The 56,015-nt window shown below is 64.3% G+C and carries 53 protein-coding genes, 2 tRNA genes and 3 pseudogenes (1 of these 58 running past the window's edge); 18 read left to right on the top strand and 40 right to left on the bottom strand.

Translation table 11 applies throughout. From position 1 onward, the window contains the following. From R6U01_RS03060 to R6U01_RS03050, 3 genes are all read right to left on the bottom strand, one after another. A protein-coding gene (locus tag R6U01_RS03060; protein WP_410284988.1) for an adenylate kinase crosses the window boundary here: on the bottom strand, positions 1 to 59 show its 5' portion. 565 nt of this gene lie to the left of the window's left edge; only the first 59 of its 624 coding nucleotides appear in the window; its start codon is at positions 57 to 59; its stop codon lies off the left edge, out of view. A 94-nt stretch (positions 60 to 153) separates the two neighbouring features. Next, positions 154 to 723 carry an N-acetyltransferase family protein gene (locus R6U01_RS03055; RefSeq protein ID WP_410284987.1) on the bottom strand — a complete coding sequence of 190 codons (570 nt, stop codon included), beginning with the start codon at positions 721 to 723 and terminating at the stop codon, positions 154 to 156. Next, a complete protein-coding gene (locus tag R6U01_RS03050) occupies positions 720 to 1,088 on the bottom strand; it encodes a universal stress protein (protein WP_410284986.1) in 369 nt (122 codons plus the stop codon). Before R6U01_RS03050 ends, R6U01_RS03055 begins: the two co-directional genes overlap by 4 nt. A 113-nt stretch (positions 1,089 to 1,201) precedes the next feature. Between R6U01_RS03050 and R6U01_RS03045 the strand changes: the two genes are divergently transcribed. Further along, positions 1,202 to 1,948: a DUF5806 family protein gene (locus R6U01_RS03045; RefSeq protein WP_410284985.1), complete on the top strand. Its 747-nt coding sequence runs from the start codon at positions 1,202 to 1,204 to the stop codon at positions 1,946 to 1,948. 2 nt (positions 1,949 to 1,950) lie between these two features. Further along, the gene (locus R6U01_RS03040; protein ID WP_410284984.1) at positions 1,951 to 3,489 is read left to right on the top strand and encodes an ATP-binding protein; all 1,539 of its coding nucleotides are present in this window, start codon (positions 1,951 to 1,953) and stop codon (positions 3,487 to 3,489) included. Positions 3,490 to 3,493: 4 nt separating this feature from the next. Here the strand turns inward: R6U01_RS03040 and R6U01_RS03035 are convergent, their stop codons facing one another. The 6 genes from R6U01_RS03035 to R6U01_RS03010 form a co-directional block, all read right to left on the bottom strand. Continuing rightward, a complete protein-coding gene (locus tag R6U01_RS03035; protein ID WP_410284983.1) occupies positions 3,494 to 4,351 on the bottom strand; it encodes a hypothetical protein in 858 nt (285 codons plus the stop codon). Between the two features lie 87 nt (positions 4,352 to 4,438). Further along, positions 4,439 to 6,145: an aldehyde ferredoxin oxidoreductase family protein gene (locus R6U01_RS03030; protein ID WP_410284982.1), complete on the bottom strand. Its 1,707-nt coding sequence runs from the start codon at positions 6,143 to 6,145 to the stop codon at positions 4,439 to 4,441. Between the two features lie 70 nt (positions 6,146 to 6,215). After that, positions 6,216 to 6,794 (bottom strand): YfcE family phosphodiesterase, encoded by a 579-nt coding sequence (locus R6U01_RS03025; RefSeq protein ID WP_410284981.1) that lies wholly within the window; start codon positions 6,792 to 6,794, stop codon positions 6,216 to 6,218. Between the two features lie 232 nt (positions 6,795 to 7,026). Further along, entirely contained in the window at positions 7,027 to 7,785 is a 759-nt protein-coding gene (locus R6U01_RS03020) for an SIMPL domain-containing protein (RefSeq protein ID WP_410284980.1), read from the bottom strand. A gap of 90 nt (positions 7,786 to 7,875) precedes the next feature. Further along, on the bottom strand, positions 7,876 to 10,044 hold the full coding sequence (locus R6U01_RS03015) for a formate/nitrite transporter family protein (protein ID WP_410284979.1): 2,169 nt from the start codon (positions 10,042 to 10,044) through the stop codon (positions 7,876 to 7,878). Between the two features lie 197 nt (positions 10,045 to 10,241). After that, entirely contained in the window at positions 10,242 to 11,516 is a 1,275-nt protein-coding gene (locus R6U01_RS03010) for a TIGR00341 family protein (RefSeq protein ID WP_410285019.1), read from the bottom strand. 125 nt (positions 11,517 to 11,641) lie between these two features. Between R6U01_RS03010 and R6U01_RS03005 the strand changes: the two genes are divergently transcribed. Together R6U01_RS03005 and R6U01_RS03000 are read left to right on the top strand one after the other, a co-directional pair. Then, on the top strand, positions 11,642 to 11,893 hold the full coding sequence (locus tag R6U01_RS03005) for a hypothetical protein (protein WP_410284978.1): 252 nt from the start codon (positions 11,642 to 11,644) through the stop codon (positions 11,891 to 11,893). Between the two features lie 133 nt (positions 11,894 to 12,026). Continuing rightward, on the top strand, positions 12,027 to 12,908 hold the full coding sequence (locus R6U01_RS03000; protein ID WP_410284977.1) for a homoserine kinase: 882 nt from the start codon (positions 12,027 to 12,029) through the stop codon (positions 12,906 to 12,908). A gap of 111 nt (positions 12,909 to 13,019) precedes the next feature. Here the strand turns inward: R6U01_RS03000 and R6U01_RS02995 are convergent, their stop codons facing one another. Next, positions 13,020 to 13,514 (bottom strand): HPP family protein, encoded by a 495-nt coding sequence (locus R6U01_RS02995; protein WP_410284976.1) that lies wholly within the window; start codon positions 13,512 to 13,514, stop codon positions 13,020 to 13,022. Between the two features lie 76 nt (positions 13,515 to 13,590). After that, positions 13,591 to 13,744, bottom strand: a tRNA-Met gene (locus tag R6U01_RS02990). 145 nt (positions 13,745 to 13,889) lie between these two features. Here R6U01_RS02990 and R6U01_RS02985 point away from each other — a divergent pair. Then, a complete protein-coding gene (locus tag R6U01_RS02985; RefSeq protein ID WP_410284975.1) occupies positions 13,890 to 15,128 on the top strand; it encodes a hypothetical protein in 1,239 nt (412 codons plus the stop codon). 238 nt (positions 15,129 to 15,366) lie between these two features. Beyond that, positions 15,367 to 15,687 (top strand): annotated as a pseudogene (locus tag R6U01_RS02980) (hypothetical protein); the annotation flags it as partial. Positions 15,688 to 15,703: 16 nt separating this feature from the next. Here the strand turns inward: R6U01_RS02980 and R6U01_RS02975 are convergent. The 3 genes from R6U01_RS02975 to mutS all read right to left on the bottom strand — a co-directional run bounded on the left by R6U01_RS02975 (position 15,704) and on the right by mutS (position 21,939). Beyond that, entirely contained in the window at positions 15,704 to 17,011 is a 1,308-nt protein-coding gene (locus tag R6U01_RS02975) for a right-handed parallel beta-helix repeat-containing protein (RefSeq protein ID WP_410284974.1), read from the bottom strand. A gap of 313 nt (positions 17,012 to 17,324) precedes the next feature. Next, a complete protein-coding gene (gene mutL, locus R6U01_RS02970) occupies positions 17,325 to 19,082 on the bottom strand; it encodes a DNA mismatch repair endonuclease MutL (RefSeq protein ID WP_410284973.1) in 1,758 nt (585 codons plus the stop codon). After that, positions 19,072 to 21,939 (bottom strand): DNA mismatch repair protein MutS, encoded by a 2,868-nt coding sequence (gene mutS / locus R6U01_RS02965; RefSeq protein ID WP_410284972.1) that lies wholly within the window; start codon positions 21,937 to 21,939, stop codon positions 19,072 to 19,074. The genes mutL and mutS overlap by 11 nt, the downstream gene beginning before the upstream one ends. A 177-nt stretch (positions 21,940 to 22,116) precedes the next feature. Here mutS and R6U01_RS02960 point away from each other — a divergent pair, with 177 nt between their 5' ends. After that, positions 22,117 to 22,671, top strand: coding sequence for a J domain-containing protein (locus R6U01_RS02960; RefSeq protein WP_410284971.1), 555 nt, complete (start codon positions 22,117 to 22,119; stop codon positions 22,669 to 22,671). Positions 22,672 to 22,696: 25 nt separating this feature from the next. On the opposite strand, the gene R6U01_RS02955 is transcribed toward R6U01_RS02960, so the two are convergent. Then, positions 22,697 to 23,461, bottom strand: a complete 765-nt coding sequence (locus R6U01_RS02955) for a molybdenum cofactor guanylyltransferase (RefSeq protein WP_410284970.1) — start codon at positions 23,459 to 23,461, stop codon at positions 22,697 to 22,699. Between the two features lie 163 nt (positions 23,462 to 23,624). Here R6U01_RS02955 and pdxS point away from each other — a divergent pair, with 163 nt between their 5' ends. Further along, entirely contained in the window at positions 23,625 to 24,533 is a 909-nt protein-coding gene (gene pdxS, locus R6U01_RS02950) for a pyridoxal 5'-phosphate synthase lyase subunit PdxS (RefSeq protein ID WP_410284969.1), read from the top strand. Positions 24,534 to 24,715: 182 nt separating this feature from the next. On the opposite strand, the gene R6U01_RS02945 is transcribed toward pdxS, so the two are convergent. Both R6U01_RS02945 and R6U01_RS02940 read right to left on the bottom strand, forming a co-directional pair. Continuing rightward, positions 24,716 to 25,777, bottom strand: a complete 1,062-nt coding sequence (locus tag R6U01_RS02945) for a zinc-dependent metalloprotease (RefSeq protein WP_410284968.1) — start codon at positions 25,775 to 25,777, stop codon at positions 24,716 to 24,718. A gap of 68 nt (positions 25,778 to 25,845) precedes the next feature. Next, positions 25,846 to 26,145: a hypothetical protein gene (locus R6U01_RS02940; protein WP_410284967.1), complete on the bottom strand. Its 300-nt coding sequence runs from the start codon at positions 26,143 to 26,145 to the stop codon at positions 25,846 to 25,848. 114 nt (positions 26,146 to 26,259) lie between these two features. On the opposite strand from R6U01_RS02940, the gene R6U01_RS02935 reads away from it, so the two are divergent. The 3 genes from R6U01_RS02935 to R6U01_RS02925 all read left to right on the top strand — a co-directional run bounded on the left by R6U01_RS02935 (position 26,260) and on the right by R6U01_RS02925 (position 28,816). Further along, positions 26,260 to 27,324 (top strand): M28 family peptidase, encoded by a 1,065-nt coding sequence (locus R6U01_RS02935; RefSeq protein WP_410284966.1) that lies wholly within the window; start codon positions 26,260 to 26,262, stop codon positions 27,322 to 27,324. A 146-nt stretch (positions 27,325 to 27,470) separates the two neighbouring features. After that, positions 27,471 to 27,545, top strand: a tRNA-Glu gene (locus tag R6U01_RS02930). A 167-nt stretch (positions 27,546 to 27,712) separates the two neighbouring features. Further along, entirely contained in the window at positions 27,713 to 28,816 is a 1,104-nt protein-coding gene (locus tag R6U01_RS02925; RefSeq protein WP_410284965.1) for a tyrosine-type recombinase/integrase, read from the top strand. A gap of 433 nt (positions 28,817 to 29,249) precedes the next feature. Here R6U01_RS02925 and R6U01_RS02920 read toward each other — a convergent pair whose 3' ends face one another. The 3 genes from R6U01_RS02920 to R6U01_RS02910 all read right to left on the bottom strand — a co-directional run bounded on the left by R6U01_RS02920 (position 29,250) and on the right by R6U01_RS02910 (position 31,854). After that, complete coding sequence (locus R6U01_RS02920; RefSeq protein WP_410284964.1) at positions 29,250 to 29,594, bottom strand: DUF5615 family PIN-like protein; 345 nt, start codon at positions 29,592 to 29,594, stop codon at positions 29,250 to 29,252. Continuing rightward, on the bottom strand, positions 29,594 to 29,902 hold the full coding sequence (locus tag R6U01_RS02915; protein WP_410284963.1) for a DUF433 domain-containing protein: 309 nt from the start codon (positions 29,900 to 29,902) through the stop codon (positions 29,594 to 29,596). Before R6U01_RS02915 ends, R6U01_RS02920 begins: the two co-directional genes overlap by 1 nt. Before the next feature lie 791 nt (positions 29,903 to 30,693). After that, complete coding sequence (locus tag R6U01_RS02910) at positions 30,694 to 31,854, bottom strand: tyrosine-type recombinase/integrase (RefSeq protein WP_410284962.1); 1,161 nt, start codon at positions 31,852 to 31,854, stop codon at positions 30,694 to 30,696. A gap of 140 nt (positions 31,855 to 31,994) precedes the next feature. Here R6U01_RS02910 and R6U01_RS02905 point away from each other — a divergent pair, with 140 nt between their 5' ends. Further along, complete coding sequence (locus R6U01_RS02905; RefSeq protein ID WP_410284961.1) at positions 31,995 to 32,414, top strand: hypothetical protein; 420 nt, start codon at positions 31,995 to 31,997, stop codon at positions 32,412 to 32,414. 82 nt (positions 32,415 to 32,496) lie between these two features. Here R6U01_RS02905 and R6U01_RS02900 read toward each other — a convergent pair whose 3' ends face one another. The 5 genes and pseudogenes from R6U01_RS02900 to R6U01_RS02880 form a co-directional block, all read right to left on the bottom strand. Then, the gene (locus R6U01_RS02900; RefSeq protein WP_410284960.1) at positions 32,497 to 33,120 is read right to left on the bottom strand and encodes a hypothetical protein; all 624 of its coding nucleotides are present in this window, start codon (positions 33,118 to 33,120) and stop codon (positions 32,497 to 32,499) included. Between the two features lie 134 nt (positions 33,121 to 33,254). Beyond that, on the bottom strand, positions 33,255 to 35,153 hold the full coding sequence (locus R6U01_RS02895; RefSeq protein ID WP_410284959.1) for a transposase: 1,899 nt from the start codon (positions 35,151 to 35,153) through the stop codon (positions 33,255 to 33,257). Between the two features lie 382 nt (positions 35,154 to 35,535). Next, a pseudogene (locus R6U01_RS02890) lies at positions 35,536 to 37,743 on the bottom strand (type B DNA-directed DNA polymerase). After that, on the bottom strand, positions 37,727 to 38,008 hold the full coding sequence (locus R6U01_RS02885) for a hypothetical protein (RefSeq protein ID WP_410284958.1): 282 nt from the start codon (positions 38,006 to 38,008) through the stop codon (positions 37,727 to 37,729). Before R6U01_RS02885 ends, R6U01_RS02890 begins: the two are co-directional and overlap by 17 nt. Next, entirely contained in the window at positions 38,008 to 38,697 is a 690-nt protein-coding gene (locus R6U01_RS02880) for a hypothetical protein (protein ID WP_410284957.1), read from the bottom strand. The genes R6U01_RS02885 and R6U01_RS02880 overlap by 1 nt, the downstream gene beginning before the upstream one ends. A gap of 347 nt (positions 38,698 to 39,044) precedes the next feature. Between R6U01_RS02880 and R6U01_RS02875 the strand changes: the two genes are divergently transcribed. After that, entirely contained in the window at positions 39,045 to 39,455 is a 411-nt protein-coding gene (locus tag R6U01_RS02875) for a GlcG/HbpS family heme-binding protein (protein WP_410284956.1), read from the top strand. 132 nt (positions 39,456 to 39,587) lie between these two features. Here the strand turns inward: R6U01_RS02875 and R6U01_RS02870 are convergent, their stop codons facing one another. From R6U01_RS02870 to R6U01_RS02860, 3 genes are all read right to left on the bottom strand, one after another. Then, positions 39,588 to 41,048, bottom strand: a complete 1,461-nt coding sequence (locus tag R6U01_RS02870) for an ethanolamine ammonia-lyase reactivating factor EutA (protein WP_410284955.1) — start codon at positions 41,046 to 41,048, stop codon at positions 39,588 to 39,590. A gap of 30 nt (positions 41,049 to 41,078) precedes the next feature. Then, the gene (gene eutC / locus R6U01_RS02865) at positions 41,079 to 41,837 is read right to left on the bottom strand and encodes an ethanolamine ammonia-lyase subunit EutC (RefSeq protein ID WP_410284954.1); all 759 of its coding nucleotides are present in this window, start codon (positions 41,835 to 41,837) and stop codon (positions 41,079 to 41,081) included. Between the two features lie 223 nt (positions 41,838 to 42,060). Continuing rightward, positions 42,061 to 42,681, bottom strand: a complete 621-nt coding sequence (locus R6U01_RS02860) for a hypothetical protein (protein ID WP_410284953.1) — start codon at positions 42,679 to 42,681, stop codon at positions 42,061 to 42,063. A 98-nt stretch (positions 42,682 to 42,779) separates the two neighbouring features. Here R6U01_RS02860 and R6U01_RS02855 point away from each other — a divergent pair, with 98 nt between their 5' ends. Further along, positions 42,780 to 43,193, top strand: coding sequence for a winged helix-turn-helix domain-containing protein (locus R6U01_RS02855; protein ID WP_410284952.1), 414 nt, complete (start codon positions 42,780 to 42,782; stop codon positions 43,191 to 43,193). 463 nt (positions 43,194 to 43,656) lie between these two features. On the opposite strand, the gene R6U01_RS02850 is transcribed toward R6U01_RS02855, so the two are convergent. Continuing rightward, complete coding sequence (locus tag R6U01_RS02850) at positions 43,657 to 44,055, bottom strand: hypothetical protein (protein WP_410284951.1); 399 nt, start codon at positions 44,053 to 44,055, stop codon at positions 43,657 to 43,659. Positions 44,056 to 44,200: 145 nt separating this feature from the next. Between R6U01_RS02850 and R6U01_RS02845 the strand changes: the two genes are divergently transcribed. Together R6U01_RS02845 and R6U01_RS02840 are read left to right on the top strand one after the other, a co-directional pair. Beyond that, positions 44,201 to 44,320 (top strand): hypothetical protein, encoded by a 120-nt coding sequence (locus tag R6U01_RS02845; protein WP_410284950.1) that lies wholly within the window; start codon positions 44,201 to 44,203, stop codon positions 44,318 to 44,320. After that, positions 44,278 to 44,595 (top strand): annotated as a pseudogene (locus R6U01_RS02840) (PQQ-binding-like beta-propeller repeat protein); the annotation flags it as partial. The gene R6U01_RS02845 and the pseudogene R6U01_RS02840, both read left to right, overlap by 43 nt. 346 nt (positions 44,596 to 44,941) lie before the next feature. Here R6U01_RS02840 and R6U01_RS02835 read toward each other — a convergent pair. Continuing rightward, positions 44,942 to 45,976: a hypothetical protein gene (locus tag R6U01_RS02835; RefSeq protein WP_410284949.1), complete on the bottom strand. Its 1,035-nt coding sequence runs from the start codon at positions 45,974 to 45,976 to the stop codon at positions 44,942 to 44,944. A 61-nt stretch (positions 45,977 to 46,037) separates the two neighbouring features. Between R6U01_RS02835 and R6U01_RS02830 the strand changes: the two genes are divergently transcribed. Beyond that, positions 46,038 to 46,940 carry a hypothetical protein gene (locus R6U01_RS02830; RefSeq protein WP_410284948.1) on the top strand — a complete coding sequence of 301 codons (903 nt, stop codon included), beginning with the start codon at positions 46,038 to 46,040 and terminating at the stop codon, positions 46,938 to 46,940. Between the two features lie 508 nt (positions 46,941 to 47,448). Here the strand turns inward: R6U01_RS02830 and R6U01_RS02825 are convergent. Continuing rightward, on the bottom strand, positions 47,449 to 48,582 hold the full coding sequence (locus R6U01_RS02825) for a serine hydrolase domain-containing protein (RefSeq protein WP_410284947.1): 1,134 nt from the start codon (positions 48,580 to 48,582) through the stop codon (positions 47,449 to 47,451). Between the two features lie 220 nt (positions 48,583 to 48,802). Between R6U01_RS02825 and R6U01_RS02820 the strand changes: the two genes are divergently transcribed. Next, positions 48,803 to 50,050: an RNA-guided endonuclease InsQ/TnpB family protein gene (locus R6U01_RS02820; RefSeq protein WP_410284946.1), complete on the top strand. Its 1,248-nt coding sequence runs from the start codon at positions 48,803 to 48,805 to the stop codon at positions 50,048 to 50,050. A 142-nt stretch (positions 50,051 to 50,192) separates the two neighbouring features. Here the strand turns inward: R6U01_RS02820 and R6U01_RS02815 are convergent, their stop codons facing one another. The 9 genes from R6U01_RS02815 to R6U01_RS02775 form a co-directional block, all read right to left on the bottom strand. Continuing rightward, positions 50,193 to 50,588: a hypothetical protein gene (locus tag R6U01_RS02815; RefSeq protein WP_410284945.1), complete on the bottom strand. Its 396-nt coding sequence runs from the start codon at positions 50,586 to 50,588 to the stop codon at positions 50,193 to 50,195. Between the two features lie 71 nt (positions 50,589 to 50,659). Beyond that, complete coding sequence (locus R6U01_RS02810) at positions 50,660 to 50,956, bottom strand: DUF6516 family protein (protein ID WP_410284944.1); 297 nt, start codon at positions 50,954 to 50,956, stop codon at positions 50,660 to 50,662. 105 nt (positions 50,957 to 51,061) lie between these two features. Beyond that, entirely contained in the window at positions 51,062 to 52,465 is a 1,404-nt protein-coding gene (locus R6U01_RS02805) for an ATP-binding protein (protein WP_410284943.1), read from the bottom strand. A gap of 538 nt (positions 52,466 to 53,003) precedes the next feature. Next, positions 53,004 to 53,177, bottom strand: a complete 174-nt coding sequence (locus R6U01_RS02800) for a hypothetical protein (RefSeq protein WP_410284942.1) — start codon at positions 53,175 to 53,177, stop codon at positions 53,004 to 53,006. A 149-nt stretch (positions 53,178 to 53,326) separates the two neighbouring features. Continuing rightward, a complete protein-coding gene (locus R6U01_RS02795; protein WP_410284941.1) occupies positions 53,327 to 53,557 on the bottom strand; it encodes a DUF433 domain-containing protein in 231 nt (76 codons plus the stop codon). A 46-nt stretch (positions 53,558 to 53,603) separates the two neighbouring features. Continuing rightward, positions 53,604 to 54,008 (bottom strand): transcriptional regulator, encoded by a 405-nt coding sequence (locus tag R6U01_RS02790; RefSeq protein ID WP_410284940.1) that lies wholly within the window; start codon positions 54,006 to 54,008, stop codon positions 53,604 to 53,606. Between the two features lie 67 nt (positions 54,009 to 54,075). Next, positions 54,076 to 54,528, bottom strand: a complete 453-nt coding sequence (locus tag R6U01_RS02785) for a PIN domain-containing protein (protein ID WP_410284939.1) — start codon at positions 54,526 to 54,528, stop codon at positions 54,076 to 54,078. Further along, positions 54,525 to 54,830, bottom strand: a complete 306-nt coding sequence (locus R6U01_RS02780) for an AbrB/MazE/SpoVT family DNA-binding domain-containing protein (RefSeq protein WP_410284938.1) — start codon at positions 54,828 to 54,830, stop codon at positions 54,525 to 54,527. The genes R6U01_RS02785 and R6U01_RS02780 overlap by 4 nt, the downstream gene beginning before the upstream one ends. Positions 54,831 to 55,114: 284 nt before the next feature. After that, positions 55,115 to 55,936, bottom strand: a complete 822-nt coding sequence (locus tag R6U01_RS02775; RefSeq protein WP_410285018.1) for an HNH endonuclease — start codon at positions 55,934 to 55,936, stop codon at positions 55,115 to 55,117. Positions 55,937 to 56,015 lie beyond the last annotated feature (79 nt).

The following is a 56,015-nucleotide window of genomic DNA, read 5'->3' as shown; positions in this document are numbered from 1 at the left end:
GCGCTCTGCGTCCCCTTTCCGGCGCCGGGCGCTCCCAACAGAAGGATCCGATGGCTCATACCGGAGCGCTCGCCCGCCGCACGTAAAGGCTTGAAGATCCCGGCGAGCCAGGGGAATCGGGTCGGGGTCCGATCGACCGTCGCGAGGGCGGCGCTACGCGTCGGTTTCCCCGGCGTCGTCGTCTCCCTCGTCCTCGTGCAGCCGGAGCCCCATCTCCAGCTCGAAGCTCTCGGCGTTCGAGGTCTCGAAGCCGATCTTCTTGTACAGCGAGACGGCCGCGCGGTTCCACCGCTCGACGGTGAGCCACACCTTCTCTACCCCCTCGGCCTGTCCGTGACCGAGCAGGCCGCGGATGAGGTGGGTCCCGATCCCGGCGCGCTGGTACGTCTGGTGGACGAAGATCGCCAGTTCGTAGGCGTCGCCGTCGGGCACCAGCGTCGCGTGGCCGGCGACGTCGTCGCCGCACCACGCGATCACGTTGTAGCAGTCGTCGTCGAGGATCGCGTCCAGCCACTCCCGGATGCGCTTCTCGCCGCCCGGGGGGATCCCCTGCGCGCGGTCGGCGGGGTCGAAGGCGTCGTACATCTCGACGAGCGACTCGTAGGCGGCTTCGGAGCCGCCGTACGGTCGGATCTCGACGGTCCGGTCCTCCCGGTCGGTGAACTCGATCGGGGGTGCCGGGAACGCGTCGGCCACCGCGTCCGGATAGCGTCGGTCGTTCATCTGACCAGCGTGACCGACGTCTTGGCGTTCAACAGGACGAACTCGGCGATCGGTCCGATCGTGATCTTCCCCATGGGACTCGTGTGTCCGCCGCCGAGGACGATCTGCTCGAACGCCTCCCGCTCCGCGATCTCCACCAATCGGCTCCCGGGATCGCCGCCGACCCGCCTGACGTCGGCGTCGATCCCCGCGTCGTCGATCGCCTCGCGGGCGCGTCGCATCACGTCGTCCGGAGAGACCGACGAGTCCTCGTTGTCGACCACCGCCACCGTGAGGTCGTCGTCGGCGAGCGCCGCCCGCTCGACGGTTCGGTCAAGCGCGCGGAACGAGTTTTCGCTGCCGCCGATCCCGCAGAGTACCTTCATACGAGGCACGTCCACACGACGGTACAAAAATGGATCTCCGCGGGCGACGTTCGCCGTCGACCGCTCCGCCTCCAGCGACAACCCTTTTGTCCGGGGGTCAGGTTGATAACGACATGAACGACCAACCCGGTCCCGCGTCGGACGAGGCCGACGGGGGATCGGACCCCGCCCGCGAACCGCCGACCGACGGCGAGGACGGAGGCGCCGACCGTGACGCCCCCGACGACGGGACGCTCGACGGCGACGCTCCCGAGGGCGACGCCCCCGACGGCGACGTCCCCGAGGGCGACGCTCCCGACGGCGACGCCCCCGACGACGGGACGCCCGACGTCCCGCCGGAGATCCGCAAGTACGAGCGGTTCAAGAAGATGGACGGGGCCCGCTACGAGCGCGTCAACGAGTTCCTCCGGGATCGGACGTACATCACCGCCCGAGAGTGGGCGATCGCGCGGCTCTGCGCCGACTTCCGCACCGAGACGGGCGTCGAGATGACGAAGATCGGCGAGAACCTCCCGGAGCTCGTCCCGTTCATGACCGACACGTACACGCCGCAGGCGGTCAACCAGGCGCGGTACTCCTTCGAGGAGAAGGTGACGAAGGCGGGCGCGACGTTCCTCTACGGCGCGATGTCCGGCTTCTTCACCGCCGAGGACTTAGACGAGATGATGTACGAGGTGACGGAGGTCGCGAAGTTCCTCCTGGAGGTCGAGGGGGTCGACCTCGCCGTCGCCGACGAGCTGGAGGCCGAAGACCGTATCAGCGAGGTGATGCGCGAGGTGCGCACCTCGTCCGCCGACCTCCGCGGGGAAGAGGTCCGGTGCCCCGAGTGCGGACACGTCCACGAGCCGACAGAGGACTGACGATGGAGCGATTTCCGGACGCGCTCGAGGGCGTTCCGGACGCGGTGCTCATCGTCGACGGCGACGGCGTCGTCCGCGCCGCCAACTCACGAGTCGAGGCCGTGCTCGGCCACGCGCCCGAGGAGCTGGAGGGCACGAGGGTCGAGCGACTCCTCCGCGATCGGACCGGCGGCTCGGCCGGCGCGGCGCTCTCCGGCCACGTCGCCGACCCCGGGCCGCGATCCATGGCCACGAGCCTCGACCTGACGGCGCGCCGCGCCGACGGCAGCGACGTCCCCGTAACGGTCAGCCTCGGCCCGTTCGAGCGGGACGGCGAGACGTCCCTCGTGGTCACCGTCGTCGACGTGCGCGAGGTGCGAGCGCGGCAGGCCGAGCTCCACCGCCGGACGCGGACCCTGGAAGCGCTCCACGAGGCGACGCAGGACCTGCTGAAGACGACCGGCCGGGAGGTCGCCGCGCGGGCGGCGGTCGAGTACGTGGAGGAGGTGCTCGGCCACCCGATCGCGGCGGTCTGGCTGTACGACGAGGACCGGAACGTCCTCGACCCGCTCGTGTGGACCGACGCGGCCGACCGGGTCGTGGGCGACCACCCCGTCTTCTCGGCCGACGAGCCGAGCATCTCCTGGCAGGTGTTCGAGTCCGGGGAGCCGGAGTACGTCGCGGACACCCGCACGGACCCCGACCGACACAACCCCGACTCGCCGATCCGGAGCGAGCTCGTGCTCCCCCTCGGGCGCTACGGGATCATCAACGTCGGCGCCACCGAGCCCGAGGCGTTCGCCGACTCCGATCTCGCCGCCGCGCGGATCTGGGCCGCGACGGTGACGATGGTGTTCGTCCGGATCGAGCGGGAGCGGCAGCTCCGGACCCGCGAGGAAGAGATCGCCCGCGAGCGCGACCGGCTCGAGGAGTTCGCCAGTCTCGTCTCCCACGACCTGCGGAATCCCCTCAACGTCGCGGCCGGCAACCTCGAACTGGCCCGCAGGCGACTCGATGCGGACGGAGAGGCGCCGCCGGAGCTCGACGCCGTCGCCCGGTCGCTCGATCGGATGGAGGCGCTCGTCGAAGACATGCTGGCGCTCGCGAAGGGGGGCACCGCGATCGACGAGACCGAGGCCGTGTCGCTCTCGGCGCTGGCCGAGGAGTGCTGGGCGAGCGTGGACACGGCCGACGCCGAGCTGACCGTCGCCGGCGACCTCGCGTTCCGCGCCGACCGGAGCCGGCTGCAACAGGCCCTCGAGAACCTGTTCGCCAACGCGGTCACGCACGGCGGTCCGGACGTCCGCATCGAGGTCGGCGCGCTCGCCGACGCGGCGGGCGGCGCCGGCTTCTACGTGGCCGACGACGGGCCCGGGATCCCCGACGACGTGCGCGACGAGGCGTTCCGCGCGGGCGTCTCGACCGATCCGGACGGGACCGGATTCGGGCTGAAGACCGTCTCGGAGGTGGCCGACGCGCACGGCTGGTCGGTCCAACTCGGCGACGCGACGGCTGGCGGCGCGCGCTTCGAATTCCGCGGGGTCGAGACGGTCAACGACTGACCCCTTATATATATTCGAACGACGGGAGGTGCCACGTCGAGACGCCCGCGCTTTCGATCACCACGTCGACGTTGGCGCCGCGGTCGGCGCCCGGTATCTCGACCTCGATCCGACCCTGTCCGGTGACGCCGTCGTCCTCCATGCTGGCGGTGACGCGGTAGCTCCCGCGGCCGTCGGTGATGTCCAGCAGCTCGACCGCGCGCTTCGGGTCGACCCCGACCGCCGTCGAGAGGACCCGCGCGTCCTCTCCGTCGCTGATCTCGTCGTCCGGGTCACCGTTCGGGTCGTCCGCGTCGTCCGGGTCGTCTCCGTCCGTCGGGTCGCCCGCCTCGCTCCCGACGCGCTCCCGCACGACCGTCACCGCCAGCTCGTGCGGCTCGTCGGTGACGTTGCACAGCCGGACGCCGAGCGGCGGCGAGGTCGTCTCGTCCGGGGACCGGTCGGACGCCTCGCCGTCGACCCGCCGCCGGTCCACCGGCAGCCGGAGCGTTCGGTCGGGCGCGACCAGGTACGGCACCGGGTGGCCGTACAGCTCGCCGACCGAACGGCTGCCGTCGTCCTCGTAGTACACCGTCCCGGCGTGCTGGGCGGTCGCGAAGTGGTCGCCGCCCGACCTGTGGTCGAACGTCGCGACGGCGTCGACGGTCACCTCGGCCGCCCCCTCCCTCGCGTGGTGGTTGTGGGTGCGGGCCGCCTCGTAGTCGGCGACGTACGCCGCGACCGCCTCGGGCGTCGGCTCCGCGGGCCGCTCCGGGAGATCGCGCTCGGCGACTCGTCCGTCGCCGAGCGCGGCGAGAGTGGTGCAGCCGGCGAGGGCGCCCGCCGCGCCGCCCGCGCCGACGAGGAACGCACGTCTGTCCATACATATTCTTCGAATGACACCTGAAAAGGCCCCCGGAAACACAAACGCGCGTTTGTGCGTCGGCAGCGATATCTCCCGTCGCCGCGCTCAGTCGTCGGCCGCGACGTCGGGGGCCTCCGGGTCGGGAACCGTCCCGTCGTCGTCCCAGCCGCGGAGCTCGTAGTACTCCGAGAGCCCCGCCTCGAAGCCGTCGATGGCGTCGGCGTAGGGGAGCGTGTCGTCCTCGCGGTCGAACCCGCGCGCGTTGTTGAACGCGCGCTCCAGCTCGACGACCCGGGCCCCCATCGCGAGCAACTCGTCGTAGTCGGCGTCGAGGAGCGCCGCGAGCCGCTCGTCGGTGACGGTGCCGCGCGAGAACTTACAGATCACCGCCGAGTCGAGCACGGCGTTGCGGTTCTCCTTGGCGACGAGCTTCGGCGGCTTCCCGTCCAGGCCCGTCGGCTCGAGCGCGTCCGCCTTCCCGACGAGGGGGTACTCGTAGGGGTAGAACTCGCCGTACATGTGGTCCGCGCCGCGGTTCGCGGTCGCGAAGGCGAGCCCCTGCCCGTTGAGCGCGCGGCCGTCGTGGCCGGAGAACTCCATCCCCTTCACGGTCCAGTCCTCGGCGCCGAACTCCTCGTGGGCGCGGTGGACGCCCTCCGCGAGCTTGTCGCCGACGCCCTCGCGGTGGGCGATCTGCTCGACGAGCGACCGGACGAGCTCGGCGTTGCCGAACTCGTCTTCCGACTCCAAGAACATCGAGACCACGTCGCCACAGGAGATGGTGTCCATCCCGAGCTCGTCGCACAGCTCGTTGGCGCGCATCACGTCGACCACGTCGTCGACGCCCGCGTTGGAGCCGAACGCCATCACGGTCTCGAACTCCGGCCCCTCCGTCTCGACGCCGGTCTCCTCGTCGCGGGTCGGGAGCTTACAGGCGAACGCGCAGCTGGAGCAGGTCCCCTTCTTGTACTTCTTCTCCTCGACGCGGTCCCCCGAGATGCCCTCGACGCCCTCGAAGGAGGTCTCGGAGAAGTAGTACGACGGGAGCGCGTCCACCTCGTTGGCCAGCTCGGTCACGCTCGTCGTCCCCTGTCGTTTCATGATCGAGTCGGAGGTGGCGGCCTCGCGGTGGACTTCGCTCGCCTCGTCGGGCCAGTCGAGGTCGATGGCGGCGTCGGCCTCGCCGTCGAAGGTGAGCGCCTTCACGCCCTTGCCGCCGAGGACCGCCCCGAGCCCGCCGCGCCCGAACGCCCGCGTGTCGGAGGTCATGATCGACGCGAACCGGACCGCGTTCTCGCCCGCGGGACCGACGCAGGCGACGTGTTCCGGCTCCAGGTCGTGGCTCTCCGCGAGCCGGTCCGACACCGCCGACACCTCGGCCGCCTCCAGGTCCGGCACCGTCTCGAAGGTGACGTTCGGCTCGCCGTCGGTGCCGACCTCGCGGACGTGGACCGCGAGCAGCTCGTCGCTCTCGCCGACGATCTCGACGGCGGCGTACCCCGCGCCGGTGAAGTTGCGAGACAGGAACCCGCCCGCGTTCGACGAGAGGATGCCGTCCGTGAGCGGCGAGAGCCCGGTGGCGGCCATCCGGCCGGTGTAGGAAGTCGTCGAGTACTGCATCGGGCCGGTCGAGAGGTACAGCCGGTTCTCGGGGCCGAGCGGGTCGGCGTCGAACGGGATCCGGTCGTACGCGAGCGACGTGTTGAGCCCGCGTCCGCCGACGAACTCGTTCAGTCGGTCGTCGATGGACGTCGTCTCGGCCGATCGCTCCGACAGGTCGATCGTGAGGAGCGGTCCTTGCGCGTGTCTCATACCTGCCCCGAGCGACGCAACGGCGATAAAGCTCCGGGTGGTGAGCCGGGGGCCGGGTCGCGGCCCCGGCTCATAATTCGAGCGTGTGGTGCGTCACCGCGTCGGCGCCGCTCGCCTCCTCGGGATCCGACCCGACGTCGAGGGTCGCGACGCGGAAGACGTCGTCCGCGCCGTCGACCGGGATGGGCAGGCCGCCGGGGTTCACCCGGGTCGTGCCGCCGCGCTCCTCGACGCCGTGCGCGTGGGTGTGGCCGTGGAACACGTAGTCGTAGTCGCCGCAGCCGACGAGCGCGTCGACGACGACGCCGCTCGTCCCGTGGGTGACGGCGACGTCGACGGCGTCCGTTCGGTCCGCGCTTCCGGCGTTCGTTCCGCTCCCGGAGCTTCCGCCCCCGAACGAGAGCGTCCCGGCCTCGCCGAGGTACGTTCCGAACGACTCCACGGTCGACTGGACCGCCCACTCCCCGTCGTTGTTGCCGCGGACGGCGTAGAAGTCGACGCCGTCCGCGTCGAAGGGGGTCACGGAGAAGGGGGCGACGAAGTCGCCGCAGTGGACAACGGCGTCGACGTCCTCTCGGTCGAACAGCGCTACGGCCGCCTCGACGGCGGCGAGGTCGTCGTGCGTGTCGGAGACGATGCCGATGCGCATTGATCGTCTCGACGGTCGCGTCGCGCGAATATAAATCTCGGCCGCCGGCGGCGTCTCCTTCGACCACTCCGACCGCACCCCGAACGCGTTCACCGCGAATGGTCGCTCCGCGCCGTACACGTTCCACCCCGAGCAGGGGTCGCCGCTCATCGTCGAGGAGGGGACCCGGTTTCGGACCCACTTCGCCACCGCCGGCGACGGGGGCTGACGGAGGATCGTCCCGGCCGTCGTCTCAGGCCTGCTCGGCGCCGTAGAGGACGTTGACGTTGACCCGGACGGTCACGTCGCCCGTCTCGATGCCGGTCGCGGCGTCGCCGCCGCCGGCGTCGCCGACCGCCGCGGTTTCGGCGACGCGGTACGGCGTCACCCCGCCGTCTGTGGTGGAGACGCGGTAGACGCCGGTGACCGCGAGCCCGCTGGAGTTCGCGAGTACGGCCGCGTCGTCGTCGGCGTTCGCCATCGCGTTCTCCAGCGCCGTCGCGCGCACCTCGCGCTCGCGCTCCTCGCTCAGCCCGAACTCGATCCGCTGTACCTCGTTCGCGCCCGCGGTGACCGCGACGTCGATCACCTCACCGACCGCGTCCACGTCGTCGATCGTGACCTCGTAGCGGTGGATGCCCCGGTACGTCGTCCGCTCCGGATTCTCCCTGCTCTCGCGTGACTCCCGGACGTCGTACCTGTCGGTCCGGATGTCGTCCTCGTCGAGCCCCCAGTCGGTCAGGGCCGCCCGGACCGACTCGTCCGCGACGGAGAGTTCGTCGCGGACTTCTGCCGAGTCGTTCCCGGTCGCGGTCACCGCCACGTGGACCGTGGCGCGGTCCGGCTCGGCCGTGGCTTCGCCGTCCGCGGTCACTTCGATACTCCTGTCGAGCGCCGGTTCCCCGTCCGAGGCGGCGTCCGGACCGGTCCCGGTCGAGCCGGCGAGCCCCGCGCAGCCCGCCAGCGCGACGAGCAGCGCGAGTCCCGCCGCGGTCGCCAGTCGTCGGTTCATGTGCGACCCGTCGCTCGGAACCCATAATAAATCGCCGATGAGACAAAGAACCGCTTTCGTTATCGGCCGTGTCACCCCGCAGCGGGGTCGCTACGCCGCGTCGTCGGTCTCGTATTTCGCGCCCGTGGTCCCCTTCCGGTCGGCCGCCTCTTCCGAGTCGTCGTGATCGGTGACGACCGACTGCTCCGACGGGAGCCCATCGTCCTCGCTCGTCTCTCCGTCGTCTCCTCCCTCGTCGTCCGGGTCCTCGTGGTCGGCGATCACCGGCTCCCCCGGCTCGTGGTCGTCGGTCTCCGATGCCGGCGCGTCCCCCTCGTCGTCCGACCCCCTCGTCGGGGTGGGCGCGGGACCCGAGTCGTTCGGACCCGAGAGCGTAGCGCCCCGCGCCGCGTCGGCGTCGCGCTCCACGCCCCCGTTCCGCGGGCCGGTGATCCGACGGCCCGACCCGAACAGCCGCTCGCGGATCGAACGGCTGCTCGGGCGTTCGGCGAGCAGCACCGAGCAGTCCACGTCGTGGATCACGTCCAGGTGCAGCGAGTCCGAGACGAGCCGGGAGAGGAGGCCCTTCTCCGTGGCGCCGATGACGACGAGCGTGTTGGTCTCGGCCTCGCGCGCGATCGCGCTCTCGACGTCGCCGCCGTCGTCGACGACCCGATCCGCGTCCGCGAGGCCGTGTTCCGCCGCCCAGTCCGCGAGGAACCCCTCGCCCGCGTCGCGGTCCTGCGGTCCGTCGACGACGTGGAGCAGCGTCACCTCCGCGCCGGCGGTCCGGGAGAGCACGCTCGCGACCTCCGCGCCGAGCGCCGAGTCCGGACCGCCGGAGGTCGGCAGCAGGATCTTCGAGGTGTCGAGGTCGCTCTCGCTCAGGATGAGGAAGTCACAGGGGAGCTGGTTGGTGAGCTCGTCTATCGGGCGCTCCGCGCGGGCGGCGCTCCACAGCTGGTCCTCCCCCCAGCCCATCAGCACGGCGTCCGGACGGGTCCGCCGCGCCATGTTGAACACCTCCTCGAACGAGCGGTGCGAGACCACGGTCGACGTCGAGACGTCGACGTCGTACGCTTCGGCGGTCTCGCGGAGCCCCGACATCCCCTCCTCGGAGACGTCGGCGATCCGACCCGCGCCGGCGGACAGCGACATCCGCTCCGGGGCCTGCACGACGTGGACGATGTGGACGAGTCCGTCCTCGTGGTCGCTGGCGAGCCGACTCGCCAGCTCGACGATGGGGCCGTCGGTCCGGGGGTTCGAGATCGGCACCATGATCCGGTGGCCCTCGCTGGCGAACAGCGTCGCCTCCGTGGCGTCCAAGATCGGGACGTACGAGCGTCCCGCGGCCCGACCGAGCACCCACTCGGGCACCGTCAGCCGCCGGGTCATCCCCTCGAAGCGCGCCTCCTCCAGCCGCTCCTCGCTGGTCTGGAAGTAGTTCACGATCGTGACGAGCACCACCCCGCCGATCGTGTTGCCGAGCAGCACCGGGAGGACGAAGTCGGTCAGTCCGCCGACCACCGTGATGCCGCTGTACAGCCCGAGGTTCTGGGCGAACAGCAGGTACAGCACCTCGGTGAAGGAGACGACGACGTGGTAGAGGTTTCCGAGCGGGATCGCGAGGAACGCGAGGTAGACGACGACCAGGCGGGTGACGGAGTTCGTGGAGGCGAACCCGACCCAGACGACGCCGGCGACGATGAGGCCGGCCATCGCGGCCTTGAAGAAGAGCGGCCAGAAGCCGACGTCGAGCCCGCCGGACGAGACGTAGATCGCCGCGTCGACGACGGACTCGTCGGAGAAGACGCCCCCGTACGAGAGCACGATCGCACCGAACGCGCCGCCGGTGAAGTTCCCGGCGAGGACGATTCCCCAGTGACGCAGCAGCGTCGGGAGGCTCGCAAGCCGTTCCAGGGTGAGCGCCACCGGCGGGAGCGTGTTCTCCGTGTACAGCTGGTAGCCGCCGATGATGATGTAGATGAACCCCAGCGGGTACAGGAGGACGCTCAAAATCGGGTGGCTGTCGGTCGCGGCGGTCAGCGAGACGTACAGCATGAAGGTGATCGTGATCGCGAGCCCCGCGGCGACGCCGCTGAAGAAGAGCTCGCGCCCGCCGGAGGTCACCTCCTCGTCTGCCGCGGCGACGATCCGCTGGAACACCTCGTCGGACGAGAAGCGGTCTCGGACCGCCTCGCCGACCGCCGGCGCCCCGCTCCGGGAGCGCTCGACGACCTCGCGCATCGAATCGTCGTCCGGACGTGTCGAATCGGTCACTGTGCTATGGCACTGGGGCCGCGTTGAAAAGCACTTCTACTTCCGTCTTTTGCCGCGAAAAAAGCCAATACGGAACTTCCAACGAGAAAACGTGCGTCATTTTTCACGTTTGGCGGAGGAACGGGTGGGATCGTCCGAACGTGGTTCCGCGTCGAGAGCGAAGGCGCGGCCGAGGGCGAAGGCGCATCGACCGTCAGTCAGACACGGCTGACCGCCACGAGCCGCACCTCCACCTGTACGTCCTCGCCGATCGTCGCCTCGATCCGGTTGTCGAGGGACCGGGCGACTTCCTCAGCAGTGGTGCCCGGGGGCGCCCCGACGGTAACCACCACGCGTTCGGTGTCGAGGGGCGGTACCGTCCCGCTGCGCTCGATCTCGAGTTCGATCAGTTCGGCCCCGGAGCCCATCGTGTCGAGTTCGTCACCGACGGCGGTCTGGATGTCGGCTTCGGTCGTCGAGGCGACGTACGAATCGTAGGTGACTCCGCCGAGAAACACCGACAGCACGGCGATGGCGACGACGAGGATCGCGGCGCGTTTCAGGAGCGCCGAGCGCGCGTCGTCCTCGCGGAACCATCGCTGGGGCCGGTACCCCTCGTACCACAGCACCACCAGCGCGGAGAGGTTGATCGAGAGGGTGTTCACCGCGACGATCACGCTCGCGCCGATCACGAGCTGGGGAATCACGAAGGCGATCCCGATGCCGACGGCGGCCGCCGGCGGAATGAGTGCCACCGCGATCATCACGCCGACTATCGCCTCGGAGACGCCCGTCATCAGCGAGACGATCCCGGCGACCCCGGCGCCGATCGCCACGACGAGCACCAAGACGTTCGGGGCGAGTCGCTCGGAGACCTCGGCGAATTCGAGCGGGTCGATTCCGGGCGGTACCAGCGCGAGGTTCCGGATCGCGAACGCGAAGAGCGTCGCCGCAGCGATCGCGACGGCGACCCCGAGCACCTGCATCCACGCGCCGCGCCGAAACATGTCGTCGTCGTCGACGACGGTTCCGACCGCCGCCGACATCGCCGGGCCGATCAGGGGCGCGATCACCATCGACCCCACCACGGTCGCCGGCGAGTCGAGCAGGAGGCCGGCGGTCGCGATCACCGCCGATATCACCGTCATCAACACGTACGTACCGACCCCGGACACGAGGTCGTCGGCCTTCGCGTGCAGCTCCTCCCGGGAGATCCGGTCCCCGCCGTGCTGGGTGTCCTGGGCGTACTCCTCTTCGAGCGCCTCGAACCGCCGGGAGATGACCGTCTCCGCGTCCACGATGACGGTGTAGGTCCGCTCGTCGATCCCCGCCTCGCGGAGGCGCTCCAAGACGGGCTCGACCGCGGCGGTAGGGAGCGGGAACGTCGCGACCGCGGTGTACTCGCGCCCGCTCGTCTCGTCGCTGACGACGTAGTCCACCCCCTCCTCGTCGAGCGCTCGGACCACCGCCGCGCGCTTCCCCGCCGGGATCATGACCTGAACGAGTCGCACGCTCGTCCCTCTCGCCGGCGGTCCTTATAAGGGATGGTGGGGACGCCGATCCGGTCTCGCGAGAAACGGAACTTTAATGCGCGAATCCCTCGCACCTTCGGACACGAATGCTCTCGCCGCTGTTCATCGACACGTTCCTGCTCGATTACCATCTCGGGCACGTCATACTGCTCGGGTTCATCGTCTCGCTGCTCGGAGCCGCGCCGCTGAAGTCCCAGCGCGTGATCGCCTCCGTCTTCGGCGGCTTCGGGCTGATATTCCTCGTCGCGCCGTACACGACGATGCCCAAGACGTACGTCCTGATCGGCATCCCGCTGATCCTCATCGGCGCGCTGCTGTGGACGATGGCGGACAGCTGACCGGCGCGGGCGACTCCACCGACTCTCCGTCTCCTCTCCGATTCCCCCAGCCGCGAGGCCCCGTCTGCTCGCCGTTTCCGCTCGCCGTTGTTCGATCCCGCTCCTTTTTGCACCCCGGGCTACACTCACCGCCATGGTCACGGTACGGGCACCCGCGACGAGCGCGAATCTCGGTAGCGGGTTCGACGTGTTCGGCGCGGCCCTCACGCGGCCGGCGGACGTCGTCACCGTCGAGAAGGCGGCGGAGACGACGATCGAGGTCACCGGCGTCGGCGCGCAGTACATCCCCGAGGACCCCGAGAAGAACACGGTCGGCGCGGTCGTCGAGGCCCTCGACGCGCCCGCGCGAATCCACATCGACAAGGGGGTCCGCCCGGCCTCCGGGCTCGGCTCCTCGGCCGCCAGCGCCGCGGGCGCCGCGGTCGCACTCAATCGGCTGTACGACCGCGGGCTCTCCCGGTCCGAACTGGTCCCGATCGCCGCCGAGGGCGAGGCGGTCGTCTCGGGCGTCGCCCACTCGGACAACGTCGCGCCCTCGATCCTCGGCGGGTTCACGGTGACGACGACGGACGGCACCCACGCGGTCGACGCGGCGGTCCCCCTCGTCGTCTGTCTCCCCGACGTCGCGGTCTCCACCCGCGACGCCCGCCGGGTCGTCCCCGAGACCGCGCCGATGGAGGACCTCGTGGAGACGGTGGGCAACGCGGCCACCCTCGCGATCGGGATGTGCCGTTCCGACCCAGACCTCGTCGGCGCGGGCATGTCCGACCCGGTCGTCACTCCCGAGCGCGCGCGGCTGATCACGGGGTACGACGACGTGCGCGCCGCCGCCTTCGACGCCGGCGCCGCGGGCGTCACGGTCAGCGGCGCCGGCCCCGCCGTCATCGCCGTCTGCCGCGAGGGGCGTCGTCGGGGGGTCGCCGCCGCGATGCTGGACGCCTTCGCCGACGCCGGGATCGACGCCCGCGCCTACCAGACCAGGATCGGCAAGGGGTCGACGGTGCTGGCGGAGTGAGGACATCGACTGAAACGCGAGCGACGGCGACCCCGACGCGCCCGCCCGCGCTCGAACTAAAGACGCTCGCCGCGCTCGAACCGGCGTCCTCGCGTTCTTCTCCCTTGCCGCTCAGTTCAACCGCTTGTCGCGGAACGCGCGGATCACGTCCTGCCGGGCGATGATCCCGACGATGCGGCCGTCGTCGTCGACGACGGGGACCCGGTTGATGTCGGGCTCCTCGCCGGCGAGCATTCCGAGCACCGCGTCGACGTCGCTGTCGGGGGTCACCGTCGCCACGTCGGTGCTCATCACGTCGGAGACGGGCCGGTCGGCGTTCCGGACCATGTCGACGCCGAGGTCGAGGTCGCCCCACGGCGCCTTCACCTGATAGGTGAGCGTGTCCACGAACGGCGGGAGCCCGATCGGGATCCACAGCGTCTCGTCTTCCGGCTCGAACAGGTCGACGAGGTCGGACTCGGTGACGACGCCGACCACGCGGTCGGCCTCGTCGACGACGGGGAACCCGCTGAACGGGTAGCGAGCGAACTTCTTGAACACGTCCGCCACGTCGTCGTCGGGGGCGACCGTCTGCACGTCGGTCTCCATCAGGTCTCGCGCTTGCATACGGTCGCCGTCGCGGCCGGGCTCCGTAGGCGTTTCGACCGGCGCAGCGGCTCGTCGCGTGTGGACGGGTAAAGAATGGCCGGGGTGGGCTCCGAACCCACGATCTCCGCATGTCCCAGGTCCGAGGCTCGGCGGAGCCACGGGAAGGACGCGGACGCTTCCAAGGCGTCACCGCACCGAATCTCCGAACCCTATGAGTGCGGCGCTATGTCCAGCTAAGCCACCCGGCCTCACCTTCCCGTACCGCGATGAGACCCTTTAACCTTCCCATCCGTCGGAAGGGTGTGAGTCGGTGACAGAGGGGTCGCGGGCGAGATGAGCGATCCGAGAATCGGACCCTGCGGATTTATGCGGGGCGGGGCGAATCCCCGGGACATGAGCCTTCCCGACCTGCTCGCGGAGACCGTCGGCGACGAGAGCGTCGCCGCCGAGGTCTCCCTCGGGGGAGACGACCGGCTCGCGGTCACGCCGACGCGAACGCTCGTCTACCGCGGTGACGGGCTGCTGTCGGACGAGTCCGTCACGGAGTACTCCCACGACGTCGAGCGCATCTCGGTCTCGACGGGCCGCCGAAAGGCGAAACTCACCCTCGGCTACGGCCTCGACGGCGACGAGACGATCTCGCTCCCGGCCAGCCGCGCCGACGAGGTGCTCCACCCGGTCCTCGCCGGCGTCCTCTCGGCGACCGGCGTTACCGACCCCGGCGAGTCGGTCCTGCGCACCTTCCGCTTCTCGGAGTTGACCCTCGTCGTCACCAGCGACCGACTGGTCAAACACGTCGGCTCCGCCGTGTGGGACGAGGAGTTCGAGGAGTTCTCGTACGCGGACCTGGCCGACCTCGACTTCGAGGAGGGGACGGTCGCCACCGCGGTCGTGCTCGCTCACGGCGGCCGCTCCGAGCGGTTCAAGGCCCCGAACGAGTCCGCCCGGGCGCTGCGGGAGACGCTCGTCGACGCCGTCTGCGCGTACCACGACGTCGACAGCTTAGAGGAGTTCCGCGTGACCGTCGCCGCCGACGACGAGGGCGACGCGGACACCGACGGCACGACCGACTTCGGCGAGGGCCCCGACCCGCTGTCGGCCTCGCCGGTCGCCGACGCGGAGGCGGACGCCGAGGGGCGGGACGGCGTCGCGGACGAGGGCGACACCCCGCTCTCGGCGGACGACGCGGGAGGGGCCGACCCGACCGACGAGGCCGACCCGCTCGGCGCCGCCGAGCCGGCACGACCCGCCGCCGACGCCGACGGCGCCGTCGCCGGACGCTCGTCCGGGTCCGACCCGCTGACGGAGCGCCCCGTCGACGACTCAGCGGTCGGCGTCGACTCGCCGCCAGCGACGGACGTCGCGAGCGACACCGCCGGGGAGCCCGGCGGCCCCACGGGGCGGGCCGCGTCGGCCGGGGTCGGGGAGCCGGCGGCACGAGACGAGGCCGCGGCGCAGACCGACGACGACGCCTTCGACGGGTCGCCGTTCGAGAGCGCGGGCGTCGAGGGCGAGGACCTCGCGACCGAGGTGGCAGAGCTTCGCCATACCGTCGAGCAGCAGTCCGAGCGGCTCGACCGGCAGTCGACGCTCATCGAACAGCTGATCGAGGAACTCCGCCGCGGACGCTGAGGTCGGCGACGCGGGCCGGTCTCGATTCTCCGGTCCGATTGCGCGGAGTGCAACTTATACTCCCGACGATGGAGACACAGCGAGCGACAGCACGGCTGGGCACCTGGCTCGACGGGACGCTAGGCGGCGCCGTGGCCACGTAGGCTTGCCTCGTCGTCACTGTCGGCATCCTCCTCCTTCTGACGGTCGCGATCGGGTGGCCGCCGCTCTTGCGGATCGTTCGGATCGGCGAGCGGGCCGTCGCGAACCGGCGGTCCCGTCAGTCTTCGGCGATTCCGCGATCCTGCTCGACCTCCGCTCCTGGATCGATCTGCCGCCGCCGCAGGCGTGGTGGCGCTCGAAGACGAGCGCCGTCGAGCGGATTCAGGACAGGTTCGCCAACGCCGGGATATCGATCCCGTACCCGCAGCGGACGGTCACGTACCCGTCGGAGACGGCGGAAGGGGACGAAACCGTTGAGCGCGTCCGACGCCTCGACGACAATGACGGCCGCGCGAGCGACCCTTCGGTCTGCGGAGGATTCGGCAGGTTCGACGGGTCTGGCGGCGGCCTGTGCTGACTTTCCACGCGCCCGATCAGCCGCGTGTCACGTTTAGGTCTACCCGGATGTTCTCCGCGAACGGCGGCTCTCTGACGTCGATCTGGATGTCGTTGCCACGGAGCGTGTTTGTCGCGATCACGCCGTCCGCGCCCGACCGAATGAGTACGCCGGTCCCGCAGTCGTTGATGGCGTTTCCGGTGACACTGAAACTGTGGGGGCGCTTCGTTCGGCGGAACTCCGTCTCGTCGTCTTCGTCGACCGGGACCGTCCGGGCGATGAACCCGACACCGCAGTTCTCCACGTGGTTGTTCGCGACGGTGAGATCGAAGGATGTCTCGTCGGCGGTGTCTTGGATATCATCCAGGACGTGGGTCTGTTTGTACTCGATCTCTAACCCCGCCTCCCCGCCCGGATCGGCGGCGATGGGTTCAAGTTCCAGGTCTCGACAGACGTTCCCGACGATGGTCCCCTGCTGGGAAGGAGAGCACGCGATGAGGCTGTGGCCGCCTCTCGAACAGAAGTTCCCGACGACGCTGAAGTTCCCGACGTTGTACGGGGCGATGTTGTTGAACGTGACGTCGGTGACGCGATTCCCTTGGATAAGCACGTCTCGCGACCGGCGGAGATCGAGGTCGTCGCGGGCGCCGCGGCTCGTGATCCCGTACCAGTTGGGGTCGATCACCTCGTTGTCCCGAACGACGACGTTCCGACACTCCGCGAACGACAGGGCCATCTGGAACCCGTTGATTGTCCGGTTGTTCGCGATGATGAGCCCGTCGCAGTTCTCCGCCTGAACGGCGTGGTTGTCCAATCGCGTGTCCGCCGCGTCGAACTCGATGTTCGCGACCGCGGCCTCGTCGCCGCGGACGCGGATCAGGTCGTGGCCGACGCTGAGTTCGCGCTCGGTAAATCCGACCCTCGACCCCGTTGACGACGCGACGAACCGTGTGCCGGCGCTCCCGGTCAGAAGCGTTCTGTCGTACATCTCGGCCGGCGCGCCGAAACGGAACTCGTCCGTGTCGGCGACGACCGTTCCGCCCCGGTCGGGGACGTTATCGAAAGCGTACTGAAAAGCCTCCTCGGCGTTGCTGACGCCATCCGTCGTGAACTCGACGCCGCCGTTCTCGTTGCTCGCAACTCGATACCTGTCGTTGGAACGGTACACGTAGTACGTTGCCCCTGATCCCCCGGGCCCGCTTCGGCCCCCCTCTGCCTTCTCGGCGTCTCCCCGTCCGAAGACCGAGGTCAGTCCCGTTGCCGCACCGACGCCGCCGAGAAACGAACGTCGGTCCGTTCTGCCGATCGATTCCGCGGCCACTCGTTTCGTCTTGCTGTTGGACATCGGGTCGGTGTGGTTTCGCGTTCGGGAGTCGTCGGTCGGTGGCTTTGCGGTCGCCGGTACGTCGGCCGGTCGGCGGTCGAGGGTCGGGCGTGCCGTCCCACGCCCGATAGAGACCGCCCCGAAGCGGAGCGGCTCCGACCGACCGTGCCTTTCCCAGCAAATTTCTATTATTGGAAAATTAAATGAATCTTGCTATGAGAATAACGTATCGCTCCATAGCCTCCGGTCGTCGTCACGAGGAGCTCGTGAGGTATTGCGTGTTATAGAACGCGAGCGCCGTTGGGCGGACCCGAAGACGGGGCGTCGACCATGCCTAGCGATCTCGACCGAACCCGGCCGCGAACGTCGCCTCGTCGACCGCGAGGACCGTCGGCCGCCCGTGCGGACAGGCGTAGGGGCGGTCGCACTCGCCGAGGCGATCGAGCAGCGAGCGCTGCTCCTCGCGGGTCAGGTCGCCGATCTCGCCGCGCTTCAGCGACGGGTGACACGCCAGGTCGGCGAGCAGCGCCTCCCGGGCGTCCCGCTTCGGTTCGCCGCCCGACAGCGACGCGAGCGCGTCCCGGAAGGCGTCGGCGTCGGCCGCCCGGCCGAACGGCGCCGGCGCGGTCCGGAGCCTGACGGTCCCCCCGCCGAACGGCTCCGTCTCGAAGCCGAGCGCGCCGAGCGCGTCGGCGTGCGCCTCCGTCGCCGCGGCCTCGTCCGCCGACAGCGACACGGTCGCCGGCGGGTCGAGCGCGGCGGTCGCCACCGGCTCGTCGGCGAACGCCCGGCCGAGCCGCTCGTAGTTCACGCGCTCGTGGGCGGCGTGACCGTCGACGACGAGCAGCTCGTCGCCCGCCTCGACGAGGAGGTAGAGGTCGCGGAAGGTCCCGATCGGCTCCGCGTCTGCGAACGCCCGAGGGCGCTCGCCGCCGTCGCCACCGACCGGGTCGAGCGCCGACGCGATCCCGGTGTCGACGCCCGCCTTCCGCCGGAGGTCGGCGCCCGTGAGCGCGTCCCCGACCGCCGACTCGACCGCGTCCGCGACCCGCTCGGCGTCGCGCAGCCCGACCTCCCGCTTCGCGGGGTGGACGTTCGGGTCGACGCGCGCTGGCGGCACCGCGACGTCGACGGCCGCCACCGGCTCGCGGCCGTCCGGGAGCAGGCGCCCGTACCCGCCCCGGACCGCCGCCGCGAGCCGGTCGTTCCGCACGGGTCGCCCGTTCACCGACACCCGGACGTGGTCGCGCGAGGCCCGCGTCACGGAGGGGTACGCGAGCGCGCCGGACACGTCGACGGAGGGACGTTCTCCCCCGTTCGTCCGGACCTCCACGCTCGCGGCGAGCTCGGTCGACCGGCTCGCGGTCTCGCGGTCGTAGACGCCGAACAGCGCGTCTGTGACGCCGGTGCCGGGCGTCGACAGCGTGGTCGACCCGTCGTGTTCCAGCGTGAACGCGACTCGCGGGTTCGCGAGCGCGTAGTCTGCGACCAGCGCGGATATACGGGCGAACTCCGCGGCCGGCCCCGCGAGCGACTCGCGACGCGCCGGGCGCGCGGCGAACAGGTCCTCGACGACGACCGTGGTCCCGCGGGCGCGGCCGGCGTCGGCGACCTCCACGTCCGTTCCGTCGCCGCCCGTCGCCCTCGCGCCGTCGACGACAACCCGCGTACCCACGGCGTCGCCGTCGCTCGTCGTCAGCTCCAGCCGCGCGGCGTCGGCGATCGCGGCCAGCGCCTCGCCGCGGAAGCCAAGCGACGCGACGCCGACCGGGTCGCCGTCGGGCGCGAGCTTGCTCGTCGCGTGGCGCTCGACCGCGCGGCGGGCGTCCTCGCGACCCATTCCGTGCCCGTCGTCGGCGACCCGGATCCGGTCGGTGCCGTCGCCGTCGACCGCGACCTCGACCGCGCCGGCGCCGGCGTCGAGCGCGTTGTCGACCAGCTCCCCGACGACCCGCGCCGGTCGGGTGATCACCTCGCCGGCGGCGATCCGCTCGGCGGTGGCGGGGTCGAGCCGGCGGACGCGGGCCGGCCTCTCGGTCGGGTCCGTCGTCCCGTCCGGACGACCCTCGTCGGCGCGCTCATCACCCCCCATCGTCGAGCCTCGACTGGAGGTCGTGGAGGGCGTTCAGCGCCTCGATCGGCGTCATGCGCGCGAGGTCGAGGTCGCGCAGCTCCGCGGCGAGGTCGCCATCGGGGTCGCCGCCGGTCCCGTTCCCTCCGCCCCTGTCGTCTCCGGTCCCGTCGTCCGCGATCGACGCGTCGCCGTCGTCGTTCGGTTCGCCGCTCGCCTGGCCGTCCGTGCCCTCCTCGGCGAGGAACTCCCGGAGCGAGACGTCGTCCGGGTCCGACTCGGTGGTCGGCGTGTCGCCCTCGGTCGGCGCGTCCGGCGCGTCCGGTCCGCGTTCTCCCGAGACCGCGTCCCCGTCGGCGGGGCCGGCCGTCTCGGCGTCGACCAGCGACCGCGAGCGCTCGACCACGGGCGCGGGGACGCCGGCGAGCTCCGCGACCTCGACGCCGTACGACGAGGACGAGGCGCCGGGGACGACCCGGTGGAGGAAGGTCACGTCGCCGTCCTCACGGGTGGCGGTGAAGTGGAGGTTGAAGACGCGCTCGCGCTCGTCGGCGAGGTCGGTGAGCCCGTGGTAGTGCGTGGCGAACAGCGCGGTGGCCCCGAGTTCGTCGTGGACGAACTCGGCGGCGGCGCGGGCGATGGCCCGGCCGTCGGTGGTGGCGGTGCCCCGGCCCACCTCGTCGAGCAGGACGAGCGAGTCCGGCCCGGCGTCGTGGAGGATCTCCGTCAGCTCGCTCATCTCGCGCATGAACGTCGACTGGCCGCCCGCGATGTCGTCGGAGGCGCCGACGCGGGTGAACAGCCGGTCGAAGACCGGGAGCGTGGCGGCCTGCGCGGGGACGAACGAGCCGGTCTGCGCGAGCACCGTCGCGAGCGCGACCGCCCGCATGTACGTCGACTTCCCGCTCATGTTCGGCCCCGTGATCACCGCGACGGACCCCCGAGGGAGGTCGACGTCGTTCGGGACGAACGACGCCTCCGCGCGCTCGACGACCGGGTGACGGCCCCCCTCGATCTCGATGCCCGCGTCGGGGTCGTCGCGGATCTCCGGGCGGACGTAGTCGCCCTCGACGGCGACCGCCGCCAGCGAGCAGCACGCGTCGAGCTCGGCGAGCGCGTCCGCGAGCCCTTGGATCCGCTCCGTCTCGTCAGCGACGCGTTCGCGGACGTCGGCGAACAGCTCGTACTCTACGGCGTCCGCGCGCTCGGCGGCGCCGACGATCTCCTCCTCGCGCTCCTTGAGCTCCGGCGTGTAGTAGCGCTCGCTGTTCTTCAGCGTCTGCCGCCGGCGGTAGTCGTCGGGGACGCGGTCGAGGTTGGCGTCGGTCACCTCGATGTAGTAGCCGTGGACCTGGTTGTGGCCGACCGACAGCGAGTCGATCCCCGTGCGCCCGCGCTCCGCCGCCTCCAGGTCGGCGACCCACTCGCGCCCCTCGCGCTCGGTCGCGCGGAGCGCGTCGAGGTCGTCGTCGAACCCCTCGCGGACCACGCCGCCGTCGGTGATCTCGGGCGGGGGGTTGACCGCGATCGCCTCGTCGATCAGCTCGCGGACGTCGACCAGCTCGTCGAGGCGCTCGCGGAGGTCGCGGAGGTGGTCTGTTCGGGGGTGATCGGAATCGTCATTTTCGGCGTCCTCGCCGTCCGCGCCCGCCAGCGTCGCCTTCAGCTCCGGTACGACCGCGAGCGTCGTGTGCAGCGAGCGCAGGTCGCGCGCGTCGGCCCGGCCCCGCGAGACGCGCCCGACGAGACGTTCCAGGTCGTAGGCGGCCGCGAGCGCGTCGGCGATCCCCTCGCGGACCAGCGTGCGGTCGGCCAGCTCGCCGACCGCGTCGTGGCGGCTCCGGACCGCGTCGGCGTCGACGAGCGGCCGCCGGAGCCACCGTTCCAGACACCGCCGGCCGAGCGCGCAGTTCGTCTCGTCGAGGACGTCGAACAGGGTGTCGCTGGCGCCGAGGCCGCGATTCTCGAACAGCTCCAGGCTGCGCTGGGCGGCGGCGTCGAGCTGTAGTCGGTCGCGGGGGTCGTACCGCCGGATCCGCGTGACGTACGAGAGGGGGCCGTCGTCGCCCTGCGTGTACTCCGCGTACGCGAGCACGGCGCCGGCCGCGCGCAACTCGGCGTCGGCGTCGAACCGCCGGTCGGGCGCCGGGAGGTACGGCTCCAGCCGCTCGGTCGCGGCGCGCCGCTCGAAGGCGTCGGAGTCGTACTCGTGGCGCGCCCAGCCGTTCTCGGCGTCGGCGGGCTCGAACGCGGGGGCGTCCGGTCCCGCGATCAGCTCCGCCGGGGCGATCCGGTCGAGCTCGCCGGCGACCGCGTCGCGGTCGCCCGACGTGACGAGACACTCGCCCGTGGAGACGTCGACGGCCGCGAGGCCGACGGGCGCGGAGCCCGAGGCGTCTCCGCTGTCGCCGCCGGCCTCGCTCCCCCCGGCGGCCACCGCCGCCACGTAGTTCGTGGTGCCCGCTTCCAGCAGGTCGTCCTCGACGACGGTTCCCGGCGTGATCACCTCGGTGACGGCGCGGTCGACGAGCCCGGACGCCTGCTCGGCCTCCTCGACCTGGTCGCCGACGGCGACGCGGTAGCCGGCGTCGAGCAGCGACTCGAGGTAGGGCGCGGCGTTGTCGATGGGGACCCCCGCCATCGGGTAGTCGCCGGTCGAGTCTGACCGCTCCGTGAGCGTCACCTCGCAGACCCGCGCGACGACCTCGGCCGCCTCGCAGAACGCCTCGTAGAAGTCGCCGACCTGGAACAGCACCAGCGCGTCCTCGTGGGCGGCACAGAGGTCCGCGTACTGCGAGAGCATCGGCGTGAGCTCCTCGCGGGCGGCGGCGATGCCCGGCGGGAGCCCGGTCGCGACCGCTCGGTCCGCACTTGGCATACCGCGAACCCGGGCGCCCGCGGACATAAACGGTACGGAGGGCGGCGGGTGCGAGCGTTCGGAGGGCGGCGGGTGCGAGCGTTCGGAGGGCGCGAGGGCGGTCGCGCGGCCCGCGAGCGGTCGCGACCGCCCCCGAATCGCCGAGACTCTTACAACGATGGACCCCTCAGTACGCACGTGACGAACCGGACGATCATCGTCGGCATGGCAGCGACGTTCATCGGGCTGACAGCCCTGCTCCTCGTCGCCGGAGTCGTGGTCTCGCCGGTCCTGCTGGCCGTGGCCGTGCCGTTCGGCGTCGTCTCGTACTTCCTCTGGTACCACGCCAGCGGGAAGCTCCGCGAGCGCGTCCGTCGCGAGGCGGCGCGAGCGGGTCCGACCGAGCGCGAGCAGGCCCGCCGCCGCGCCCGGACGGCCGAACACCGCCGCTCCGCGCATCGAACCGCGGGCGCGACCGACGGCGGCTTCGGCCGTGCGGCGGCCGGCGGCGCGAGAGGCGCGGCCGGCCCCGGCGCCGGCGGACGACGCGATCCGCGGGACAGAGCGCCGCCGACTCGCGGAATGGCCGCGTCCACGGCCTACGAGACGCTCGGCCTCGACCGCACCGCCGATCAGGAGACGGTCCGCGCGGCGTACCGAAAGCGGGCGAAGCGGCTCCACCCCGACGGCGAGGACGGCGACGAGGAGGCGTTCAAAGAGCTGAACGAGGCGTACGAGACGCTGAAAAACTGAGTCCCGGCCGACTCGGGATCTCGGGTCAACGGTCGCGGGTGTCGTCCGTGTCCGCGTCGTCCGAATCGCCGATGCCGGCCGTTTCTCCTCCGTCGCCCGTTTCTCCTCCGTCGCCCTCCCCGAGCGCCTCGGCGATGGCGGTCGCCGCGTCGGCGAACTCCTCGCGGGTGTTGACGTTCGTGAACGTCCGCGCCGTCGTCCGCGAGCGAATGGTCTCGTCGCCGACGACGACCCGGTCCAGCTCCGAAAGCGGTGCCACCACCTTGCGGTCGCCGCGGGCGAGCGCGCGGTCGCAGGCGGCGGCCATCGCCTCGGCGCGGTACACCGCCTGCGTCGTCTGGAACCAGCGGTCGTCGAGCTGCGGGACGGCCGCCTCGCGGCCCGCGGCGTCCCCGCGGAGAGACGCGAGGAACGCGGGGTCGACGAAGGGCATGTCGCAGGCGACGACGGCGACGTACTCCGACGCCGCGGCGCGGCAGGCGTTGCGGATCCCGGCCACGGGACCGAGGTCGGGCTCCTCGTCGAGCGCCCACGTGAGCGGGAGCCGGAGCCCGTCGAGCGCCGCGGCGATCGCCTCGCGCTGGTCGGGGCGACAGCTGATCACGAGGTCGTCGACGACGCGGTCGCCGCTCGCGGCGCGGGCCGCGCCCGGCGGGACCGGGTCGTCCGCTCCCGCGAGCCGGTCCGCCACCCGTCGGATCATCGGAACGCCGGCGAGTTCGGCGACCGATTTGTCGCGGTCGCCGAAGCGGGTCGAGTGCCCGCCGGCGACGATCGCTCCGGTCGTCACGGACGGATCTGCGTCGGCCGGGGACTTGCCGGTTACGGTGGTGTCGGTCGGGGCCGTTGGGACGGTTTCAGCCGGTCGCATCGAAGCGGTCCGTCCCGCCGTTTCAGCACCGCGAGCCTCCGAAAAGCGACCCGTTAAGTGGCCGGCGACCGATGGTTCGAACATGGCAGAGGCCACGGATTTGGAGGAGCTGAAGCGGGGGACCGAACTGGTCAAGCGCGGCTTCGCGCGGATGCAGAAGGGCGGCGTGATCATGGACGTCGTCAACCGCGAACAGGCCCGCATCGCGGAGGACGCCGGCGCGGTCGCCGTGATGGTGCTGGAACACGTCCCGGCGGACATCCGGAAGCGCGGCGGCGTCGCCCGGATGCCCGACCCCGAGCGGGTCCCCGAGGTCATCGACGAGGTCTCGATCCCCGTGATGGGCAAGTCGCGCATCGGTCACCGCAAGGAGGCGGAGATCCTGGAGGCGCTCGGCGTCGATATGATCGACGAGTCGGAGGTGCTCACGCCGGCCGACGACGAGTACCACACGGACAAGCGCGACTTCGCGTCGCCGTTCGTCTGCGGCGCCCGAAACCTTCCGGAGGCCCTCCGCCGCATCCGCGAGGGCGCGGCGATGATCCGTACGAAGGGCGAGGCCGGCACCGGCGACGTCAACCAGGCGGTCAAACACCAGCGCACCATCAAAAACCAGGTCCGGACGCTCACCGGCCTCAACTACGAGGAGCGGGAGAAGTGGGCCCGCGAGCACGGCGCCCCCCGCGACCTGGTCCACGAGACCGCCGAGGCCGGCCGGCTCCCGGTCGTCAACTTCGCCGCCGGCGGCATCGCGACGCCGGCCGACGCCGCGCTGATGATGTACCACGGCTGTGACGGCATCTTCGTCGGCTCCGGCATCTTCGGCGCGGAGGACCCCGCGGCGATGGGCAACGCCATCGTCGAGGCCGTCAACAACTGGGACGACCCAGAGGAGCTCGCCCGGATCGCGAGCGGGACCGGTAAGGGGATGAAGGGCCAGTCCAACGAGGACATGCCCGAAGAGGAGAAGCTGCAGGGTCGTGGCGTTTAAATAGGCCCTTTCGCCCCGACACCGGTCGACGAACCCGACCATCGCGCGACCGGATCGCCCCCTCACGCGACCGATTTATACCGAACCGACCGTCTAGCACCGAGCTTCTCGGGATTCGCCGCTCCTCCAGTTATCCCTGACCGGCGACGGCCGACTTCGACCCCGGTCGGCTCGTCGCTCGTTCAGGGATCGACCCGCACCAGCCACGCATCGGGGTCGTCGAGCTCGGTCCGGGTCGGGAGATTCTCGGGGCGCTCCCAGACGACGCCGGCGGCTTCGATCCCCCGAGCGTCGGCGACGTGTCGGAAGAAGGCGGCGCCGCGCTCGTACTGCCGGCGCTTCATGCCCAGTCCGAGCAGGCGCTGGGCGAGCCGTCGGATCGGTCCGCCGCCTCCGCGACGCTCGTCGAGCTTCCGCCGCAGGTCGGCGTACTCGTCGTCGAAGGCGCGGTCCATCAGCACCTCCGCGTACCCCTCGACCGCCGTCATCGCCGCCTGCAGCTCGCCGAACGCCTCCGTGTCGAGCCCGCCGAGCGTCACCTCGCGGCCCGTCAACCCCTCGACGCCGCGCTCGACGCGGGACTCGAGGTACTCCGGGAGCCACGGCGCCGCGCCGAACTCGGCCGCGTGGGTCACCTCGTGGAAGGCGATCCATCGCCGGAACCGCGGGTAGTCGACGTCGAGCGATGCCGCGACGGCGACGATGTTCGGGTGGACGAAGTAGAGGCCGTGGTCTGCGTCCGGCTCGTCGGCAAGCAGCAGGGGGTCGTACTGCCCGAGCACGTTCCGCGCGAGGAAGCCCAGCGCGAACGCCATCGTCCCGGTGTTGGTGATACGCGAGACGTCTCGGGAGAACGCCGCGACGGGACCGCCGGGGCCGACGCGGTCGTCAAAGCCGTCGGGGGCGCCGGGATTTCCGGGACCGCCTTCCGCCCCCGCCCGCCCGCTCGCCGCCGCCTCGATCGGCGCCATCACGTTCCGGAAGGTGTCGACGCTCGCGTCGATCCAGTGGTGGCGGTTCTGCACCTCGATCGCGTCGGGCACGTCGAACGCGATCCCCGCGACCTCGCCCAGCCGTGCGCGAGCCTCACGGACGTCGGTGGCGTAGCCCTCCCGCTCGGCGGCCGTGAGCGCGAGCGAGCCGGGGTCGGTGCTCGCCTTCGCGGCCGTCGCGGCCCGGTCCCAGTCGATGACGCCGCTGCCGGACGCCTCGGAGACCGTGCGCAGGCTTTGGAGAATGTCCATACGAACGGGAGGGGTGCCCGCCTCAAATCGCTTGTGTCGGTTCGGCAGCGACGAGAGCGTCGGTGCGATCAGTCGTCGCCGGCGATACCCGACGGGGTCTCGTCGTCGGAACGGAGCTTCGCGACGCCCACCGCGACGGCGACGAGCGCGATCAGCGCGAGCAGGAGCCCGGCGATCGACCGCGCCGAAACGCCGCCGTCGGAGTCGCCGTCGGTCTCGTCGGCGTCCGCCTCGATGACGTCCGCTGCCGTTTCTGATTCGATGGCCGCCGCCGGCTCGTCGGCCGCGCCGAAGAGCTCGAACGGACCGATCTCGATGTCGCCGTCGCCGAGGTGGATCTCCAGGATGGTGAATGACGAGTCTGTCATATCCCGTTGTTCGTGGGGCAACGGTTTAGTCGTGGCGGCGGTGCCGCGACGACCGGTGGGCGCTCGGCCGTCCGGGACCGGCGGATTCTTGCAGTTCGCCGCGCCACTCCCGTCATGCACGAGCGCGGCCGGACCTTTCTCGACGACCTGCTCGCGACCGCCAGTCCCTCCGGGTTCGAGGCCCCGAGCCAGCGGGTCTGGGCCGACTACGTTCGCGGGTTCGCGGACGACGTCTCCGCGGACGCGTACGGTAACGTCGTCGCAGTCCACGATGGCGACCCCGACGCACCGACGGTCGCGCTGGCGGGCCACGCCGACGAGATCGGGTTCATCGTCCGCGACGTGCTCGACGACGGCTTCCTCCGGATCGCGCAGATCGGCGGCTCCGACCGCACCGTCTCGAAGGGCCAGCACGTCACGGTCCACGCCGACGAGCCCGTCCAGGGCGTGATCGGCCAGACCGCGATCCACCTGCGGGACCCCGAGGAGGACGTGTACGACGAGATAACCGGCCAGTTCGTGGACATCGGCGCGGCCGACGCCGACGGGGCCCGCCGACACGTCGAGGTCGGTGACCCCGTCACGTTCTCGACCGACTGCGAGGAACTCGTCGGCGACCGGATCGCCGCCCGTGGCGTCGACAATCGCACGGGCACCTGGGCGGTCGCCGAGGGGCTTCGCCGCGCGGCCGCGCGCGATGTCAACGCCACCGTCTACGCCGTCTCCACCGTTCAGGAGGAGGTCGGTCTCCGAGGCGCCCGGATGGTCGGCGTCGACCTCGACGACGTGGACGCGTTCGTTGCCGTGGACGTCACTCACGCCACCGATAATCCCGACGTCGAGATCGAACGCCGCGGTCCCGTCACGCTCGGCGGCGGCCCCGTGATCGGCCGCGGAAGCGCGAACCATCCGGTTCTCGTCGCCCTCGCACGCGACGCCGCCGCCAACGCCGACATCGACGCACAGCTTCAGGCGGCGGGAACCCGAACCGGCACCGACGCCGACGCCTTCTACACCGCTCGCGGCGGCGTTCCGTCGCTCACCGTGTCGATACCGAACCGGTACATGCACACGCCCGTGGAGGTCGTCGACCTCGGCGACCTCGACGCGGTCGCCGACCTGCTCGCCGCGCTCGCCGATGGTGCGGACGACGCCGCCCCGTTCGCCGTCGACGTCTGAGGGGCGTGCCGTGCCGCGACCTCTCGACCCGAACTGCTCCCCGCTATCGCGGAACTCGGGTCACGCTAAACCGGGGCACGGCGCGGTCGAAACGGAACTGTTTTACAATATCCTGCCCTACCCGAAAATGCGTTGAACGGACGTGCGCTCTGGTAGTGTAGTCCGGCCAATCATATTGCCCTCTCGAGGCAATGACCGGGGTTCAAATCCCCGCCGGAGCATCCTTTTGCCGTCGTCGTCCTGCGATTTCGAGCCCGTGGACCGATCAACAACCCATGTGGCTTCACGATACTGCGATGCCGGTTGTCGGGACACCCCGACGCAGTACAGCGATTAGAAAAATTTGCCCTGCAATCCGACTCGCAGGACGCCCCTGGAGGGTCCAGCGATGGATCTGAGCGAGTTCGCTGTCGTGCCGCAACCGACCGCTGAGCGGCTCTCCCAGCGGCAACGCGTCGATTACCGAACCGAGCGCGAAGACGCGATCAAGTGGCTGCTCGCGTTCGGCATCGACCCGAAGAAAGCAAACGGGTACGCCGAAAGCACCGTGCAAAACCGGATTTACCGGATGGACCAGTTCTACCGATACGTCTGGGACGCCGAGAACCGATACACGACGGCCGTGACACACGATCACGCCGACGCATGGATGCAGGAACTCGCGTACGCTGACTGTAGCGACACGCACCGTGACCTGTGTCAGAAGGCCGTGCGGATGCTGTTCAAATGGCGAGCACACGAACGCGGCGACGACGAGTGGGACCCGGAAATCTCGTTCTCCAGCAGCTCCGGCACGACCGCGCCGCGAGACTACTTGACGCTCGCTGAGCGGAAACACATCCGGGAAGCTGCGCTCGAATACGGGAGCATCCCGTCGTACAACAACGTCTCCCCGCGAGAACGTCGCGAGATCGCCGCGTACCTCGCGCAGCGATTCGAGAAACCCGTCGACGACATCACGCGGGACGACTGGGACCGCGCGAACAACTGGAAAATCCCGAGCCTCGTTAGTGTCAGCCTTGACGCCGCGTTACGCCCAATCGAAGTCGAACGCGCCGTCACGTCGTGGGTCGACCTCGATAACGGGATCCTTCGCATCCCGATAGAGGACAGCTCGAAAAACGAGGACAACTGGCGAGTCAGTCTCGGCAGCCGCTCGGTGAACGTGTTGCGACGCTGGCTCGCTCAACGCGAAACGTACGAGCTGTACGACGGACGCGACGAACTGTGGCTCACGCGTGAAGGCAACCCGTACGCCTCAGCGTCACTCCGCCGGGTGCTCCACGAGTTGTGTGAGATCGCCGGGATCGACTACGAGGATCGACAGATGAGCTGGTACACGATCCGGCACTCTACCGGGACGTACATGACGAGAGAGGAGGACCTCGCGGCCGCCCAAACTCAGCTCCGACATAAATCTGCGAAAACCACGATGAAATACGATCAGGTTCCAGTCGAAGACCGCCGCGACGCACTCGACCGGATCGGATAATACCGGCCTTGTCTCGAACGGCAGGGCAATGTTCTGGATGAATTGTTGGACAGGCGCTTCCTCTCGATTTTTCCCGAAATACTGACGGACTCGGGTGAGACGAGTGCTGAATGAATGAGGCTCATGTGGTCGGTGTACTTGTCCGCAAGTCGGAGTGTCCCACGGCTGCCGCAGCAACAGCTGTAGACGCGATTATTTCTGCAGTGATGGGGGTGGTGACGCCGGCACGCTTTCGGGCGTTGCTAGCGCGGTTGCTGGGCTTGATTCGGCGTTGTATCGCTGCCTGACCGGTGGGTGCGTAACACCTCCGAGACACCTGAATTGAGAGCGGTAGCTATGGATTTTTGGCTCTGTTGAAATCCTTCGGAAGTGATACACTCTGACCGGGGTGGTCAGTACAGGGGACTCACGTACCGCTCGCTTAATTCGTGATTCACAGCCAGTCAGTAGTAACGTACGTCACTGTGTCCATCGCCTCTCGGTTGGGGAATGCTTCGATAACTCGCTGGACGATATGGTAAAGTTCGTGCGAGGAGAGCGACTGGTCGGGGACGTAGAATACCCCGCTGTGAGAGTCTGCCGGCATCTGGACAAAGTCGTCGTCACTGGTGACAATAAGACGTCCCTCTTGGACGGCGTACAGACGAATCGTGGTGTCGTCGACGCCTTCTCCCAATTCGCTCACGTCGACGACACACTCTACGTCGTGGCCTGCTTTGTCGAGTTTGTCAGCCAATGGAGCCGCGATGTTCTCGTCAAGCAGAAACGACACCCGCATCACGACGATTCTGGCAGATCCTCGGGGCCGGTGATGATGCTCGGGTCGTCTTTTGCGGCTTCGTGAAGTTCTCGACGGCGTTCTTCGACCGTCCGCATCTCTTCGGGGTGGTCGTGATAGTACGCCAGTGCGTGGTAGACTTCGGACGTAGTGAGGTCAAAACGGTCCGCAACCGTCTGTGCGTCGAGGTCGCGCTCTTCGACCAGCGCGTGGATGTGGCTCACGGTGATTCGCCGGTCCCGAATGTGGGGCTCGTCGTGAATATCCGACTCGTCACCTGAGACGACGGTGTTCATCTGTTTCGACATAGGGTCGAATACCAGTGCAGTGGCCTTCAGTCTTTGCCGGTGCAGGCAATCGGCCGCGGAGTCTTTGTAGGTGAGGACTCACGTACCGCTCGCTTCGTTTCAGTGCGTTCGTCCGCAGAGAGGCGCGCGTATCTCGGACAGTTCCCAGCGATACAAACTCCGAGTGAAGCGAGCAGTACGCACTCTTCAGTGACCGACTGTTTCAGACGAGAACGTATCTGAAGAATAGGATTTCAATAGAGCCGGATTTTTGGTACTGGTTCGTTCGTGGTCTCGCCTGGTGTCTATGAGTACGGTAAGCGAATGGTGCCGTCGCGCGGGTAATCCTTCTGAAGGTGGAACGTGCGTATTGGATCGAGAGTCCATCGTGATTGCCAGGACTCTCGCGGCGATGGATCCTCGTGCACGCCGTCGAACCTCTCGATTTCGGCCCGCTCATCTGTTACATGCCGTTTAATCTACTTAAAAACCCGGATAGTTGCTGGTGAGGCAACTTCGACTCGCAGGACTCACACGTAACCTTGATCGAGACTCGACGTTGTTTTCGCGCTACTCTCCGCGATTGAGCTTCGAGCGACCGAGGCTGCACCTACCGAAGAACAGACAAAACACTCAAAAGCAGTGCCACTACGCACCACAGCAACACGTGTGGTTCACTCTACAACGCCAGTAGTGCCGCGCTCGTGAAGAACATCGGCTCGCCGAGGGCACGTCACTAACCAGGTCACGCGTCCGCATCGCAGTTCGCTGCTTGATGAACGCTCACGGCGGAGCGGTCGTTCGGTCGCCGATTATAACTGTGCGAGGTGGTCTCGAACGCTTTCATCTGGCGGGTGGATGTACCGGAGTGTTGACTCGATGCATTTGTGTCGGAGCTGTCGCCGGATCTCCTCGATGTTATTCGTGATTGTTGCGAGGTAAGTGGCGAGCGAGTGCCGCAGGGAGTACCACGAAATGTCTCGTCCCGCAATCGCAATGCCGGCTTCCTCCATGAGCGATCGAAGCCGGTTCCCGAGCGGCCCGGACGTGAATGCATTGCCCTCCCTTGTCAACCACAGCAACTCGGTGTCGTCGTACGCTGGATCTGCTGCGCGTTGCTCCATCCATTTTTCCAACGACACGCCGGTTCGCGAGTTGAACGGAGTTTCCCAGCACACATCGTTTTTTGTTGACTCGTCTTTCGGGATTTCCAGCCGGTTCGCTTCTAGATTCACCCACCCGACTTTCGCTCTCTCGATCTCGATCGGACGGAGCGCCGTATCAAGCGTGACGTGGAACAACGACGGGTACTTCCAACACCGATTCGCATCCTTCCAGTCACTCGGTGTGACCTCACTCTTCGGTTTCCCGAGCCGCTGTGCGAGCAGCGCACGGATCCGATCGCGTTCCTCTGGCGTACAGTTGTTATACTGCGTGACGGATTCATACTCAAGCACTGCTTCGCGCAGCGCTTTCCGCTCATCTAGTGTGATCGGGTCAGCCATCGGCCTCTCGCGTTGCTCGTTATCGAACAACGTGTGTGGCCGCCACACGTCACCGCCACGCTGATCCGCCCGCCACCTTTTGTACGCGAAAACCGCGCACGCATGCTTGCGTTTCGTCGATTCAGCGTACGGCTCTCCGGAGTCTTTCGTAATCTCATCGTCTTCGAGTTGTTCGACGTACCAGTCCGCGAGATCGTTCGTGACAATGAGTGTGTACCCGCCATGCTCTTTCCAAAGCCGCGGCAGCGTGCGACCCAGTCGTTTGAGATTGTTCGTTGCCGTGCTTGGCTCGTACCCTGTCGGGTTCCGTGCTGTCGGGCTGAGCCCGCTCGTAAGCATCCACTCCAGAAAATCGTTCATTTCCGCGAAGAAATCGGTTTTGCGTCGCTGCCCGAGCGTCTCTTGATACATGTTTTGCAGTACGTCTCGTGCCTCAAGCGTGCTTGCCTGAGCGGTGCTGGTCTGCATAGACGAGCAGTGAACCCGGGTTTAAAAAGCTAAATCTGAGTGACAATCGATCGCCACACACAAAAATTTATGTACAGTGATTCAAACGGCGTCGTGAGCCTCCGAGGGTTTATCAGTAACCCCACTTAGAACGGTGTGCTATGACAGAGAAAGACGAACTCTTCCTGTTCTTTCACCGTGAAGGGGCATATGAGCTGTGCGCAGCACTGCTTGATGCGCAGCGAACACGACAAACACTCATTGAACTGACCGATGTTCCCACACGGTCACTCGACCGACGGATCGCAGAAGCACGCGAATTATCACTCATCGAATTCGTTCCAACGGTCAAGTCCGAGCGCGTAGTCGCGTTACAACCCGATACCCTTCCGGAGCCATTCCATAGACGGTGTACAGCCCTTCTTAAGTATCATCGTGCAACGACACAAAACGGCCGCCGTGGTGACGCATCGTTCCGACCCTTACACCGCGACAATCTGAATGAACCGCAGCATCACGACGCGCCGCTAAAGCACATGAACTCCTTCAGTGGGCGTAGTCGCTTCAAACGCAGACGGTGAGAAAGCAACCTCATTCACGGTCGATTCCGTCGCAGTCATCAGACCGAACAACGGAACTGCGGTCCACTACCCGAGACGTACTCTACCCAACCTTCCCGTGCCGTTTGGCTGCATACATCGTTAACTCTCCGCCTTTAACTGGCCCCTCCGTCCGGTACGTGAGATAGTTCGGAGAGAGGCTCACAGAGACCGGCATCGTCGCTGGGACAAGTGGAGTTACGTCTTGGAGGCGGTCGGTAGAAACAAGAAGGGAAACGACTGAGTTACCGCTGCTGGCAGCTCGGCGAACAGGGTGATAATAGCTGAATGAATCTGGACACTCGTCACCGTCTGCGGTGAACTTGACGGACTCTTCGATGGGGTTGAACTGCACGTGAAGTTCTGATCCGATCAGGTCAGCTACGGTGACCGCCCGGTCAATCACCTGATTTTTAAGTGAAAATTTGGAGTCTGTCTTTGTTGAGAGACGGTTGTACACGCGGTGAGCGAGTTGTTTACTTAACGGAGGGTGCCGGTATGTGAACCCCCCAGATCGGAGAGTGATAGTTGAATTTGGCGTTTCAGACGGCAAATAAATCGTGACGTCATCGCTGGCTCCCGCCCGGATTATCTTCGCAATACGTGGACGGTGTATCCAACAGGTGTCTGTCACTCCATCAGTGGAGAGCACCGCGGAGTCTGTTGAGAGTGAGTAGTCAAGGTACACGATTTTATCCTCCGAACACGCTTGTAAGCGCAACCTCTCCTCATTGATGTCAATACGGCATTCCCCGTCAACTCGAATAGCCATCGCTAGCCGGAAAATCTTCGCGAATGCTGCCGCAGGAAGTTCAACCGGCATTATTGCTGATGGCGATGGTATGTTAACGCGTCAGGAGTGGTTGGTCCTCCCAATGCGAGGTTGTGCGTGATTTCTAAGAATTCATTCTGCGACGTGGAGAGCTCAATACCAGCTTTTGGCGACGGGACTTCGTTCACAATCTTATACAGATTATGCAGTAACACCGACATTTGGAAGTAGAACGCTTTTACTTGCGGTTTAGAAGAGTCTGTTGCGATGTCAAACCTGTTTTTCGCCATTCGAAAGATTGACTCTATTTTTGCACGCTTGTTGTACTTATCAACGATTTCCATGATCTCATCAGTCCGATCCTGTTTCTCATCCGAGAACTCTTTGTCAGTGTAGAACGCAAGAATGCGGTCGGGGGTGTCCGTCTCACTACGAGGGTCGGCATACCCGATTAGTTTGACAGGTGGTGTTAACTCGGCGTACCCAGCACTGCGTTTGACAGCCGTGCCTCCCGGCTGGAGGGCTGCGCGAAGCTGTGCGTAGTCAGAACTTCGTCCGACCTGCTTACTATCGTCTTGGGCGCAAATCACCCAGCGTCCCCGAAGAAATTTTCGGCACGCATCAATGTCCTCACGCCCGTCAAATCCCCGGTCGGCCATGAAGAGATCCACGTCAACTGTCCCAATGAGATCACGTAAGAAATTTTTCAGAATCCTCGCACGCTGCGCTTCCGATTTCAACAGCCGTAAGCCGAACGAGAAATCAAGATCCGAGTCAGTGAATGACAACGATGCGAACCGCCACCGCCCATCTTCTGTCAGGAACGGAATCTCATCCGTCTCTGTTTCGAGGCTTTGAATGTCTGTTAAATCGTATGACACAACGGCTGGTTCATCCAAGATACCCGACTCTAGAACGTACTTCAGCAGCGCTTGATTCGCATCGTCAAACATATCATCTATTTTCCAAATCTCAAGGCTCTCAAGATGAGTCCGAATTGTTGACCCAGCAAATACCGTGCTAAGATCAAACGTGTGTTGTGCAGTTTGAGTGTAGTACTCGATACTCTCGTCGTGCCGTGCAGCGTACGCAAACACGCCAAGCAAACTCCGTATCTCACGAGACGCGTTCTCCCCACGGTGAAGTGAAAGATTCTCCTCTACAATCTGTATCACGTCCTCCACAAGGTTGTACAGCGCTAATCGCCGCGCACCATCTGAGAAGTCACTCGCTGCCGGCCCGGCATCGTAATCCAGCCGGTATCGGTCTTTCACACTCTCTGGAACCGGGACTCCATTCCAGAACAACGCGTGAACCGCAACGAAGCACGCATCACGCATCGTCTGGAACTTCCCTTCTCTTTTTAGAGATTTCGCTGCTTTACGGTACGTTGATTTTTCACGCACCCCACGCAACCCGAACTGTTCGAGATCAGCAGCTGAATACTGTGCAATATACTCTGCAAGGTCCTCATATCCATTGATATCACGCGCAATCTGAATCATCAATGCGCGCAGTTTGTAGAGAGCACCCTGCTCGTCAGGTACCGCGACCGTCTGTAACGCGCGTTCGGTCACCTCACACAATGCTTCATCGAATATCGCATCCACAGACCCGTCCTGATCGGACCATTTCTGACTGGCTTTCGACCAGTTTTCGCGTGCGAGCGCAACCAACAACGGTTTCTGCAACTCAACCTCTCGCCGCCCGGTCGGTGTTGAGATCGAAATGTCACCTACCGCTTCTGAATTAAACGACTCAAATACACTGATCGGTTCTTGTTGTGAGTACTGTGTTTCCTCAGCGAAATCGTCTTGATGTGTTCCCATTTGCCTACAATGATAAATCTCGAAACCACTTCCTGATAAACCCTTGGCGTGCGCAACCACACCATTCCGATAAAGCGTATCATCCGCGTACGCGAATATCCTCGTCCCGACGTATCCCACGTACGAACGCTATACTGCCGCTCACCTCATTTAAATACATTCCAGGAGTCATTCAACCACACTGAATCAGGGCTTAGAACCCCCTAAACAACGAGATTCCGATTATTCCCATCTGGCGCACGAAACGCCGATCTTCAATTCTAATATAAAAATCTTGTGTCCGGCGCTGTGTTGACATCCTCTCCGCCCTGAACGGGCGAGGTTTTAGCAGTCAGAACTCTCTGTGTTCTGACAACACTCTTGGAAAATCTGCGCAAGCGGGTGAGTAGAGGGGGTAGTTCACGGTACGCACACTATGGACTAAGTAGGTGGATCGTACAGTTCAGACGCGATTCGAGAGACGGTTGTAAGAGTGGTTGACTTAATAGATCTGATACTTGACTCAAAGCGATGTGCTGTAACTTCCGAGGGTTGTATCAGTGGTGTCCGAGAGGTATTGTTTGATGTCAGCGCGGTCCCAGCCGACACAAGAGACGATGCTTTCGACGGCGCGGATCGCGGCGTCTTCGTACCAAGCGGCATCGTATGACTCGGTATCCTCGAATGGGAGGCGAACGCGGCCGATCCCGCGTCCGTCGGTGTTGACGACGATGTACCGGACGGTTTGCCCTGGTGCGAGGCTGGTGGCGTGATGTTGCGTGCGGCGGAGTGCAGCGACGGTGAGTGTTTCTTGCGTGTACGTGTCCGCGTGCTTCGAGACGCGGTTCGCAACGACGAGATCGTCCGTTGCGATGTCTCCGCGGCGCAGTGCGGTGAGGTGTCGGCAGAGTACGTCGCACACGGCGTCGGGTGATCGCGTGGCGTCGAACACGCGGAGCGCGTCCTCCTGTACGGTACTCACCCACGGCGGGGTGTTTCGCTGCCGGGTTTCAATGCCACGCGTTTTGATCGCGTCTCCGAGTTCACCAGTGGATGGAGTGGTCTCGCCGCGTCGTTTCCCGAAGTACCGAGTGAGTGCGCCGCTGTCGCTGTTCCGCATGGGGCAGAACGCGACCCAGTCGAACGCGGACTCGTGTTCTAACGTGATCCCGGTGTCTGCGGAGATGTCTGCGGCGACGGCTTCGAGCGGGCGTTGGTCACGGTCCGGAGCCGGGGTGACCCAGATCGAATCGACGATGCCGTGGAGAACGCGCCACCCGGCGTCTTCGAGTGCGGTTTTTGCATTGAGGAGGATATCGCGGGCGAACGCGTTGATCGCTTCGTGACATTCGATGCGGCCGAACTTCGCGTTTGAGAAGCCTTGATACCCGAAACACGAGACGAGAATCCATTTAATCGCTGCCGACGCTGATTCGAGCCGATCGCGTTCAGCGCCGTCAGTCGTCTCTTCTATCCGGGTTTTGATGCGGCTGCGCGCGTCGATGAGCGGGCCGAGCACCGTCGGGAGATATCCGTCCTCGTCGCAGATCGAGTACCTGAGACCGGGGACGTCGTCGGTGTCGCAACACCCGCAGCGAACAGTTTCTGGGGAGATGTTACGGGTTCGAATAATATTCGGGTACAGTGACGCAAAGTCCAGTTCATGGACATTCTCGTGAACGCCGACTGCGGGGGCGAACGTGGTGCCGCCGCGGTCGGCGGCGTCCAGCGTGGCGGCGGGTTTGAAGAATTCCGGTCGCCACGCTCGCCACGGAACGAGCACATCACGGTCGCGGGCGGCGCGGATCTGCAAGCCGGTGAGGACGCGTCCGATCGACGCCCAGCTGAGTTCTTCGAGCGGGAGTCCAGCACGGTCCACGAGATCGAGGCAGCCGGGTAGCCCGGCTTCGTGGTAAAAGAACGTGTTCGACTCGTCGATCACGACGCGGCCGGGGATTGTGTACCGGGCCGGGGAGTGCCCGACTTGCCCGTAACTCGTGTACGTGGATTCCCCTGCGAGTTTCGTGTACCCGGGAGCGCGACCGAGTTTGAAATTCTGTACGTCGTGCGTGTCGGCGGCGTCGAACAGTAGCGGGATGAGTTCTGCTGTGGACACGATGATGACGTCGGGATCACGTTCGCGGACAGCACGGGCAACGGCAGTGACTGTAGCCGCGAGTGTCTTCCCGGCGGCATCACCGTCAATCGTGAGGTGCGTCAGGGCCTCGCGTCCTGTTTTGTGCGCTGGGCTTGAGAGGGTGAGTGTGCGGAGCGCCCGGACGGATTCGTCTGGGCTCGCCGGCGTCTCAGTTTCGAGGCAGTATCGGAACTGCGGCGTCAGATCGACGTTGTAACACGTGTACTTGGCCGGGTCGTTGAACTGGTGGACGCGCTGTGCGATGCGTCGTACGGCGTCCACGTTGGCGGCGTCGATCCGGAGGAGCGGCCGCGGGGCCGTTCGAAACGTCTACCGGTGCGATTCACACTGCATGTCGGCAATTGCGTCTTGGCCGGCGAGGAACGCGCGAAGATCGGTGAGCGATTCGGACAGCTCGTTACGGCTTGGTGGTGTTGGGGTCGGGCCGCCGCGTCGCCCGTACAGATCACGGGGTGCGTCACCGGCGAACAGCGTCGGCGTGTACCCCTCATGGACCGTGCGAGTGACGCCGTCGTCGGTGAGTGCCCAGCGAACAACGTTACCAGAAGGGCGGAAATCAACGGTCAGCACCATCGGGACTGGTTGAGCCTTCAAGCTCGGTGATGCGGGTTTCGAGTTCGTCGATCCGGCGTTCCTGTTCGATGGCGATACTCACGAGTAGCGGTGCGAACCGGTCGTCGTGATTCAACATTCCGGCCGCGTCGGCGTGGTTGCGTGCGTACACGAACAACTGGTCGAACCGGGGTTGATCGCGGCGGCGCAGCGTCCGGCGGTACGGGCCCCACCGATCCTCGATCGCGCGCAGCGTGTCACGGTACGTCGGGTTAGTCCGACCCATCAAACTACCCCTGACGTCGTCTCCTCACCCACGACCGAGGCGTCGCGCATCCGTGCTCGATGGGCGAGTACTTCCTGCCAGTACGCGAGCGTTGTCTGCACCCACCCGTCGCCGAGGTGATACACGAGCGTCTCAACGTCGCCGGCCGCGTCGGTGAACCGCGGTCCGAACTGCGTGTCCTCACACTGGAGATGCGTCTGCGCCGCGTTCACGAGCGGTTGCGTGAACTCGTCAGCACGTGACCGCGTCACGACAACCGGGACGTCATGGACGCGCCCGACGCGTGCGAGCGCGGCGATCGACCGGACCAACAGCTCCTGCGCACGGTTTGTCGGCACGTCGCCCGCTCGATACAACCGGTCGATCCCGGTCGCAACCACGACGCTCGGGGTCGTGACGTGCTCACCAGCAAGTCGGTCAAGCAGCGATGTTTGTTGGTACGCGGTGAACCCGCGAGCGACGTGTACCCGATCAAGATACCGCTGATGGGGAGCAAGTTCACGAAGCCGCGTGGTTTGCGCCGCACCGGCCGCGTCAACCCAGTACGCGTCGCCGTCCCCGGCGAACACGCAGTCAAGCAGCAACGACTGGACTGGGGTCACGCCGAGATCCGAATCCACATCCACGAGCATGAGTCCGGCATCCAGTTCCGGTAACTCAACGCACGGCTGTCGTTGAGACGTGTTCATACCCGTTAGCTGCCGCGTGGTAATCAAAGGAGTGAGCCATACACGCGGAGTGGAACTGGAAGTGAAACTCCATCTTCAATGCGGAACCCCGACAGCGATACTGGTCACCCAATTGTTCTATCGAGTCGAACGCTGTGAGTGGCCGTAGCATTCCACATGTCCGCAACGCGCGCTCATACGATTCGGGAGCACTGCCTCGTTAGGAGTGTCGTTGCTCCTGCCAACCGCATCGTTTCCTTACTCTTTGGTCGCTTGCCGCTCCCTCTTCTCGTCTGCTCGTCAACGCGAGAATCTACATGTTAATTTATTATACTTCCGCGAAAGCGGATAGACGGGGTAGATACTGTATGACAACCGTAACATTAGACGTCGCCAAGGAGATCATCGCAGCCGCGGAGGAGGAGGCCGCAGCGATCGACATGCCGATGTGTATCGCGGTGATGGACGACGGTGCGAATCTCGTGGGGTTCCACCGGATGGACGATGCGCTGCTCGGAAGCGTCGATATCGCACAGAACAAAGCGTACTCCTCGGTGTCGCTGAAGTTGGACACCGAGGCGATCCACGAGGCGTCACAGCCAGGCGAGTCCCTGTACGGGATCGGGAACACAAACAACGGGCGAATCGTCACCTTCGGTGGCGGGTTCCCGTTAGAAGATGACGGAACCGTCGTCGGCGGCGTAGGCGTCTCCGGCGGCAGCGTCGACGAAGACATGACGGTTGCACAGGCAGGGGTGGACCGCTTCGAGGATCTCTGAGGACGCCGCTGAAACAGCTGGTCGCTGAAAAATCCGTACTCTTCAGGTCGATGCGCTTCGATCTCCCTCGCTCGTTCGCTGATACTGTTGAGTTCTCGTTCAATCGTGTATATCACACTACAGAGAGTCGGATTACGATCCAAACACGAGTGTCTTGACTACTGCCGGAACCGTCTCGCCGTGTGCAATCGGCTCGCCGATGTCGAGGTACTCGCCCGTTTCAACGGCGAGTTCATCGATCACCGTGAGTGGCCAGTCCGAAGAATAACCGCTCAACAGTTGCCCGAGTGCCTTCGCGCAGTTCTGGTGAGTGACGATGATAATCGGGATCGATGGGGGGTAGCTGTTCTCGAGTGCCGCGACGAAAGACGCTGCAACTGCTCGAAGCCGGTCGTACGAGAGGTCGCCGATGTCGTCGATCCCGATTGCGACGCCGCCGACATCTCGAATGTCGTACCGCTGGGTTGCCTGTGAGAGAATCGTCGAAAACGTCGCCGTGAGTGCGGCGTCGTCGATGTCGGCTAGGGAGCCAGTTGAGATCACCGGAAGATTACGCAGCGGCAACAAGTCGGGGTCGATACAGACGGTACGGCCGCTGAGTTGAGTCGTGTGCGTTCCCGCGCCGATGACGGTCGCGCGCAAATCCTCGGATAGTCGTGTCACGAGTAACGGTGAGTCGTCGACTGCCGCGGCCAGCTTCTCGGCAAGCATCGGCCCGAGGTCGTCGTAGGCGAACGGATCCGTACCGACCGCCGAGTCGGTATACTCGCCGACCAGTCGGCCGACACCACCGGTAAAGACGACTGCATCGAGTGGTCGGGCATCGTCCGGTAGCGGCTCAATCGATAGTTCTACTGTGAGCGGGTCGTACGGCGGTCCGAGAAGCGAGTCGATCACGAGGGCAGCCATGGCAGATGCAAGTGCGGACAGTTCGTCTGGATCGGCGGGGTCACCGAGTGACAGGTCGAAGCCGCGCGCCTCACTTATTATGCGAGCCGGACGGGCGAGTTTCGTGATTGTCCCGTCGGTGACGCCGACCAGCCGCCCACCGACGTCGAGACACCGGGTTTCGACCACGCCGTCGGCGTCGAAAATCGCGGTATTGGTCGTGCCGCCGCCGACGTCGACGTTGGCAACGGTTGTTTGCGACTCGGCTGCGTGGGCGGCCGAGCCGGACCCTTGTCCGGCCAGGATTGCCTCAAGGGCTGCGCCGGCGGTGGCGACGACGAAGCTACCGCTCTCGTCGGCGAGGTGGTGTGCGAGCGACTCGGCGTTCGCGGTGCGGGCCGTCTCACCGGTGACGATGACCGCTCCCGTGTCGATGTCCTCGGGAGCGACGCCGGCGGTATCGAGATCGGCAGCGATGAGTTCAGCGGTTGCATCGATGTCGACGGTTTCGGGGTCGACGAGCGGGGTTTCGTGAATCGGGCCGCGAAACCGAACGGTTCGGTCGCCAATAGCGAGTTTCTCCGTTCCTGATACGCCGGCGGAGTCGATCGCGAGTTCGCTGACGACGACGTGAGTGGTCGTTGTCCCGACATCGATCCCGACGCTTGTCAGTGTCGACGGTGGCTCCGCGGGTGACTCAAACACGATCGATGCCTCGCCGTGGTGTGAGTGGTATCATCCCTTCGCGAATTCGCGGTCTGTAGCGGTCAGGTCGAGGCCGCTGGCTTGTTTGTCGCACATTTCGTCGATGAGGTCGACGATCTCGGCACCGGCTTCGACCGGTGGGAGCCCGCCGGCATGGATGTTCGAAATAACCGTTTTTTTCGCCGTCGGCGTTCCGCGTTCGGGGCCGTAAACCATGTACGCACTCAGACTGTCAGCGGTCGCTAGTCCGGGTCGCTCGCCGATCAGGATAAGACAGCACTCGGCGTCGAGCTCTTCGCCAATCGCATCCATCACATCCACTCGGCCGTAGGTGACGAAAATCGGGGTTCCAACGTCAAGTCCGCGGTGGTCGAGTCCGTCAGTGAGAACCGGGAGGAGATCGGGAATGTTCCGCTCGATTGCCGTTGAGCTCAGCCCGTCGGCGACGATCACCTGTACTTGCGGTGCTTGCTGGCACGCGTCGCGAAGCAGCTCGGCGGTCTCGTCGGAGATCTCTCGGCCCTTATCGGGGCGGGCGAGATACTCGTCTTTGTCCTCGACAAGTGTCTGGATGGAGACAAGCCCCATCGTCTCGATGAGTTCGTCGCTGACGTGACTGTGGACTGCATCACGGGCGGTGCTGTGATCCGAGCGGAATTCCAGAAGCGAAAATGTTCGGGCCGCTAGTCGGGTAGGTCTCTGTTGAGGGATCACTCGGTGCGAGCGAGCACCCAGCAAGGGCGGGAACGAGAGCCGCAAAGAGGGAGCGCCGATACACAGACGACGCATGTCACCGAAACCGTAAGTATGGATGGGTAACCGCATTGCGCACCGGGGCGACGAACCGTGCAGTCACGTCCACTGACCGCTTGCTGAATCCACCCTCTGTATCTCGCACGGTGTTCCTGACAGATAGAGAGTGTTTCTACACATGAAGCGATCTGTGCGTTTCTCGCATTGACCGCAGCTACGACAACGGGGCTCGATTGGAGAGACTTTCACTAAAGCCAAACTAGTCTAACAGATCGAGATCGCCGCGGCGTTCTCGATGCATGATGCCGCCGATGAATACGCGGAGTTTCGACACGAGTTCTGACTCGGTTTCATACGTTGCTACTCGTAAGTCCCATCGTACCTGTGCGGATCGTATCATCGCGCTCGTAACATCGTCCTCGTGAATGAAGATCAACCGGTCGCCGTGGGTTTCTGAAAGCGCTTCGAGGATGCTTCCAGCTTCCTCTCCGACGCCGAAATTATGCCCGAGAAACGGCAGGATGAACGCCGTTGCGTTGCTACACCGCGTGTACTCGATGCTTTGCGTTGCAGCATCGACCTCATCAGTATCCACGTCAACGTCAATAGCGAGAAACGCGTTCACGCCGGGGGTCACGCGGAGCGCACCCTGTACTCGTCGCAAGAGCGCCTGTGCCGCATCGATCTCGTCTTTGCTTTGGAACAATCGACGGAGCGGCCCCGGGAGATCCTTCACGTCGATTTCTTGCCGCTGCTTCTCGCTGAGCACGTAGTTGAGATTGAATGATTTGTACGGGCCCATCACGTAGAAGAGGAACCGGTCGTACGTCACGTGAACTAACCGTTCGGCGATGAGGTCGCGCGTGATCTTCACACTCATGGGCACTCATGACCGCCGCCAGTATTTAAAAATCGGTGTTTTTGAGAAACTTCGGCTTGAGAAAGCCTAAGCGTCTCTCCCCCGTACGAGACATTACGATGGCGACGAATCACCCGCAACCACCCGGCACAGCGTTCCCGGAGGACCCCGAAGACTTGTTGCCAGAGGATAGCGTTCTCAGCCTTGACGAGTACCTGGCGATGCACGCAGCCGTCGGGCACCGCACCCGGTACGAAATCCTCTACCGACTCGTCCACAGCGGCGACATGAGCCCCAAAGAACTGGAAGAAGCGATCGACATCGACGACAGTACCCTCCACTACCACCTCAACAAACTCGTCGACGTCGGCCTCGTCGAAAAACGTCAACACACTGAGCGAGGAGCAGACGGCCTCTACACGTACTACCGAGCGACAGTGTTCGGCGAGGTAACGCTCACGAGCGGCGTCGACGAACTGATCCGCGGCGAGAAAGAGTTCGAAGCGATGTACGACAGTTCGACCGAACAGTAGAGAGTGGACAAGGAGTCTCGTTACCTCACGTTCTAATCGGGACATCCGAGCAACTAGCCTGACGGGCGGTGTCGCGGGCGGCCCATTCGGCTCTCACGCCGTTTCTAACAGATCCTCACCAGGAGGGAGGCTTACTCCGAACAGCTTCGTATTGTTTTTAAGCGCCGGCATGGCCCTGTCCGGAATTGCAGAGTCTCTGCCGAAAAATCGCCGACCGGACACTGGTGTCCTGAGACTCACGGCGATCTCCGTACTTGTGGGTCTTCTCGTAGCTATCTTCTTCGCACTCGAACTCCTCATCGAGTGATAAAGCCGGTTGGGGTGAATTCACTGCTGTTGTAATGCGTTCGTTCTCACGAGAGACTCATTCCGAGCGATGGACGAGACACGAGATGGAGTAGCTGCATGCACCCTCTCTATCCAGCACACCACTTCTGAGAGGAACCAGGGAGTTCTCGGTTAGTCACCTCTCAGGCGAACGCTCCGAGCGCCAGTGGACGACCACGTTCCCGATGGCGAACTCATCGTCGCTCTCGTCATCCCGGACGATCTGAACCGTGTTCTCGCCCTCTTGTAGCATCGCGCCCGTGACAGTGTCCATCCACAGTTGCCAGCCGTCCGAGGGCGGGAGGTCAAACCCCGTCAGCGGGTCGCCGTTGACAAGGACTTCATGTCCGAACGTCCCCACGTCGTAGAGCTGAACCTCAAAGTACGCGTCGAGTGGATCCGTGGTCGTGACCTCGAACGTGTGAAGGGTCGAGGCATCGCCAACGAACTCGGCCCACTCTATGTTCAGTGCGTCCGGATCTTCGCCCAAGTGTTCGAGGACGGTGACGAGTGCGTAGTCAGCGTGCGGTGACATGTACTGGACTTCACGGACAGAACCCTTGTACGTACCGTCTAATTAGGTAGCAGGCTACAAGAACGGTTCTCTGACACGCTTTCACCGTCCATCCAAGTCGTGTGAGCGGTTCGTTCGCCCATCAGCTACGGAATCCTCGCCAACGGTGGTAGACGGCACGGTCTTCGCTGGGGGCAGTGATGACAATGTTTACGCACCGGATGCGGAGACTGGCGACCGTGAGTGGGCCTTCGACACGGCCACACCGTTACAACATCGCCCCTAGCGGTCAATAATCTCGTCTTTGTCGGGAATGACGCTGGGACCGTGTATGCGTTGGATGCTCAGACCGGTGAAGCGGAATGGAAAATCAAAACCATCACTTCGGTACAGTCGTCGCCAACAGTGATGGATGGGGTGCTCTTCGTTGGCGGTAACGACCGCAGGGTCCACGCACTGGACGCGCAGACTGGCGAGAGAAAATGGGTATTTGACACCGAAAGCAAGACCGGGTTATCGTCACCAACGGCGATGAATGGGTGGGTCTTCGTCGGGAACGAACAGGGTGCAGTGTCTGCTCTCGATACACAGACAGGCGAGCAACAATGGATGTTCAACACCAATTCGCGCGTCACCTATCGAGTCATCAACGTCAGCCTCCGTAAGCATCTGATACAGGTCGTAATCCAAGTATCACACCACGCGCCCCGATCTAACTCCACACGTCCCAACGACTACTGCTGCGAAAAATGTAGGGTAGCAGTCACTCGCCAGGTTTCGTTCCGGTACGGAGGTTCTCCCGGTACTCAGCCCACGCCTGGTACATTTTGATCCGTTCCTCTTCAGTCATCGTGTCGTGCTCGTCTTAAGAAATTCAACAGAGCTTCCTGTTCTTGTCGAGTGAACCCTACTGTTCTATGACTCCTCGTGCGTCTATGAGATGAGACAACCCCGCGTTAAACAGAGTAGCCTGCTTGTTGGCATCGACCTCGGATGAACAAGCTGTGATTAGTTGGTCAAGCCCCTCGCCACGCATAGTGAACAGGGTACGATACTCGTGTAGCGTCGGCCCATCATGCGAGATCGCGAACCCTGGATCTGATTCGTGTACAGCCTCGGGGATCTGCTCTTTCGCAGCGTGGAACTGGTCTTTCGCCTTGTCCAATTTTTCTCGTTCGTGCCATCGAGCTCCTGTTTGGATTAACTCTCCCGTATCGAGGTACGCTTGTACCGCTGTACTGAGCTGGTATTGTATCTGTGCTTGAGCAGTAAGTTGGGCTGCGACCTGTTCAGTGTCAGGCAGTAGCGAATCTGTAGAAACGTCGTCTACCAGTCGTTCCCCGGTTTTCCTAGTTTCTTCGGCCCTCGTATCCATTTCGTCGGTATCGAAAATACTCGGTGGAGTTTGCTCCGGGCGGATACCATGATCTAACGCAGGGGACTCAATTGTTGCGAGCTCACGTTGTGTCGAAGCAGCGTACTGGAGAACCTCGTTGAGAGACTGATAGTACGTTAGTGCTGCTTCGAGCCGAGCCACGCGTGTTTTGGGACGTGACTCTGCCGGGGGCGAGGCGACCCCGGGAAGAATGCTGAGTGCGTCGGCGACCTGTCGGCGTTTCTCAGCAATCCAGACCCCTTTCGTCACAGTCCCATCGTGAAGAACCTCATCGATGGTCTCGATGGTCTTTTCCACCATTGGCGTGAGCCCCGACATTGCGAGTGGATCTCGATTATCCGTCACGGTGAGGCGCTCGGCAAGCGCTGTCGCGCTGTCCTCAGCATCTGACAAGCGCGAACCGGCGTTGCTCGACGTAGGAAGTTGGTTTCTGAAAACCCACACACCACCAATAACTGGTAGAATACCTTTCAGAACGTCCCGCCGGCCTATATCATGCTCTTCGGCCCACTCCTGGGCGGTTTCTCGATCGGGGACCTCGTCCATCGGCTGTGAGATATCAAGCGTACGAGAAGAATTTAAATTCACCGCTGAAAGAACGTTGAATATGGATGACGCCGACCCGGATCGGCTCGCAGATTCAAAACATCGGATTCGTGCTGGCCTTCGGTCTCACGCACGCGCTTCCGCACCCTCCAAGCGGTCTGTCCAACTCGCTGACCAACTCGCCGTCGTTCACGCCGAACTCAATGACACAGAACTAGCAGCAGTCATTGAGGACCAACCGATTTCCGAAGCCGTCCGGACCATCGACACGGACAGGCTCCACGGTCTCCGAAAAGTGACCGAGATAATCGAAGGGGACCTCGGGATCGATGTCGGTCACAGCAAATTCGCACGTATCGCAGGTATCGCCTCCACGTTCACCTCTATGGGCTCATTTGCGCTCGCAGGCCACAACGTTTTGCTCTCCGCAACTGCACTCGACACCGCTCACGAGGAGGCCAGTTCAATCGCTTCAATCAAGATGCCGCGTTTCTTCGACTTCTACCGATCGCTTGCGATTTTCATCGCAGAGGGGATGCTGTTCACGACCCCTTTGAACTTCGACACAGCATGGAGAGGAACACGGTATCTCAACAACCACGTACTCTACCGGTTCAGAGACGTCCACAACGGCCTGTACAAACTCTTGTTGAGCGAAATCCACTACGCAATCCGCGGTATCGCCCCAACAGCACTCCGGGAGCCCGAAGCGTTCGCCACATACCTCAGCTCCATGCTAATGCAGACAGTTGAGCTCATTCAAGCAGTCGAAAGTAACATCAATCCACTCAGCCTCCTCAACACAGCGAAATCAGTCGGGCGTGAATTCGAAACCTTCGTCGAAAACACGTACGATTTGACCACTGGCGACGTCGACATATCCGCGATCGCAGAAGATGCCCTCTCCGAATTCACGACCACCCCCGATTCCAGGACCATCTACACTCCGACTCAGGGCTATTAGCAATCAACACGATCACGCGTAATCTCGCAACATCGCAGTGATCTCCGTGGCGTCTCGCGTCGGCTCGCTCCAGTGATCGGTATCAGGCGATTCGACGTAGACCTGTAACGCGTGCGAGCCCGCAAGCAGAAAGACGGACGCTTGCTTCTCCGGATTTGAGCGGTGTTCGAACGCCAGGAGAAACCAGTCTCGCGTCCCGCCCTGCGCGATTTCGACGTCCGATGGAGTGTAACTGGGAACTACGCCGCGCACTACACTGACGACCGCGATCGGAATTTTCGGTTCGACTGCCACCCGAAACCCGACACGCCGAGACGACATTTCCACCCACCACCCGATGCTCCGCTCCCGTCGAACCATCCTGTATCACTGTGTCTGCAGTCGGGCTTGTCACACGGTCGATTCTCCAACGCTGGCGGCATGCCTACACTCATGAAACGTTCGAAGAGATCAACACCGCTGAGAACCCGTTGTAGCGGAGCGTTTCAACGAGATCCCGTGCGACCAGTTACTCGTGGAGCGCTAATCGGACGGCGTTGGACATTCCACTGACGCGAGCGGCATGCTCCCACGATTCCTCGCGGATGCCGTTGGTGACGTATGCGAACCCGACGTTCAGTTCCGGGTCCCCCCAACCGAAAATACTCCCGAGCCCGGCATGCCCGAACATCCGCTCGCGGCTGAACGATCCGAACATGTCATTTGCTAAGCCGCCAGTCCAAAACCCGAGCGCGTACCGGGCCGGGCGTGAGAGTGTCCCGTCAGACTCTGTTTCCGCGTGTGTCCGCGTCGCTTCAGCAACCGTCTCCTCACCGAGCAGGCGCGTGCCGTCGAGTTCGCCGCCGTTGGCCATGCACGCGTAAAACCGCGCCATGTCTCGCGCCGTGCCAATCCCGTTTGCCGCCGGGATAACCGCACGCCGCACAGCTTCAGTGTTAAACGCGTCCGCGGATTCAGACGCCGGGATACCTAACCCTTCACCAGGATCCCGGCACCGGTCGAACACCTCGAAGCCGGCGAGGGTAGCCACATCGTCGTCGTCATCCGAGTCAAGCCCGATCGACGACCGATCCATTCCTAACGGGTCGAACACGTGCTCGGCGACGTACTCATCGACGTGCTGCCCGGACAAACGGTGAATAAGTTCACCGACGACCCAGCCGTAGTTGAACGTGTGATACGCCGGTTGTTCGCCCGGGTCGAACACCGGCTCGATGTCTTCCATGGCCTGGACGACTGCGTCCCAGTCACCCCATTTTTCAGGCTGATCATCGAAGTCGCCAAACGGAATCCCGGCCGTGTGGCTCAGCACCTGTCGAATAGTGATCTCGGCTTTCTGCGTACCGGTGTCGGCGAACCCGGGCCAATGATCGACAACCGGGTCGTCGTACGCGGCCTCGCCCTGCTCGATGAGTTGCTGCAGGCCGACGCCCGCATACGGTTTCGTACACGAAAAAATGAGATGACGCGTTTTCGCAGTGGTTTCACCGCCATCCGGGCCGGTCGTCCCGCCGGCGAAATCCACGACGAGATCCCCGTCAACGTAAACCGCGAGTTGCGCGCCATGATGCAGACCGACATCGAGGTGCCGGTCAAACTCAGCTCGAAGCTGCTGTCGATCACTATCGGTGAGTGCTACCATACCACTACTCACAAGCTACTGTCAATAAAGATTCGGTCGGCTCTATTGAAATCCTCAGAAAGTGATATATTCAGCATTTTCGAGGTGGAGCCCCGACCTCAAGGAGCGAACGGAGTGAGCGAGTAGGTCGGGGAGGAAACCGACATGGGACGACACAACCGCCACACTCCGACCGACCGACTCCCAAGTGTATAAGTACCGTCGGGTACTCTCTGAGACTATGGGTGTGCGTCGAACCGCCGTCGTGAAACTCGCTGTTTCCGATGAGCAACGCGACGCACTCCACCGAACCGCCGACCAATACCTGTATTGCGCGAACCAAACTGCCGACTACTGTTGGTCCGACACCTCCTACACTGAGTGTAACACCAACAAGCGAGAGGTTCGTGACGCGCTCTACGCCGAACTTCGAGAGAAGACAGACTTACAGGCCCAACTTGTCCAAGCCGCTATCAAACGCGCTGTCGAAGCCGTCAAAGCGTGTGTCGAACGGTGGAAAAAGGGACAGCGCGTCTCTCAACCGACGTTCACCGCTAAAACGATGGACTACGACACGCGGAGCGCGACCTTCTACCGGAACAAGGTGTCGCTGGCAACTGTTGAGGGCCGAGTCGAACCGTCGTTCGTTCTCCCGGCAGACAGTCCGACGCCCTACGAGCGGTACGTACTCTCCGAGAACTACGAGCTCCGCGAGAGTACGCTTCGGTACGACGCGGCCACTGACGAGTTCTATCTCAACATTTCGACGCGGCGGACAGACGGTGACGATGGGGTTTCGGAAGATACCGGGCACTCCGACCAAACGGTCCTCGGTATCGACCTCGGCGTCAACAGCCTCGCTGTGTCCTCAACTGGTACTTTTTGGCAGGGGAACGACTACGACCACTGGTGTCGTGAGTTCGAGAAGCGACGTGGCGAGATGCAACGGCGCGGCACGCAGGCCGCACACAAGGCCCTGCTTCGCCTCGGGAAGCGTGAAGAAGCGTGGCGCAAACAGTACATCCACACGATCGCCAACGAACTCGTTTCGGAAGCCGTCGAACACGACTGCGACGTAATCGCGTTTGAGGAGTTGAGCGACATTCGAGAGCGGCTTCCACAGGCGAAGTGGCACCACGTCTGGGCGTTCCGACGCCTGTTTGAGTACGTCTCCTACAAAGCGCCTGAACAGGGGGTCTCCGTGGAGCAGGTTGAGCCGAACCACACATCCCAACGCTGTTCTCGAACAGACTGTGGGTTCACGCACGACGGCAACCGCCACGGCGAACACTTCGAGTGCCAGAAGTGTGGGTATGAAGTGAACGCGGATTACAACGCCGCAAAGAATATTGGCGTGCGGTACGCCCGGAAGCGACAACACAAACTCCGCTCCTCGCACAAGTCGGGGAGCGGAGACGCACAAGTAGACGTGCGTGTGAATGGTGGGACGTTGAACGGTGAGAGTCACCAGCCTATTGCTGGCGACTGATTACCGGGAGTCCACATCAAAGCCCTACCCTCAACGAGCGAACCCCGTATGGGGTGAGCGAAGTAGGGTAGGGTAGTTTACTACTGGGTGGGTCGTATCAGCGGTTGTACTTGACGATGCTGAGCGCGTTCTCCTCGCCGGGTCAGGCGTTCGCCTCGCGCCCCTGTCCCGACCCAGTCGTAAGCGGGATGTCGGCGTCGATCTCGTCGTACCACACGACCGGCCGCTTCGCCCGGCCATCCTCTTCGAGTTCGAGGAGGCCGTAGTCGGCCAGTTCGTTCACGTTTTCGAGGACTTCTGGCGGGTTCCGGTCAACGAGGCGCGCGAGCTCGCGGATGCTCCCTGGCTCGTGTTCGACGATCGCTTCCAAGAGTTCGAGGTTGGTCGAGCGGAAGACGCGGCCGAACGTTTCGAGGTTCTCGATCGAGAGCGTCGGCTCGCCGGGTTCGACGTCCTCGCCGGCATCGATCGCTTCGAGGCGCTCTTCGAGGTCGCTACGGTCGGCGGACTTGATCCGAACGTGGAGTGTCTGAGTCATGGGTAGTGTGGTGTGGGGTCGTCGGTTGGAGTCGGTCGCGGCCAGTACGTCGGTCACCGTGCTCGAACGCGCTACCAGTCGTCGCGCTTCTCCTCTGGGAGCGCCGCCAGCCACGCGCGGAAGATCCCCGCAAGGCCGGGGTAGTCGATTTCGAAGGTCTCGCCCCCGAGGTGGAGCTCGTGGACGCCGTGGTGGTTGTCGAACCGGATGATCGGCTCGTCCGCGCCGGCTTCGCCGTAGTGGAAGGCGTACTTGATCCCGTCGTCAAACCGGTCCGAGGTGGGGACCGAGAGCACGCGAACCCGCGCAACAGTGCCGTCGGCATAGGCCTCGATCTCGTCTTCGAGTACGGTGACATCATCGCTCATCCACACGTGTGTCGACGCACCCTGCTCCGATAAGTGTTAGGAAAAATCCTAACAAAGAACAGGCAGTACCCTTCCGAACTCCTGACGAAAAGGCGCTGTTGAACATCAGACCCCGGTCGGCCTTTCCAATATTCGGTCGATGCTACCTACATCGAACAGGGACCACGAATCATCCACCTCCTGATCGAGTCCCTCCACAAACCCACTCCTCGAAAACAACGCGAATCGTTCAGTCCGCGAATTCGGTCCCCACTGTACGTGTTCGGCTTTCGCCCGGAGGTCTTCGACGAGCCCCCGGCCAACCGGCTCTGAAGTCCACTTACACTCGGCAAAGAGAATTCTATCGTCCGTCGGCGAAAGCCCGACGATGTCGAGTTCGTTCTCACCGTACCACCATCGACCGATCTCCGAGTACTGCTCGAACGCTCCGCGTCGAATTCCGTCCCAGATCGCCTCCTGACAGATGTCTTCGAACGTCTCGCCGACGAGGTTCGGGAGATCAGGTTCGATCGTGTTCTCGTACACGATCCCCGGTGCTTCCTCGATACTCGATCGGTTCGGCCCGACGTATCGGAACCAGAACCGGAGGAACTCGTCTGCGACGTAGTACTTGGAGCGCTTCGACTTTTTCGCGGACGCAGTCACGGGAATTTCCCGCTCGATGAGCCGTAGTTTTTGGAGCTTGCGAAGGTATTTGGAGAGTGGTCCCGAGTCGATCCCGGTCGCTCCCGATATTTCGTTCGGTGTCGTGTGACCGAGGGCAATGGACTCCAAGATGCTCATGTAGCGTGCTGGACTTCGGAGCTCCGTCCGTAGCAAGAACTCTGGCTCGTTGTAGAGTACTGCTGACGGCGAGAGGATCTGCGATCGAATGTTGTCCGCGAGTGAGGAATCGAAATAGTCGAACAGCGTGAGATACATCGGCGTTCCCCCCGTGACTGCGTAGGATCGGATGGCGTCCTCGATATCGTACAGGATGACCTCGCGTGCTTGCTGGAACGAGAACGGCTGGACGTCGAATTGCCCGGTTCTGCGACCATAGAGGGGGCTCTCGTGACCGAGCACTTCTGACTCCATCGTGCTGATGCTCGATCCACAGAGAACGAGCATCGAGTCCGTGTCCTGCAGATGTTCGTCCACGAACGACTGGAGGTAGGACGGAAGTGAATCGTTCTCTTCGACGAGATATGGGAACTCGTCAATGGCGACGATGAGATCCTCGTCTGCGATCTGTTCCCCTAGGTACTCAAGCGCCTCGTCCCATCCGTCGATTCTTGGTACGCGATCGTCGAAGTAATCCGCTACTTGCTCAACGAACTTCTCCCGTTGTCGTTCCTCAGCCTCTTGAGCGGAGAAAAAATAGATATGAGGTTGCTGTCGGCAGAACTCTTTCAGGAGTTCGGTCTTTCCGATCCTCCGCCTTCCATCGACCACGTAGAAATCGTGCCCCGGTGACTCGAATGCCGTGTTGAGAGCCTCCAGTTCATCGTTCCTGTTGTAGAAGGTCATTCTTCACCTAATGATTACTTGGATAATGACTTATTCGTTTTGGGCGGTTCTTTGGAATGCGGGCTGAGAGAATAATAGGCAGTTCAATACCATTCCCAAAATAATCATTACTTAGATAATGAAGAACTGATGGGAATTATCGACGTGGCGACCCCACCTCACTCTGCCCCGCTGTTTGGCCGTTCACCCAGCCACCCACTCAAATCCCCTTCAACGACGCTACATCGACCCATCCCCGTTCAACAACTCACTCACATCACCGTACACCTCATCCGGCTCCCCACCCCACGTCTCCACCCGCCCCAGGTCACCGTCCGGCACCTCCCCGTCATTCCACGGCGCCACGACTGCTCCCGCCTCGTTCGACTCGGCATCACTGCCGGCCGGCTGCCCACCACGATCGAATCCATTTGAACCAACCGGTCGATACCCCACCCGGGGATGACCACTCGGATCTATCGAATGCTCCCGAACGAACGCGTTTCACACCATCCACCGCTCAGCATCGGCGATCTCCTGTCACGAAATGACTGATAGACTACACGTACTGAATCGACTGGTCGTCTCCGGATCGGTTCTGTAGATGCTCGTCAACGACTTTCACGACATCGCCTATCTGCCGTCCCGCCTGCTGTACGTAAATCACGCCCCGATGTTCCAGCCCCTGGCCTTCGACGAGCGTCAAAAAATCGTCATCGAATGTCAGGAGCACCCACTCGTTTGCGACTGCGTACCGCAACTACTCGCGGTCTGGATCACCAAGCGTGCCTTCATCTCGGGCGGTGTGAACCGTCCACCCGCGTCTGCGGAGCCCGTCAGCAACAGGCAGCCAAATACTCTCGTCACAGTACAGCGGCCCTGTCATACGAATGCCGGTTCAGACGACGCCGACCGGAAATCATCGATGTGATCGTAATAGTACGCAAGCGCCCGATGCACATCACCAAGACTACAATCAGGGTACAGTTGCGTAATCTCGTCAGGATCGTACCCGCTGTGTTCGTACGCCGACGCGATATCTTTGACACGGATTCCCGTCCCCTCAATTGTCGGCGCACCGTCACTGTGTTCAGCATCCTGGACGATGCTCATACCACAAATTTCCCGTGTACTATCTTGAAACACGTGGGCGAACGGGTCACGGCGCTGCCGCACCGATGTTCCCGTTTGAGGTCGCAAACGGAATCTCAATTTCGAGGCCATCGTAGGCCAACACCGGTTTTTTCGCGTGACCCGATCCATCACCTTCGAACTCTATGACGCCAATATCGTCGAGCTCAGAGAGGTTTCGATGGACCTGTTTGTAGTCCCGATCCACCAGTCCGGCAGCTTCGCGGATACTGTCAGGGTCGTGCTTAGCGATCGCTTCTAGCAACTCCAAGTTCTTTGGACTGAGAAGCCGGCTGAGTTCAGCGTACGACCCCAAATTCAGTATCGGCTGGGCATCGTCGAGTTTCTCACCCTCCTGAGCGGCGGTAATGCGACTGCGCGTCCGCTGATCGAGGCGGTCGCGTTCGCCGACGGTGACTTTGAGCGTGGGCATAGTATGGTACTCCTAGAGGCGTCCTATTCCGACCAGCCCCACGAGACGGGCGTCAACCTCCATTCAGTTACACTCCATCGGAGCGGAACCGTTCGATAGAGAGGCGAACACCCGTGTCAGCGATAATTGCGTCGTAGTCGTCATCGGCACCAACCAGTAGCGTCCCGTCGACACGGTCGGCGGTCGCAAGCGCGTAAGCATCGCCGAGTGCCGGGTTAAAATCGAGCACCCAGTCAGCGGCGAACCCCCAAAGCTGATCATCGTCGGTTGGGTTGATACCAAGCGAGGAAAGCCAGTCGAGATACTGATCTGCGGTGGTCCGGTCGTATTTCCGCGCGAGGACATACCGCACTTCCGTCGCGTTCACATGGTGGAGGTAGCCGGAGGAGGCGCCGTGTGCGACGGCGTCAAGGTAGGCCGATACTGTTTCGCTCCCCGTCTCACCATCGGCGTGTGCGACGAGCGGTTCAGTATCGAAGACAATCGTCGACGGCGGCGAGACGGGCGTTTGATCCGTCACTCGGAATCACGCTCGGCCCGATCCGCCTCACGCTTCTCACGGAGCAGTTCGCTTGCTGGCTTCTCCGTGGACGCGGTTGCGGAGCGAGCTGCGAACCCTTCCATCTCAGAAGCGGATGGAACGGGCTTGATCACCACCTCTCCGTCGTCGGTTTCGGTGAACATGACCTGTCCCGGCGCATCAATACCAAGCTTGTCTCGGAACTTCTTGGGAATCGTCGCCTGTCCCGACGACGAGACCGAGACTGTCGCTGACGCTCCGCTCTCTGATTCTGAATCAGACCGGTTCTTTGACTCGCTCATATTCATACACTGATTCGAATATTAATAGAACTTTGGTGTTAATTTCGATGAGAGTAGAAGCGACAGAGACGCAAAATAACGAGTGACCCGCAAGCATTTCTCATCGACCACCAATCAATAAAACAGTCAATTACCCCAGATACAGCCCTTGTAGCGGCGGAAACGATGCGTACGCGACAGACCAGATTAACAGCACACCGACTCACGATCACGGAATCCATCTTCAGCACAACGTCCTGTCTGGTATAAGTGATTCAACAGCATCACGAACCAATCCCCAGCCCCTACCCTGATCCGTCCCCGTTCAACAACTCACTCACATCCCCGTACATCTCATCCGGCTCCCCACCCCACGTCTCCACGCGACCTAAGTCACCGTCCGGCACCGCCCCGTCATTCCACACCGGCACACCGTCCTCGCCCTCGCTCATCTCATCATCACTGCCGGCGGGCCGCCCGCCACGATCGAACTCGTCGAGCGGAAACGCGTATGCTGTCGCCCTGTACTGCTTATGAAACGTGTTCCGCCGCGTCACGCCGAACACCGATGCGACTAACTCCCGGTCACACCCGCGGTCAAGCGCGCGCCTGACGAGCTCGTCTTCAGCGCGTTGCAACGCTAACGCGCGGTCGTCGGGCACGTACCCGCGCGCCGACTCAGCCACGTCTTCTGGGAATCCCCACGCACCAGTCTTCGCATCCTGATCGACGAGCTGCTCATCACGCCCCGGCACCAACCGGTCTACCCCCATCAGCACCCACAGGCGTTCCCGCACCGCCGTCTCCGACAGCAACACTTTCACGCGAACGAACACGTCACGGAACGGCGCCGGCCCAACCTCATCCAACACGTCCAGCAACAACACGTCGTGCGGCAACAACACCCGCATATCCGCGTGCGTTAGTTCAATTGGTGCATCGAGGCGGGTCGGACGGTGATGGAACCAGTTGTGACACGCCCGGCACGTCACCGCCAAATTCACCGGGTCATCCTCCGCCACGTCACGCGGCTCCCGTTCAAGATGGTGGACGTGCAGCACCGCTGTGCCGCGCGGCGGGCCGCGCGCCCCGCACCACTGACACCGATTCCCCCGGTCACCAAGCATCGCAACGCGCGTTCCCGCATCCACCGTATCCGCCCCGCGACCCCACCGCCTCACAGCCGGACCTCCACAGCCCCTCGCA

It is taken from the genome of Halorubrum sp. (genome assembly GCF_046498025.1).
Taxonomy (GTDB): domain Archaea; phylum Halobacteriota; class Halobacteria; order Halobacteriales; family Haloferacaceae; genus Halorubrum.
Note: the sequence above shows the minus strand (reverse complement) of the source record. Positions and strands in the feature narration are given on the sequence as shown.

Excerpts from the sequence above, each read along its gene's own strand:
- R6U01_RS02985 (WP_410284975.1), top strand. The coding sequence starts at position 13,890 with ATGAGCCTTCCCGACCTGCTCGCGGAGACCGTCGGCGACGAGAGCGTC.
- eutC (WP_410284954.1), bottom strand. The coding sequence starts at position 41,837 with ATGCGTCGTCTGTGTATCGGCGCTCCCTCTTTGCGGCTCTCGTTCCCG.
- R6U01_RS02850 (WP_410284951.1), bottom strand. The coding sequence starts at position 44,055 with ATGTCACCGCACGCTGACTACGCACTCGTCACCGTCCTCGAACACTTG.
- R6U01_RS02810 (WP_410284944.1), bottom strand. The coding sequence starts at position 50,956 with ATGAGCGATGATGTCACCGTACTCGAAGACGAGATCGAGGCCTATGCC.
- R6U01_RS02880 (WP_410284957.1), bottom strand. The coding sequence starts at position 38,697 with ATGAACACGTCTCAACGACAGCCGTGCGTTGAGTTACCGGAACTGGAT.
- R6U01_RS03035 (WP_410284983.1), bottom strand. The coding sequence starts at position 4,351 with ATGGACAGACGTGCGTTCCTCGTCGGCGCGGGCGGCGCGGCGGGCGCC.
- R6U01_RS02875 (WP_410284956.1), top strand. The coding sequence starts at position 39,045 with ATGACAACCGTAACATTAGACGTCGCCAAGGAGATCATCGCAGCCGCG.
- R6U01_RS03050 (WP_410284986.1), bottom strand. The coding sequence starts at position 1,088 with ATGAAGGTACTCTGCGGGATCGGCGGCAGCGAAAACTCGTTCCGCGCG.
- R6U01_RS03055 (WP_410284987.1), bottom strand. The coding sequence starts at position 723 with ATGAACGACCGACGCTATCCGGACGCGGTGGCCGACGCGTTCCCGGCA.
- R6U01_RS02945 (WP_410284968.1), bottom strand. The coding sequence starts at position 25,777 with ATGGACATTCTCCAAAGCCTGCGCACGGTCTCCGAGGCGTCCGGCAGC.
- R6U01_RS03020 (WP_410284980.1), bottom strand. The coding sequence starts at position 7,785 with ATGAACCGACGACTGGCGACCGCGGCGGGACTCGCGCTGCTCGTCGCG.
- R6U01_RS02805 (WP_410284943.1), bottom strand. The coding sequence starts at position 52,465 with ATGACCTTCTACAACAGGAACGATGAACTGGAGGCTCTCAACACGGCA.
- R6U01_RS02905 (WP_410284961.1), top strand. The coding sequence starts at position 31,995 with ATGACAGAGAAAGACGAACTCTTCCTGTTCTTTCACCGTGAAGGGGCA.
- R6U01_RS02995 (WP_410284976.1), bottom strand. The coding sequence starts at position 13,514 with ATGCAAGCGCGAGACCTGATGGAGACCGACGTGCAGACGGTCGCCCCC.
- R6U01_RS02855 (WP_410284952.1), top strand. The coding sequence starts at position 42,780 with ATGGCGACGAATCACCCGCAACCACCCGGCACAGCGTTCCCGGAGGAC.
- mutL (WP_410284973.1), bottom strand. The coding sequence starts at position 19,082 with ATGGGGGGTGATGAGCGCGCCGACGAGGGTCGTCCGGACGGGACGACG.
- R6U01_RS02925 (WP_410284965.1), top strand. The coding sequence starts at position 27,713 with ATGGATCTGAGCGAGTTCGCTGTCGTGCCGCAACCGACCGCTGAGCGG.
- R6U01_RS02835 (WP_410284949.1), bottom strand. The coding sequence starts at position 45,976 with ATGGACGAGGTCCCCGATCGAGAAACCGCCCAGGAGTGGGCCGAAGAG.
- R6U01_RS02915 (WP_410284963.1), bottom strand. The coding sequence starts at position 29,902 with ATGTCGAAACAGATGAACACCGTCGTCTCAGGTGACGAGTCGGATATT.
- R6U01_RS02935 (WP_410284966.1), top strand. The coding sequence starts at position 26,260 with ATGCACGAGCGCGGCCGGACCTTTCTCGACGACCTGCTCGCGACCGCC.
- pdxS (WP_410284969.1), top strand. The coding sequence starts at position 23,625 with ATGGCAGAGGCCACGGATTTGGAGGAGCTGAAGCGGGGGACCGAACTG.
- R6U01_RS02975 (WP_410284974.1), bottom strand. The coding sequence starts at position 17,011 with ATGTCCAACAGCAAGACGAAACGAGTGGCCGCGGAATCGATCGGCAGA.
- R6U01_RS02920 (WP_410284964.1), bottom strand. The coding sequence starts at position 29,594 with ATGCGGGTGTCGTTTCTGCTTGACGAGAACATCGCGGCTCCATTGGCT.
- R6U01_RS03025 (WP_410284981.1), bottom strand. The coding sequence starts at position 6,794 with ATGCGCATCGGCATCGTCTCCGACACGCACGACGACCTCGCCGCCGTC.
- R6U01_RS03010 (WP_410285019.1), bottom strand. The coding sequence starts at position 11,516 with ATGATCCCGGCGGGGAAGCGCGCGGCGGTGGTCCGAGCGCTCGACGAG.
- R6U01_RS03040 (WP_410284984.1), top strand. The coding sequence starts at position 1,951 with ATGGAGCGATTTCCGGACGCGCTCGAGGGCGTTCCGGACGCGGTGCTC.
- R6U01_RS02790 (WP_410284940.1), bottom strand. The coding sequence starts at position 54,008 with ATGCCCACGCTCAAAGTCACCGTCGGCGAACGCGACCGCCTCGATCAG.
- R6U01_RS02860 (WP_410284953.1), bottom strand. The coding sequence starts at position 42,681 with ATGAGTGTGAAGATCACGCGCGACCTCATCGCCGAACGGTTAGTTCAC.
- R6U01_RS02940 (WP_410284967.1), bottom strand. The coding sequence starts at position 26,145 with ATGACAGACTCGTCATTCACCATCCTGGAGATCCACCTCGGCGACGGC.
- R6U01_RS02910 (WP_410284962.1), bottom strand. The coding sequence starts at position 31,854 with ATGCAGACCAGCACCGCTCAGGCAAGCACGCTTGAGGCACGAGACGTA.
- R6U01_RS02775 (WP_410285018.1), bottom strand. The coding sequence starts at position 55,936 with ATGCTTGGTGACCGGGGGAATCGGTGTCAGTGGTGCGGGGCGCGCGGC.
- R6U01_RS02820 (WP_410284946.1), top strand. The coding sequence starts at position 48,803 with ATGGGTGTGCGTCGAACCGCCGTCGTGAAACTCGCTGTTTCCGATGAG.
- R6U01_RS02780 (WP_410284938.1), bottom strand. The coding sequence starts at position 54,830 with ATGAGCGAGTCAAAGAACCGGTCTGATTCAGAATCAGAGAGCGGAGCG.
- R6U01_RS02830 (WP_410284948.1), top strand. The coding sequence starts at position 46,038 with ATGGATGACGCCGACCCGGATCGGCTCGCAGATTCAAAACATCGGATT.
- R6U01_RS02815 (WP_410284945.1), bottom strand. The coding sequence starts at position 50,588 with ATGACTCAGACACTCCACGTTCGGATCAAGTCCGCCGACCGTAGCGAC.
- R6U01_RS03045 (WP_410284985.1), top strand. The coding sequence starts at position 1,202 with ATGAACGACCAACCCGGTCCCGCGTCGGACGAGGCCGACGGGGGATCG.
- R6U01_RS02885 (WP_410284958.1), bottom strand. The coding sequence starts at position 38,008 with ATGGGTCGGACTAACCCGACGTACCGTGACACGCTGCGCGCGATCGAG.
- R6U01_RS02795 (WP_410284941.1), bottom strand. The coding sequence starts at position 53,557 with ATGAGCATCGTCCAGGATGCTGAACACAGTGACGGTGCGCCGACAATT.
- R6U01_RS02825 (WP_410284947.1), bottom strand. The coding sequence starts at position 48,582 with ATGGTAGCACTCACCGATAGTGATCGACAGCAGCTTCGAGCTGAGTTT.
- mutS (WP_410284972.1), bottom strand. The coding sequence starts at position 21,939 with ATGCCAAGTGCGGACCGAGCGGTCGCGACCGGGCTCCCGCCGGGCATC.
- R6U01_RS03030 (WP_410284982.1), bottom strand. The coding sequence starts at position 6,145 with ATGAGACACGCGCAAGGACCGCTCCTCACGATCGACCTGTCGGAGCGA.
- R6U01_RS03005 (WP_410284978.1), top strand. The coding sequence starts at position 11,642 with ATGCTCTCGCCGCTGTTCATCGACACGTTCCTGCTCGATTACCATCTC.
- R6U01_RS03000 (WP_410284977.1), top strand. The coding sequence starts at position 12,027 with ATGGTCACGGTACGGGCACCCGCGACGAGCGCGAATCTCGGTAGCGGG.